The sequence below is a fragment of the Lentzea albidocapillata genome, assembly GCF_000719115.1.
In the GTDB taxonomy this organism is placed as follows: domain Bacteria; phylum Actinomycetota; class Actinomycetes; order Mycobacteriales; family Pseudonocardiaceae; genus Lentzea; species Lentzea albidocapillata.
In genome coordinates, this window is sequence record NZ_JOEA01000017.1 from 113,132 (window position 1) to 170,273 (window position 57,142).

At 68.9% G+C, this 57,142-nt stretch carries 55 protein-coding genes and 1 riboswitch (1 of these 56 only partly in view); of the genes, 23 read left to right on the forward strand and 32 right to left on the reverse strand.

Going from position 1 to position 57,142, the window contains the following annotated elements:
• Positions 1-101 precede the first annotated feature (101 nt).
• Positions 102-461 (forward strand): VOC family protein, encoded by a 360-nt coding sequence (locus IG04_RS0127205; RefSeq protein ID WP_030479567.1) that lies wholly within the window; start codon positions 102-104, stop codon positions 459-461.
• Here the strand turns inward: IG04_RS0127205 and IG04_RS0127210 are convergent.
• Positions 458-1,414: a GNAT family N-acetyltransferase gene (locus IG04_RS0127210; protein ID WP_051770769.1), complete on the reverse strand. Its 957-nt coding sequence runs from the start codon at positions 1,412-1,414 to the stop codon at positions 458-460. The genes IG04_RS0127205 and IG04_RS0127210 overlap by 4 nt on opposite strands.
• 86 nt (positions 1,415-1,500) lie before the next feature.
• Between IG04_RS0127210 and IG04_RS0127215 the strand changes: the two genes are divergently transcribed.
• From IG04_RS0127215 to IG04_RS0127235, 5 genes are all read left to right on the forward strand, one after another.
• On the forward strand, positions 1,501-2,256 hold the full coding sequence (locus IG04_RS0127215; RefSeq protein ID WP_030479569.1) for an SAM-dependent methyltransferase: 756 nt from the start codon (positions 1,501-1,503) through the stop codon (positions 2,254-2,256).
• A gap of 248 nt (positions 2,257-2,504) precedes the next feature.
• A complete protein-coding gene (gene yaaA / locus IG04_RS0127220) occupies positions 2,505-3,233 on the forward strand; it encodes a peroxide stress protein YaaA (RefSeq protein ID WP_030479570.1) in 729 nt (242 codons plus the stop codon).
• A gap of 208 nt (positions 3,234-3,441) precedes the next feature.
• The gene (locus IG04_RS0127225; protein WP_030479571.1) at positions 3,442-4,410 is read left to right on the forward strand and encodes a serine protein kinase RIO; all 969 of its coding nucleotides are present in this window, start codon (positions 3,442-3,444) and stop codon (positions 4,408-4,410) included.
• A gap of 235 nt (positions 4,411-4,645) precedes the next feature.
• Positions 4,646-6,181, forward strand: coding sequence for a DEAD/DEAH box helicase (locus tag IG04_RS0127230; protein WP_084401405.1), 1,536 nt, complete (start codon positions 4,646-4,648; stop codon positions 6,179-6,181).
• A 688-nt stretch (positions 6,182-6,869) separates the two neighbouring features.
• Positions 6,870-8,060 carry an MFS transporter gene (locus tag IG04_RS0127235; RefSeq protein WP_051770771.1) on the forward strand — a complete coding sequence of 397 codons (1,191 nt, stop codon included), beginning with the start codon at positions 6,870-6,872 and terminating at the stop codon, positions 8,058-8,060.
• On the opposite strand, the gene IG04_RS44295 is transcribed toward IG04_RS0127235, so the two are convergent.
• The 13 genes from IG04_RS44295 to IG04_RS0127300 form a co-directional block, all read right to left on the reverse strand.
• Positions 8,038-8,901, reverse strand: coding sequence for an RICIN domain-containing protein (locus IG04_RS44295; protein WP_051770774.1), 864 nt, complete (start codon positions 8,899-8,901; stop codon positions 8,038-8,040). The two genes, IG04_RS0127235 and IG04_RS44295, sit on opposite strands and share 23 nt — an antisense overlap.
• 122 nt (positions 8,902-9,023) lie before the next feature.
• The gene (gene cobA, locus IG04_RS0127245) at positions 9,024-10,232 is read right to left on the reverse strand and encodes a uroporphyrinogen-III C-methyltransferase (protein WP_036016000.1); all 1,209 of its coding nucleotides are present in this window, start codon (positions 10,230-10,232) and stop codon (positions 9,024-9,026) included.
• 51 nt (positions 10,233-10,283) lie between these two features.
• Positions 10,284-10,997 carry a PIG-L deacetylase family protein gene (locus IG04_RS0127250; RefSeq protein WP_030479575.1) on the reverse strand — a complete coding sequence of 238 codons (714 nt, stop codon included), beginning with the start codon at positions 10,995-10,997 and terminating at the stop codon, positions 10,284-10,286.
• A 45-nt stretch (positions 10,998-11,042) separates the two neighbouring features.
• Positions 11,043-11,819, reverse strand: a complete 777-nt coding sequence (locus IG04_RS0127255; protein WP_030479576.1) for a S1 family peptidase — start codon at positions 11,817-11,819, stop codon at positions 11,043-11,045.
• Positions 11,820-11,942: 123 nt separating this feature from the next.
• Positions 11,943-13,313 carry a M4 family metallopeptidase gene (locus tag IG04_RS0127260; protein WP_030479577.1) on the reverse strand — a complete coding sequence of 457 codons (1,371 nt, stop codon included), beginning with the start codon at positions 13,311-13,313 and terminating at the stop codon, positions 11,943-11,945.
• Positions 13,314-13,414: 101 nt separating this feature from the next.
• Positions 13,415-14,671 carry a cobalamin biosynthesis protein gene (locus IG04_RS0127265; protein ID WP_030479578.1) on the reverse strand — a complete coding sequence of 419 codons (1,257 nt, stop codon included), beginning with the start codon at positions 14,669-14,671 and terminating at the stop codon, positions 13,415-13,417.
• Positions 14,668-15,489 (reverse strand): hypothetical protein, encoded by an 822-nt coding sequence (locus IG04_RS0127270; RefSeq protein ID WP_051770776.1) that lies wholly within the window; start codon positions 15,487-15,489, stop codon positions 14,668-14,670. Before IG04_RS0127270 ends, IG04_RS0127265 begins: the two co-directional genes overlap by 4 nt.
• The gene (locus IG04_RS0127275) at positions 15,489-16,526 is read right to left on the reverse strand and encodes a cobalt-precorrin-4/precorrin-4 C(11)-methyltransferase (protein WP_030479580.1); all 1,038 of its coding nucleotides are present in this window, start codon (positions 16,524-16,526) and stop codon (positions 15,489-15,491) included. The genes IG04_RS0127270 and IG04_RS0127275 overlap by 1 nt, the downstream gene beginning before the upstream one ends.
• A gap of 30 nt (positions 16,527-16,556) precedes the next feature.
• Positions 16,557-17,936 (reverse strand): cobyrinic acid a,c-diamide synthase CobB, encoded by a 1,380-nt coding sequence (locus tag IG04_RS0127280; RefSeq protein WP_030479581.1) that lies wholly within the window; start codon positions 17,934-17,936, stop codon positions 16,557-16,559.
• Positions 17,930-18,544: a cob(I)yrinic acid a,c-diamide adenosyltransferase gene (gene cobO, locus IG04_RS0127285; protein WP_030479582.1), complete on the reverse strand. Its 615-nt coding sequence runs from the start codon at positions 18,542-18,544 to the stop codon at positions 17,930-17,932. Before cobO ends, IG04_RS0127280 begins: the two co-directional genes overlap by 7 nt.
• Positions 18,545-18,621: 77 nt before the next feature.
• Entirely contained in the window at positions 18,622-20,526 is a 1,905-nt protein-coding gene (locus tag IG04_RS0127290; protein WP_030479583.1) for a putative cobaltochelatase, read from the reverse strand.
• 39 nt (positions 20,527-20,565) lie between these two features.
• Positions 20,566-20,711, reverse strand: a riboswitch (cobalamin riboswitch).
• Between the two features lie 15 nt (positions 20,712-20,726).
• Positions 20,727-21,689: a threonine aldolase family protein gene (locus IG04_RS0127295; protein ID WP_211257823.1), complete on the reverse strand. Its 963-nt coding sequence runs from the start codon at positions 21,687-21,689 to the stop codon at positions 20,727-20,729.
• A gap of 19 nt (positions 21,690-21,708) precedes the next feature.
• A complete protein-coding gene (locus IG04_RS0127300) occupies positions 21,709-22,770 on the reverse strand; it encodes a cytochrome P450 family protein (RefSeq protein WP_211257824.1) in 1,062 nt (353 codons plus the stop codon).
• A 37-nt stretch (positions 22,771-22,807) separates the two neighbouring features.
• On the opposite strand from IG04_RS0127300, the gene IG04_RS0127305 reads away from it, so the two are divergent.
• Positions 22,808-24,007 carry an 8-amino-7-oxononanoate synthase gene (locus IG04_RS0127305; RefSeq protein ID WP_245816261.1) on the forward strand — a complete coding sequence of 400 codons (1,200 nt, stop codon included), beginning with the start codon at positions 22,808-22,810 and terminating at the stop codon, positions 24,005-24,007.
• Here IG04_RS0127305 and IG04_RS0127310 read toward each other — a convergent pair.
• A complete protein-coding gene (locus IG04_RS0127310) occupies positions 23,961-24,419 on the reverse strand; it encodes a GNAT family N-acetyltransferase (protein ID WP_030479587.1) in 459 nt (152 codons plus the stop codon). The genes IG04_RS0127305 and IG04_RS0127310 overlap by 47 nt on opposite strands.
• Before the next feature lie 13 nt (positions 24,420-24,432).
• Positions 24,433-25,167, reverse strand: a complete 735-nt coding sequence (locus IG04_RS0127315; RefSeq protein ID WP_245816259.1) for a serine protease — start codon at positions 25,165-25,167, stop codon at positions 24,433-24,435.
• Between the two features lie 148 nt (positions 25,168-25,315).
• On the opposite strand from IG04_RS0127315, the gene IG04_RS0127320 reads away from it, so the two are divergent.
• A complete protein-coding gene (locus tag IG04_RS0127320; RefSeq protein WP_030479589.1) occupies positions 25,316-25,924 on the forward strand; it encodes a LysE family translocator in 609 nt (202 codons plus the stop codon).
• Here the strand turns inward: IG04_RS0127320 and IG04_RS0127325 are convergent.
• Positions 25,921-26,688, reverse strand: a complete 768-nt coding sequence (locus IG04_RS0127325) for a S1 family peptidase (protein ID WP_030479590.1) — start codon at positions 26,686-26,688, stop codon at positions 25,921-25,923. The two genes, IG04_RS0127320 and IG04_RS0127325, sit on opposite strands and share 4 nt — an antisense overlap.
• 15 nt (positions 26,689-26,703) lie before the next feature.
• On the reverse strand, positions 26,704-27,726 hold the full coding sequence (locus IG04_RS0127330) for a M48 family metallopeptidase (protein WP_030479591.1): 1,023 nt from the start codon (positions 27,724-27,726) through the stop codon (positions 26,704-26,706).
• A 69-nt stretch (positions 27,727-27,795) separates the two neighbouring features.
• Here IG04_RS0127330 and IG04_RS0127335 point away from each other — a divergent pair, with 69 nt between their 5' ends.
• From IG04_RS0127335 to srmL, 5 genes are all read left to right on the forward strand, one after another.
• Positions 27,796-28,692: an alpha/beta hydrolase gene (locus tag IG04_RS0127335; protein WP_030479592.1), complete on the forward strand. Its 897-nt coding sequence runs from the start codon at positions 27,796-27,798 to the stop codon at positions 28,690-28,692.
• Positions 28,693-28,726: 34 nt separating this feature from the next.
• Positions 28,727-30,601, forward strand: a complete 1,875-nt coding sequence (locus tag IG04_RS0127340; protein WP_030479593.1) for an ABC transporter ATP-binding protein — start codon at positions 28,727-28,729, stop codon at positions 30,599-30,601.
• Complete coding sequence (locus IG04_RS0127345) at positions 30,598-31,233, forward strand: CatB-related O-acetyltransferase (protein ID WP_030479594.1); 636 nt, start codon at positions 30,598-30,600, stop codon at positions 31,231-31,233. Before IG04_RS0127340 ends, IG04_RS0127345 begins: the two co-directional genes overlap by 4 nt.
• Positions 31,234-31,349: 116 nt before the next feature.
• The gene (locus tag IG04_RS48690) at positions 31,350-33,230 is read left to right on the forward strand and encodes a patatin-like phospholipase domain-containing protein (protein WP_030479595.1); all 1,881 of its coding nucleotides are present in this window, start codon (positions 31,350-31,352) and stop codon (positions 33,228-33,230) included.
• Positions 33,231-33,351: 121 nt separating this feature from the next.
• On the forward strand, positions 33,352-34,380 hold the full coding sequence (gene srmL / locus IG04_RS0127355; RefSeq protein WP_030479596.1) for a PheS-related mystery ligase SrmL: 1,029 nt from the start codon (positions 33,352-33,354) through the stop codon (positions 34,378-34,380).
• Here the strand turns inward: srmL and IG04_RS0127360 are convergent.
• Entirely contained in the window at positions 34,353-35,189 is an 837-nt protein-coding gene (locus IG04_RS0127360) for an SAM-dependent methyltransferase (RefSeq protein ID WP_245816257.1), read from the reverse strand. The genes srmL and IG04_RS0127360 overlap by 28 nt on opposite strands.
• Positions 35,190-35,324: 135 nt before the next feature.
• On the opposite strand from IG04_RS0127360, the gene lon reads away from it, so the two are divergent.
• Complete coding sequence (gene lon / locus IG04_RS0127365; RefSeq protein ID WP_030479598.1) at positions 35,325-37,673, forward strand: endopeptidase La; 2,349 nt, start codon at positions 35,325-35,327, stop codon at positions 37,671-37,673.
• A 60-nt stretch (positions 37,674-37,733) separates the two neighbouring features.
• Here lon and IG04_RS0127370 read toward each other — a convergent pair whose 3' ends face one another.
• The 4 genes from IG04_RS0127370 to IG04_RS0127385 form a co-directional block, all read right to left on the reverse strand.
• Positions 37,734-38,210, reverse strand: a complete 477-nt coding sequence (locus tag IG04_RS0127370; RefSeq protein ID WP_036016007.1) for an AMIN-like domain-containing (lipo)protein — start codon at positions 38,208-38,210, stop codon at positions 37,734-37,736.
• A gap of 63 nt (positions 38,211-38,273) precedes the next feature.
• Positions 38,274-38,744, reverse strand: coding sequence for an AMIN-like domain-containing (lipo)protein (locus IG04_RS0127375; RefSeq protein ID WP_030479600.1), 471 nt, complete (start codon positions 38,742-38,744; stop codon positions 38,274-38,276).
• Between the two features lie 18 nt (positions 38,745-38,762).
• On the reverse strand, positions 38,763-39,212 hold the full coding sequence (locus IG04_RS0127380; RefSeq protein ID WP_144065389.1) for an AMIN-like domain-containing (lipo)protein: 450 nt from the start codon (positions 39,210-39,212) through the stop codon (positions 38,763-38,765).
• A 68-nt stretch (positions 39,213-39,280) separates the two neighbouring features.
• Positions 39,281-39,961: a polysaccharide deacetylase family protein gene (locus IG04_RS0127385; RefSeq protein WP_420843967.1), complete on the reverse strand. Its 681-nt coding sequence runs from the start codon at positions 39,959-39,961 to the stop codon at positions 39,281-39,283.
• A gap of 178 nt (positions 39,962-40,139) precedes the next feature.
• Between IG04_RS0127385 and IG04_RS0127390 the strand changes: the two genes are divergently transcribed.
• The 3 genes from IG04_RS0127390 (at position 40,140) to IG04_RS44300 (ending at position 42,949) form a co-directional block, all read left to right on the forward strand.
• Positions 40,140-40,667 carry a YbhB/YbcL family Raf kinase inhibitor-like protein gene (locus tag IG04_RS0127390; protein ID WP_030479603.1) on the forward strand — a complete coding sequence of 176 codons (528 nt, stop codon included), beginning with the start codon at positions 40,140-40,142 and terminating at the stop codon, positions 40,665-40,667.
• A 431-nt stretch (positions 40,668-41,098) separates the two neighbouring features.
• A complete protein-coding gene (locus tag IG04_RS0127400; protein WP_030479605.1) occupies positions 41,099-42,472 on the forward strand; it encodes a mycothione reductase in 1,374 nt (457 codons plus the stop codon).
• Positions 42,473-42,535: 63 nt separating this feature from the next.
• Complete coding sequence (locus tag IG04_RS44300; RefSeq protein ID WP_051770781.1) at positions 42,536-42,949, forward strand: NADPH-dependent FMN reductase family protein; 414 nt, start codon at positions 42,536-42,538, stop codon at positions 42,947-42,949.
• Here IG04_RS44300 and IG04_RS0127410 read toward each other — a convergent pair whose 3' ends face one another.
• Both IG04_RS0127410 and IG04_RS0127415 read right to left on the reverse strand, forming a co-directional pair.
• Positions 42,950-43,354: a VOC family protein gene (locus IG04_RS0127410; RefSeq protein ID WP_030479607.1), complete on the reverse strand. Its 405-nt coding sequence runs from the start codon at positions 43,352-43,354 to the stop codon at positions 42,950-42,952.
• A 52-nt stretch (positions 43,355-43,406) separates the two neighbouring features.
• Complete coding sequence (locus IG04_RS0127415) at positions 43,407-44,582, reverse strand: MFS transporter (RefSeq protein ID WP_030479608.1); 1,176 nt, start codon at positions 44,580-44,582, stop codon at positions 43,407-43,409.
• Positions 44,583-44,699: 117 nt separating this feature from the next.
• Between IG04_RS0127415 and IG04_RS0127420 the strand changes: the two genes are divergently transcribed.
• Together IG04_RS0127420 and IG04_RS0127425 are read left to right on the forward strand one after the other, a co-directional pair.
• Positions 44,700-45,371: a FadR/GntR family transcriptional regulator gene (locus IG04_RS0127420; RefSeq protein ID WP_030479609.1), complete on the forward strand. Its 672-nt coding sequence runs from the start codon at positions 44,700-44,702 to the stop codon at positions 45,369-45,371.
• 44 nt (positions 45,372-45,415) lie between these two features.
• The gene (locus IG04_RS0127425; RefSeq protein WP_211257825.1) at positions 45,416-46,519 is read left to right on the forward strand and encodes an epoxide hydrolase family protein; all 1,104 of its coding nucleotides are present in this window, start codon (positions 45,416-45,418) and stop codon (positions 46,517-46,519) included.
• 54 nt (positions 46,520-46,573) lie between these two features.
• Here IG04_RS0127425 and IG04_RS45570 read toward each other — a convergent pair whose 3' ends face one another.
• Positions 46,574-47,782, reverse strand: a complete 1,209-nt coding sequence (locus IG04_RS45570; protein ID WP_084401395.1) for an RNA-guided endonuclease InsQ/TnpB family protein — start codon at positions 47,780-47,782, stop codon at positions 46,574-46,576.
• 80 nt (positions 47,783-47,862) lie between these two features.
• On the opposite strand from IG04_RS45570, the gene IG04_RS0127430 reads away from it, so the two are divergent.
• Entirely contained in the window at positions 47,863-48,954 is a 1,092-nt protein-coding gene (locus IG04_RS0127430; protein ID WP_036016010.1) for a winged helix DNA-binding domain-containing protein, read from the forward strand.
• Positions 48,955-48,959: 5 nt separating this feature from the next.
• On the opposite strand, the gene IG04_RS0127435 is transcribed toward IG04_RS0127430, so the two are convergent.
• Positions 48,960-49,694, reverse strand: a complete 735-nt coding sequence (locus IG04_RS0127435) for a DUF2306 domain-containing protein (protein ID WP_030479612.1) — start codon at positions 49,692-49,694, stop codon at positions 48,960-48,962.
• A gap of 162 nt (positions 49,695-49,856) precedes the next feature.
• On the opposite strand from IG04_RS0127435, the gene IG04_RS0127440 reads away from it, so the two are divergent.
• Positions 49,857-50,522, forward strand: coding sequence for a TetR/AcrR family transcriptional regulator (locus tag IG04_RS0127440; protein WP_030479613.1), 666 nt, complete (start codon positions 49,857-49,859; stop codon positions 50,520-50,522).
• Here IG04_RS0127440 and IG04_RS0127445 read toward each other — a convergent pair.
• The gene (locus IG04_RS0127445) at positions 50,519-51,412 is read right to left on the reverse strand and encodes a LysR family transcriptional regulator (RefSeq protein WP_030479614.1); all 894 of its coding nucleotides are present in this window, start codon (positions 51,410-51,412) and stop codon (positions 50,519-50,521) included. The genes IG04_RS0127440 and IG04_RS0127445 overlap by 4 nt on opposite strands.
• A gap of 72 nt (positions 51,413-51,484) precedes the next feature.
• Here IG04_RS0127445 and IG04_RS0127450 point away from each other — a divergent pair, with 72 nt between their 5' ends.
• Positions 51,485-52,378 (forward strand): EamA family transporter, encoded by an 894-nt coding sequence (locus IG04_RS0127450; RefSeq protein ID WP_030479615.1) that lies wholly within the window; start codon positions 51,485-51,487, stop codon positions 52,376-52,378.
• On the opposite strand, the gene IG04_RS0127455 is transcribed toward IG04_RS0127450, so the two are convergent.
• A complete protein-coding gene (locus IG04_RS0127455; protein WP_030479616.1) occupies positions 52,302-53,801 on the reverse strand; it encodes a cobyric acid synthase in 1,500 nt (499 codons plus the stop codon). The two genes, IG04_RS0127450 and IG04_RS0127455, sit on opposite strands and share 77 nt — an antisense overlap.
• A 27-nt stretch (positions 53,802-53,828) precedes the next feature.
• Here IG04_RS0127455 and IG04_RS0127460 point away from each other — a divergent pair, with 27 nt between their 5' ends.
• Entirely contained in the window at positions 53,829-54,509 is a 681-nt protein-coding gene (locus IG04_RS0127460) for an alpha/beta fold hydrolase (RefSeq protein ID WP_030479617.1), read from the forward strand.
• Here the strand turns inward: IG04_RS0127460 and map are convergent.
• The 3 genes in view from map to IG04_RS0127475 are tightly spaced (at most 10 nt apart) and all read right to left on the reverse strand, a layout consistent with a single transcriptional unit that may run on beyond the window.
• Positions 54,496-55,353 (reverse strand): type I methionyl aminopeptidase, encoded by an 858-nt coding sequence (gene map, locus IG04_RS0127465; RefSeq protein WP_030479618.1) that lies wholly within the window; start codon positions 55,351-55,353, stop codon positions 54,496-54,498. The two genes, IG04_RS0127460 and map, sit on opposite strands and share 14 nt — an antisense overlap.
• A gap of 10 nt (positions 55,354-55,363) precedes the next feature.
• Positions 55,364-55,492, reverse strand: a complete 129-nt coding sequence (locus IG04_RS48695; RefSeq protein WP_256335162.1) for a hypothetical protein — start codon at positions 55,490-55,492, stop codon at positions 55,364-55,366.
• Positions 55,492-57,142, reverse strand: the 3' portion of a protein-coding gene (locus tag IG04_RS0127475; RefSeq protein ID WP_030479619.1) for a penicillin-binding transpeptidase domain-containing protein. It continues 140 nt past the right edge of the window; the window shows 1,651 of its 1,791 coding nt (coding positions 141-1,791); the start codon falls outside the window, past its right edge; it ends in the stop codon at positions 55,492-55,494. The genes IG04_RS48695 and IG04_RS0127475 overlap by 1 nt, the downstream gene beginning before the upstream one ends.

A 57,142-nucleotide genomic window follows, 5' to 3' on the forward strand; every position in this document is an offset into this window, starting at 1 on the left:
GCGTACTGGTTGGATGTTTCCCGAAATCGCGCGCGGTGCTCCGGTGTGGCTCTGACCTGCGGCGACCGGAATTGTCAGACCCCCTGAGTAGCGTCCGTTCCATGCCGCTGACCATTGACATGATCACGATCGACACGGGCGACGCACGCAAGCTCGCGGAGTTCTGGACGGCCGCCCTGGGCACAAAGATCCAGAACGACTGGGGTGAGTTCATCGTGCTCGCGCCGAACACCGAGTCCGGTCCGGCGCTCGGCATCCAGCAGGTGCCGGACGCGACGCCGGGCAAGAACAGAGTCCACTTCGACTCGCACGTGCCGGATCGCTTGGCAGAGGTGGCCCGCCTGGTCGAGCTCGGCGCCACGGAGGTCGGGGTGCACAACGTCCCCGGTCTCGTGTGGTCGGTGCTCGCCGACCCGGACGGCAACCAGTTCTGCGTCGGCCAGGCGGGCGAGGAGCTCTAGAACTCTTCCAGCCGCCCGTAGTCGATCCAGGTCCGCACCACCTCGAACCCGGCGCGCTCGTACACGCCGAGCGCACGGGTCGAGTTGGCCGAGTCCACGGAGAGTCCCGCGCGGTGGTAGCCCTTCGCCCTGCCCTGAGCCAGCGTCCAGCTCAGCAGGGCGGAGGCCACGCCATGCCCGCGGTGCTCCTCCAGGGTGCCGACATCACCGATCCACAGCTCGCGGACACCGGTCATCTCCTCGACGACCGGGTAGTGCCTCGCGAGCACGAACCCGGCCACCGCGTCGTCCGAGAGTGCCAGGAAGGAGGATTCCGGAACGAACCGCTTGCTGTCGGTGAACGACGCCGCCCATTCCTCGGGGCTGCGCTCGACCGACCCCCAGTGCTGCGCGAACGCCGCGTTGCAGACCAGGCGGACCTCTTCGTCACGGACCGCGGAGAACGGCACGATCTCGTAGCCGGGCGGGATCGGGACCTGGGCGAGTGTCTCGCCCAGTGCCACCTCCAGCTCGTAGAAGTGGCGGTCCGCGCCGAACCCGAGTTTCTCGGCCAGCGCGATGTGCCCTTCGGACCGGCTCTCGACCATGGTGCACACGGCGAGCGGCAGGTCCGCGTGCCGTGCGACGTGGAGGTCGCGTGCGAGTTCGGCGAGGCGGGGCAGGAGCTGCAGCCCGATGCCCGCACGCCGGTACTCGGGGTGCACCATCCCGTCGAGCCGGACGCGATGTGTGCCCACGGGGTTGTCGCGCAACACGACCAGCCCGTAAGCCGCGAGCCGTCCGTCCGCGAACACGGCCAGCGACCCACCCGGCAGGTCGGCCTCGCCGAACGACTGGGCGAAGTCCTCTTCGGACAACAGTTCGCCGGTGTCGTCGACCGCCTCGGCCGCGTTGCAGAGCGCGGCCACCGCCGGGATGTCCGCTGTCGTGAGCGGGCGCCACACGAGTTCCACGCCGACCGACGCTACGGAAGGGAGATAGCCCCAACAACCGAATAACGCCTTGCCCGAGACGTGCCACCAGAGCCATCCTGCGAGCGATGACAACTCCAGAGATCGCACCGCTGCATGAGGACCTGACGTTCCACGGACCCCTGTCCGAGGAACGAGCCGCCCGCCTTATCCGCTCGCTTATGCCACTGGACGACGCCCACGTGCTCGACCTCGGCTGCGGCTGGGCGGAGTTCCTCCTGCGCACCCTGGAAGCCGCCCCCACGGCCACCGGCACCGGGGTGGACAGGAGCGCGACGGACATCGCGCGTGCCCAAGCCAACGCCGACACCCGAGGCCTGAGCGAACGCGTCAGCCTCCAGGTGGCCGATGTCGCCGAGTGGCACCCGGCCAGGGCGGCCGACGTGGTCATCGTCAACGGCGCCAGCCAGGTGTGGGGCGGAGACCCGTTGCAGCACACGGCGAACGCACTCACCGAAGCCAGGAAGCTGCTCGCTCCCCGCGGCCGGCTCCTGCTCGGCGAGGGCTTCTGGGAACGCGAACCCACCGAGGCCCAACTGGCCGCGATGCCGGTTCCGCGAGACCAGTACAGCTCGCTGGCCGACCTCGTGGACCTGGCCCACAGCCACGGCTACCGCATGCTCGCCGTCGAACAGGCGAGCCTCGACGAGTGGGACGTGTTCCAGAACGGCCACGGCCTCGCCTGGGAACGCTGGCTGCGCGACAACCCGGACTCCGAGCACGTCGCGGAGATCAGGGCCAAGGCCGACAACGCCCGCAACTACCGCCTGCGCGGATGGCGCGACACGATGGGCTTGGCCTACCTGACGTTGCAGGCGCCCTAGGGACCGCGGTCAGGGCGACGCGGGCGTTGCACGACACAACAGCTTCGGCTGGTGCGCCAGAATTCCCGGCTCACAGACCTTTCGGTGACCCGCCGATGTGGCACCCCAACACACCACGCCCACGACCGCGCCGTACTCAGGACGCAGCCGGGTGGCGAGCGAGCGACGCAGACGGCCGAGTCCTTCCCTGCCGCTCCGACGACCACGCAGGTCCAGCGGTTTTCCGCCGCTGCCCTACCCTTTGACCCGTGCTGGTGCTGCTTCCCCCGTCGGAGACCAAGGCGATCGGCGGCGAGGGCGCGCCGCTCGACCTCGACGCGCTGTCGTTCCCCGAGCTCAACCCCGTGCGCGACAAGCTGGTGTCCGCGCTGGCCGATCTCGCGAAGGACGTCCCGGCAAGTCTCAAGGCGCTCGACATCTCCGAACGCCAGGTAGACGAGGTGCACCGCAACGCGTCGCTGCGCACGTCCGAGACCACACCCGCGCTGCTGCGCTACACCGGCGTGCTCTACGACAACCTCGACTTCCCGTCGCTCAGGAAGGCCGAGAAAGAACGCGCCTACGAGCGGCTCGCGGTCGCTTCGGCGCTGTTCGGGGCGGTCCGCGGCGGCGACCCGGTGCCGGCGTACCGGTTGTCCGGCGGCAGCACGCTCCCGTCCCACGGCAGCCTGCGCACGGTATGGAAGTCCGTGCTGGAGCCGGTGTTCGAGGAGGCCGACGAGTTCGTCGTCGACCTGCGTTCCGGCGCGTACTCGAGCCTCGCGCGGATCCCGCACGCCGTCGTCGTCCGGGTGGTCACGAACGAGGGCAAGATCGTCAGCCACTTCAACAAGGCGCACAAGGGTCTGCTCGCGCGGGCCATCGCGAAGTCCAGCGCGGAGCCCGCGGACCTGAAAGGCCTGGTCAAGCTCGCGCGGAAGGCCGGGCTCACGATGGTGCCGACCAGTCCGAAGACCGCGGACCTGATCACCGGTTAATTCGGTTGCGCGCACCGAACGCGCGCGGCAAGCTTCTCCCTGAAGCGTGACAACGGAGCTGGATCGAGGAGGTGCGAAATGTCAGAGCCTGTCTTTGGGCGTGGCACCGCACTCGCGACCCGTCCAGCCGTCCCTCGCGCCTGATCAGCACCGTTTGATCGCAGAGCGCCAGTGGGGCGGTCACCTTCATCACCCGGGAGACCCCACCGTGCGCGAGCACGATCTTTTCGAACGCTACGAATCTGCTTTCGATGGCGCCGACGACACCATGCGGCGCAAGGGAAAGCGCACCAACCGCAAGGCCGACGACGCGGAACCCACGCGTCGCGGCCGAATGACCGAAGAAGAGAAGCTGCGCGTCGCACGAGTGCGCGAGGACCAGCTCAGTTCGGCGGACACCCCCGAGGACGGCGACCGCTGGTCCACGTGGGGCGATGCCGATCAGGGTCCGAAACCGCACCCGGACTGGCTCATCACCGAACTGGCCGCGGTCGACCGCGAGCTGGGCATCGTGAAGACCGGCAAGGAGGCGGACGTCTTCCTGCTGGAACGCGCGATGGGCGACAGGTCGTGCCTGCTCGCCGCCAAGCGCTACCGCAGCAACGACCACCGGATGTTCCACCGCGACGCGGGGTACCTCGAGGGTCGTCGCATGAAGAAGTCCCGTGAGACGCGGGCGATCGCGAACCGCACCGCGTTCGGGCGCAACCTGATCGCGGAACAGTGGACGGTCGCGGAGTTCGCCGCGCTCTCCAAGCTGTGGCAGATCGGCGCTCCGGTGCCGTATCCGGTGCAGCGCAGCGGCACCGAGCTGCTGCTGGAGTTCATCGGGGACGCCGAGGGCAACGCGGCACCGCGGCTCGCGCAGACCCGTCCCGACGAGGACGAGCTGCTCGACCTGTGGCGCCAGCTGGTCGCGACGCTGATGACGCTCGCCGAGGCGGGCATCACGCACGGCGACCTCTCGGCGTACAACCTGATGGTGCACGACGGCAGGCTGGTCGTGATCGACCTGCCGCAGGTGGTCGACCTCGTCGCGAACCCCCGCGGTATCGAGTTCCTCGACCGCGACGTCCGCAACATCTGCGGCTGGTTCGCCTCGCGCGGCCTGCCGCCGGAGATCGGCGACCCGTCCGCGCTGGTGGCGACGCTGCTGGAGGTGGCGGGCATGGGGTGACCCATCGTCGCGCGCCCGGTGGTGTCCAACGACACTGCCGGGCGCGCGAGGCGTCGCCATTGATCAGCTAGACTGTGCTGTACACCGATGAAGGCTTGACGGCCGTTGACCGGTGTTTCCACCCACTCATCAGCGGCGTGACCATCACGCCGGGCCCGTCCTTGTGATCGGCACCGCGGTAGCTCGCGGGGCAGCCTCGAGACGTGCCATGTCCCGGAGGTTTGTTTTGCCATCAATGTCCGAAGGTCGTTCCGAGCATGGGCAAAGCCGCAGGTCACCGCGGCGCCGCTCGGGTCGCCAGGGCAATTCCTCGCGTCCGCAGCAGCGGGTCGAGGAACCGATCGTCGCCGAGCCGTTCGAGAGCACGCTGCCGGAAGGCCCGTTGCCCTCGTTCGCTGAACTCGGCCTTGCCGACGCGCTCATCAAGTCGCTCGTCGCCAACGAAATCACCGAGCCGTTCCCGATCCAGGCGGCCACCCTTCCCGACGCCATGGCCGGCCGCGACATCCTCGGCCGAGGCCAGACCGGCTCCGGCAAGACGCTGGCGTTCGGCCTCGCGATGCTGACCCGCCTCGCGAGCGGCCGTTCCCTGCCGAACAAGCCGCGCGGCCTGATCCTCGTCCCGACCCGCGAGCTCGCGATGCAGGTGGAGACGGCGCTCACGCCGCACGCCCGCTCGCTGGGCCTGTGGTGCCGCGTCATCGTCGGCGGCACGTCGTTCCCGCGCCAGATCGAACACCTGCGCCGCGGCGTCGACCTGCTGATCGCGACGCCGGGCCGCCTGTCCGACCACGTCCGCCAGGGCACGTGCGACCTCGGCTTCGTCGAGATCACCGCGCTGGACGAGGCCGACCAGATGGCCGACATGGGCTTCATGCCCCAGGTCCGGGCGATCCTCGACCTGACCCCGCAGGACGGCCAGCGGCTGCTGTTCTCCGCGACGCTCGACGGCGACGTGGACAAGCTGGTCCGCCAGTACCTGCACTCCCCGGTGACGCACTCGGTGGCCCCGGCCACCGCGAGCGTCACGACGATGGAGCACCACCTGCTGCTCGTGTCCGCAGAGGACAAGCAGAACGTGGTGAACGAGGTGGCCGCGCGCGAGGGCCGCACGATCATGTTCGTGCGCACCAAGCACCACGTGGACCGCCTGGCCAAGAAGCTGCGTTCGATGGGCGTCAACGCCGGAGCGCTGCACGGCGGCAAGGCGCAGAGCGCGCGCACCCGCGTGCTCGGCGAGTTCCGCGAGGGCACCATGCCGGTCCTGGTCGCCACCGACGTCGCCGCTCGCGGCATCCACGTCGACGACGTGTCACTGGTCGTGCACGTCGACCCGCCGGCCGACCCGAAGGACTACCTGCACCGCGCCGGCCGCACGGCCCGCGCCGGTCAGTCCGGCACGGTCGTCACGCTGGTCACGCACGACCAGCGCCGCGCAGTCCAGGGCATGGCCGCACGTGCGGGCATCCGTCCGGAGAGCACGAAGGTGCGCCCCGGCGACGACGACCTGGCCCGCATCACCGGCGCACGCACGCCGTCCGGCGAGCCGATCATCGAACGCGAGAAGCCGGCCCGCCGCAGCGGTGGCTCCGGCCGACGCTTCGGCGCTCCGGCCGCTGGTGGCGCCGCCCGCGGTGGCTCCGGCCGCCGCACCGAGGGCGGCGAGTTCCGCAGTGGACCGCGCCGTTCGGAGCGGACCGAGGGTGGTCGCGCGTTCGGGCGGACCGAGCGCGGCGCGGGTCGTCCGCGCCGGGCAGCGCCGCAGCACTGAGCTTGATCTGATCAACGGTTGAGGCCGCTTCCCTTTGGGAGGCGGCCTTTGCCGTGCGCGGGGGCGAGTCGCCTGCGGAGAGGTGAGCGGTGCCTGACTTGATGAGGGTCGACGGCGCTTCTCGCGTTGGCGAGGCGACCTTTGCCGTGTGCGAGGGCGAGTCGCCCGCAGACTGGTGAACGACGACAGCTGTCTCGATCTACGACGCAGGTCGCCTCCCGCGTTGGGACGGCTTCAACCATCCACGAGACCGAAGTCGGCCGCGGACAAGCGATCGGCGACAGCTGTCTCGATCTACGACGCAGCTCGTCTCCCGCGTTGCGGCGGCTTCAGCCATCCACGAGACCGAAATCGACCGCAGACAAGCGATCGGCAACAGCTGCCTCGATCTACAACGAAGATCGCCTCCCACCTTGGAGGGCTTCGCGCCGTTCACGAGGCCGAAGTCGGCCGCAGGCAGGCAAACGACGCCTCCACGGCGGCGGCTGTCCTGACCGACAGCGAACGCCGCTTCCCGCCTCGGCGAGGCGGCCGTCGCCATGTACGACGGCGAGTTGTCCACAGATCGGTGAGCGGTGGGTTGACACGCGCGAATTGTCGCTAGGTTGAGTGGAGGTTGGTGGTCAGCCCCCTGGGTGGGCGGGGCCTCGGCGGCGGTTGGTTTTGCTGGTGGCACGTAAAGTGCCCCATGGGGCGGAACTGGTACCTGCTGTGGAGCGGTAGCGCCATCTCGGCGCTGGGGGACGGCATCTTCCTGGCGGCACTTCCGTTGCTCGCCACTACCATCACCCAGGATCCGAAGCTGATCGCCGGCGTCAGCTTCTTCGGCGCGCTGCCCTGGCTGCTGGCCGCGCTTCCGGCCGGCGCGGCGGCTGACCGGTACGACGGCAGGCGCCTTCTCCTGGCGGCGTTGTGGGTTCAGTGCGCGCTCATGGCCTTGCTTGCCATGTTTCACAGCGCGCACATCGCGTTTCTGTACGGCATGGCCTTTCTGATCGGTACGGCCGAGAACGTGCCACGGGCCGTGGGGCAGCCGCTCATCAAGGCCACTGTGGAGAACCATCTGCTGGAGCGCGCGAACGGCAGGCTGTTCGCGTCGCAGGCTGTGGCGCTGCAGTTCGTTGGGCCGCCGCTGGGTGGGCTGCTGTTCGTGATCGCTGTGCCTGCACCGTTCTGGGTCAACGCGCTGACGTTCGCCGTCGCGGCGTTGCTGGTCAGCAGGATGCGTACGGAACGCAAAGTGCCTACGGCCAGGCCTAAAGCCAGGGAAGGCTTGCGGTGGCTGATGGAGCACAAAGCGTTGAGGACCATCACGGTCGTGTCGGCTACTACGAACCTGTGCATCGCGATGACCATGGCGACGCTGGTGTTGTTCGCCCAGCAACGGCTCGGGCTGAGCGGCGCGGGGTTCGGCGCTTTTCTGGCCACGCTTGCGTGTGGTGGTGTCGCGGGTGGGCTGCTCGCCGAACGGTTGCTCGCTAGGTACCGGAACACGGTCACCGCGACTGTGGTGCTGATTCCGTTGATGTGGCTGGGAATCGTCACGGTCGCCCACGACCTCGTCACGGTCGCGGCGTTCGCGGTGGTGAGTTCGTTCTGCACTGCGGTGTGGGGTGTGGCGACGTCGAGCTTCAGGCAGCGTGTGGTGCCGACGGAACTGCTCGGCCGCGTCAGCAGCGCGCAGACGCTGATCACCTGGGGTGTTCAGCCGGTCGGCGCGCTGCTGGGCGGGCTGACAGCGGACTACTTCGGACTGCTGGCGCCCTGGTACGTCGCAGTGACGCTGCGCACCGCGGTGGGACTCCTCAGCCTGAAGTCACTGCGCACGCACGTGCGGGTGTCGAGCGAAGAGAAGGCTACTTCTTGGCCGCGGCCTTGAACGTCCACTGGGCGGCGGAGCCGGAACAGGACGCCGCGGTCACCTTGCCGGACGCGTCCCGGTAGCACTTGGTGTTGTACTGCATGTCCGAGATCGTCTTGTTCGGGTTGATCGACCACTGCTGGGCCGGGCCGCCGTCGCACTTCCTCAGCAGCACCTTGCCCGAGGACAGCGTGGTGCACTGCTGCGGCGAGCCCTGCTCCATGAACGCGCCGTGGAACTTGAACCGCTGCTTCTCGGAACCGTTGCAGGTCGCCGTGGTCAGCTGGGCCCCCGACGCGCCGCCCTGCAGGCACTTGCCGGTCGAGACGTTCTTGTACTCGCCGTTGGTGGTCTTGGGCTTCGCGCCGCCGTAACACTCGCCGGTCGCGGTGTCGAAGATCGGCGTCGGGTCCACCTGCAGGTTCGACGGCGGGTTGATGATGGTCTCCTCCATCACCGGCTTGCCGTCGTCGTGGTAGTTCGTCAGCGCGTCCTCACAGTCGATCGCGTTCATGGCGTTGCCGCCCTTGCCGCCGACCCACGCGTCGAAGTGCCACAGCTTCGGCCCGCCGTTGGGGCCGTTGCCGTTCCAGTCCTGCTCGCAGGAGGAACAGGAGTCCTCCATGATGAAGTACTTCTTGACCCGCGGAAAATAGATCTTCGTGCCCGGCTTGGCCTCTTTGCTGGACGTCGCGAACGTGATCGGGTCCGACCACGTGCCCTTTCCGCCGGCCGTGTCGTGGATCTGCGGATAGGCGATGCCACCACCGGGCGGCGTGTTGTCGTACCAGCCGTAGAAGGTCCAGAAGACCTGTTGGGATGCTGCGTTCGCCGGTGTCGAAACGACCAAACCGGACATTGCAAGCACAATGCCTGCCGCCAAAGACAGGACGCGTTTCATGCGGGCCTCCGCAAACCGGTGGACTCAGGCGGCGTGAATGCAGAGTCCACCGGTAGCGCGGCTTTTGTAAAGAAACTTATCTAACTATTTGCGGAAGCAAGGCCCGCGACCGGACCCACCACGATGATCGCCGGCGGACGAACCTCCCAGGCCTTCACGTCCACACCCAGTGTGTCCAAAGTGGACCGGTAGACGCGCTGAGCCGCGGTGCTGCCTTCCTGGATCACGGCGACCGGCGTCGAGCCGGGACGGCCTTCCATCAACGCCGAAGCGAACGCACCGGCCCGTTCGACCGCCATCATCAGCACGACGGTGCCACGAAGGCGTGCGATCGCGGACCAGTCAACGAGAGAGCGCGGGTCGTCCGGCGCGACGTGACCGGAGACGACGACGACCTCGTGCGCCACTCCTCGGTGCGTTACCGGCACACCGGCCAATGCGGGCACACCGAACGCCGACGTCACGCCCGGTACGACGGTCACCGGGATTCCGGCCTCCGCGCAGGCCAGCAGTTCCTCGAAACCGCGCCCGAAGACGTACGGGTCGCCGCCCTTGAGCCGGACGACGAACTTGCCCTCCTTGGCGCGGTCGATCAGCGTCTGGTTGATGAACTCCTGCGTCGCCGCACGGCCGTAGGGGATCTTCGCCGCGTCCACGACCTCGACGTGCGCGGGCAGTTCCTCCAGGAGCTCACGCGGGGCGAGACGGTCCGCGACGACCACGTCCGCGTGAGCGAGCAAACGCTTGCCCTGCACGGTGATCAGTTCGGGGTCACCGGGACCGCCACCGACCAGGGCCACACCCACGGGCGGCGCGGCCTGGTCCGCGATGCGGCCGTCGCGCAACGCCGCCACAAGTCCGTCCCGCACCGAGGCCGACCGGCGGTGCTCGCCACCCGCCAGCACACCGATCAACATGCCGTCGTGCGTGCCTGTGGCCGGAGTGACGGCCGTGCCCTCGACGGCGATGTCCGCGCGCACGCAGAACACACGCTGCGAGAGCGCTTCTTCACCGATCTGCGTGTTCACCTCGACGTTGGACGTGCACGCCACCACGTACCACGCGCCCTCGACGTCACCGGCCTCGAAACGCCTCTCGTGCCACGTCAGCTCTCCCGCGTCGACCATGCCCTGCACGGCGGGGGTGACGGACGGCGACACGAGCTCGACGACGGCGCCGGACGCGATCAGGCGAGGTAGACGGCGCTGCGCGACCGTGCCTCCGCCGACCACGAGGACGCGCCGGCCCCGGAGGTCGAGGCCGGCCAGGTAGTGCTGTTCAAAGGGCATGCGTAGAAGCATCCACACCGGACACGCCGTGTCCAGCCGAAGGGAACATGGTCACACGGACAACAGCTCGAAAGAGGTGGCCAGCACCCCTCCGAAGCGCTGCCCCACCGCTTCTGCCATCGAACGGAGGAACGGCTCCGGGTCGGCCATGTCGCCGCTCAACGCCTCCAGGTACGCCTTGTGCGCACGCAGAGAGGCCACCGAGGCGTCGAACGAGTCGGTGATGTCCACGGCGTGCGTCGACAACGGCGAGGACGCCGCCGCCACGTACTTCACGCCTTCCCACTTCTCCAGTCCGAGCTCCGGGAAGATCCACCGGTTGCCCGCGTCCCTGACCGCGTCGACGGCGGCGCGTCCGACGGCGATGTGGTCCGCCATGTTCAGGCCGCCGCCGGGCCAGGTCTCGCGGTAGTTGCCGGTGATCACGAACTCCGGCCGGTGGCGGCGGATGGCGGCCGTGATGTCGCGCCGCAACGGGATGCCGTACTCGATGGTGCCGTCCGGGTGGTCCAGGAACTCGACCTCGGTCACGCCGACGGCCGCACAGGACGCGATCTGCTCCTCGACCCGCAACGGCGCGCAGGCAGCCGGTTCCATCGAGTCGATGCCGTTCTCACCACGGCACGCGAGCAGGTATTTGATGTTCTTGCCTTGGGCGGTCCAACGCGCGATGGCGCCCGCACCGCCGTACTCCATGTCATCAGGGTGAGCGACGACGACCAGCGCGCTCGACCAGTCTTCCGGCACAGCTTCCAGATCAGCCATGCATGCAGGGTGCGCGCCGGAGCACACACCCTGCAACACGACGGCTTAGAGCTGAGCGGTGATCACCGAGTGGTACGAGGCGATGCGGCCGTACACGCCGGGGTAGCCGGCGGCGGCACAGCCGCGGCCCCACGAGGTGTCACCGATGAGCTTGCCACCGAACACCAGCGGGCCACCGGAGTCACCCTGGCAGGTGTCGGTGCCACCCTGCGGGAAGCCCGCGCACACCATGGAGGTGTTGCTGTACTGCGAGTACGCGGACTTGCAGGTCGCGTCCGAGGTCAGCGGCACGTTGGCCTTGAGCAGGTAGCGCGAGGCGGAACCACCGGAGGAGGTGGTGCCCCAGCCGAGGATCAGCGCCGAGTTGCCCGCCGCGTAGAGCGCGGTGTCCTGCGGCGTAGCCAGCGGCAGCGTGGCCGAGTTGAGGTTGCGGTCCAGCGTCAGCACGGCGACGTCGTACCCGGAAGTCGCGGTGCGGTAGCTCGGGTGGACCCAGATGCGGGTGACGTTCACGACCGTGCCCGCGGTGCTCTGCTTGTCGTCACGTCCGTGCACGACACGCGTGCTGGATGCCGAACGACCGGACACGCAGTGGGCGGCCGTGACGACCTTGTTGGCCTTCACCAGCGTTCCGCCGCAGAACTGCGATCCGGACGTGGACGCCAGGTAGACGACCCACGGGTACGTCGCGGTGCTTGCCCGCGTGCCACCGACGATCATCGGCGACACGTCGCCGGCGTTGGCTGCGGGGGCGACGAAGAAGATGCTCGCGAGAGCGGACACCACGACGGACACGATCAGGCGATGCAGGGTTTTCGCCATGTTGCCAGTCCTTCCCTATGACGCTGTGTGTGCAGGGTGTGAAGCACGGCACACACAGCGTCAAGGGCGGAGAATCGGCGGCATAACCGCCATTAGTCGGTCATGTCCGACTTCACTGTTGACTCAACCGATGCCACGCGCCGTGAAAGCCGCCTGGACCGATGCGGCGTCCGTGTCGCCGTACAGCTTCTTGGCCGCCGCGACGGTCGCTGCTGCGGCTGCCTTGAAGTCGGTCGACGGCGAGTACGAGAACTGCGCCTCCAGCACGATCGTCGCGGACTTGTCGCGGCCGAACTTCTGGTAGATGTCCCACAACGCCCGCGACCAGATCTGACCGTCGAAGTGCACCTGGCCCTTGCGGTCGGCGTACTTCAGGTCGGTGTCGGTGCGACGCAGGCAGTGCGGCGTCTCGGTCGTGTAGGCCGTGGCATCCCAGTCCATGATGCAGGCCAACGGGGTCGTGGCCGTGTCCTGGGCGTCCGCGGAAGACATGATCAACGCCCACCAGTCGCCGAAGCCCTCACCGATCGAGCCACTCTCGACGGTGGAGCCGAAACCGGGCACCTGGGCGTCCTGGATCGCGTGGCCGAGTTCGTGCCACACCACCTCGACGTCCTCGGCGTCGTCCACCCCGCCCGTGCCGAACGTGATCTGGTCCTTGTTCGGGTCGTAGAACGAGTTGTCCTCTTTCAGGCCGAGCGTGGTGATCTTCTGGGCCTCGTTGTTGATGTTCTTGAAACCGAGGCTCTGGATGTACCGCTGCGCCTCTGTCACGCCCCAGTAGACGTTGACCTGCTCGAAGAGGTCGTTCGCGCGGGTGTACTCGAACTTGTTGTCGCTGTTGTACGCGAGCTTGCTCTTGGCACCGGTCAGCTGGGCGTAGCTGCCCCTGAGGTAGCCGGAACCGTCCAGGTTGGACAACGTGACCGACCTGTACGCGGCGGCGGGCACGGCCGAGTCGGCGTCGTCGCCGTCCTTCAGGTTCTGGTTCTGCTGCGACGACACGGGGTTCGGGCTGAACACCTTGCCGGTGCCGTCCGCGTGCTTGACCAGGCTCTCGGTCCTGACGACGGCACCGGACTCCGCGTGCACCAGCGTGCGCTCGGATCCCTTACCGCTGTCGGAGATCACCTCGTAGACGAGCCCCGTGCCGGGCAGCACCTTCAGGCTCGCGCCTTCGGGAGTACCGGCAGACTTCGACCTGGCGTCCTCGGCGGACACCGCGGGCGTGACGTCGACCGAACCGACGGTCAGCCGGCCGTCATCCACGGTCTTCTCGCCGGTCACCTTGTCCACGTGCTCGACGTAGTACGCGCCCAGCACCGGTTTTCCGTCGTAGGTCTGTTCGTACCAGGTGTGCGTGGCGGTCAGCGAGTCGCGAACGGTCAGCAGCCGCAGGCCTTCCTTGGGCGCGGCAGCCTGGGCGGTGATCGTCAGCAGGGACAGTGCGACGCCGGCGGTGCAGGCGACAGCGACGAGACGACGGGCTCTCATGCCGGTCTCCAGTGCTTTCGGGCCCGGGCAGGGTGGGCCGTGTGCATGGCGACGCTAATCCGGAAAACTTCGGCGCAGACCCTACGAAAGAAGGAAAAACATCAGCGTTCCCAGACTCCGGGAACAACAATCACGTCGGCTTCGACCGGATTGTCCAGTGTTGGTCCGGTTCCGAAAGCGACGAACGCGACCGCGGCACCACGAGTGGCCAGGTCGGACGCGCCCTCGTGACCGACTTCGGTGCCAGAGCGCAGCAGCGGGCGCACGGAGTCGATCGCCTCTGGGGACCCGATCACGAACGCCGCGCGCCGGATCTCCGCCTCCGCACGGGGCGTGCGCTGCTCGGCCGGGCCCGGCCCCAGCCCGACCAACGCGAGCCGGCCGCGCGGCAGCACCCGTGCCGCGGCCACGGTCACGTTGTCCCGCTTGAACTTCTCGGCCGCCAGCTCGATCGGGCCGCCGTGCCCGACGCTCCGTGCACCACGCAACGCGGCCGCCTCCGCGACGCTCGCGGTGCCCATCGAGTTGCGCACCACCGAACTCGGGTTCGGCACCCCGATCTCGGCAAGCTCACCGGTCGGGAACGTCAGCAGCTCGGCCGTGTCGCCGTGCCAGAAACCCCAGTCCTCCACGGCGTCCACGATGCCGGGTTCGTCCGCCTTGGCGTCCGCTGTCGCGAAGGCCTTGATGGCACGCAGGTCCAGACCGCCCTGAACGTCCAGCTCGGACAGCGCGGCACCCACGCTCGTAGCCGACGCACCGCGCGTCGACCCCACCCCGACGACGAGCGTGCGCGGCACGATCCGCAACACGTTCTCCTTCACCGCGGCGGCGCGGTCGTCGATGACGATCACCCACGTCGCGTCCTCACCGCCCGCGACGACGTTGGGCGGCAACGCGGGCAGCGGGAAGTTCAACGGGTTGCGCAGCACGACCTTCTCGCCCGCGTCGATGGCGGCGGTGCAGCCCTCGACGTCACCGACCGCGGTGGCGTCGAGCTGCTCGACCAGCTCGTCCAGCATCGAGTCGACCAGCGGACCGCTCGTCACCACGGCCGTGCGGTTCAGCACGTCGGCGACGTGGCGGGTGAACACGTCCGCGTCACCGGCCAGCGCGACGACGAAGTGCTCGTCCACGCACACCACGGCGGGGTCGGATCCCCTGTCCCGCAACAGGGGCGCGACCAGCCGGACCGCGGACCCCGCGTCCAGGAACAGCACGACGGCGCCCAGGCGGGGCCAGAGGCTGCGGACGGCGGGCTTCACCGGTCCGTCGGGGACGACGGCATCGGCACCGAGAAACCCGGCCAGGTCAGCGGCGTCACCGCGCTGCGCCGGGCCGGCGAACACTCCGATCACTTCTTGTTTCCCCACAACAAGGTCACCGGGGTCGCCGGAGCGAATCCCGAGTCCAGCAGGCGCGAGGCGGTCCAGTGCACGCCCTCCACCTCGTACCCGGCGGCCTGCAACGCGTCGCGCGCGGGCACGATCTCGTCGACGCTCTCCGTCACGACCACGACCCGGCGGGCCGACACCGCGGCCGAGGCCTTGACCGCGCTCAGCTCACCCCGGCCGACGAACACCGAATCCGGGCGCGGCAACGAGTGCGCGTCCAGCTCGGCTTCCTCGACGCGGACGTCGACGCCGTGCGCGGAGGCGTTCGCGATGATCCGCACGCACTGCACGGGGTCCGGCTCGACCGCGATCACCGCGGCACCCAGCCGGGCGCACTCCACGCCGACCGCGCCGGAACCGGCGAGCACGTCCCACACCAGCACGCCGGGGCGCGGGGCGAGGCGGGCCAGCACGAACGCGCGCACCTCGGCGCCGAGCACGTGGGTGCGGCTCGCGAAGGCGTCGTCCGGGAGTGCCCAGCCGTCGTTCGAGCGGAGGAACTCGTTGTCCGCCAGGCACAACACGGCGTCCGGGGCGCCCCAGCGGCGCGTCACCGCGTCGCGCGGGTCCACGGCGATCAGCTCGTCGCCGTCCTGCACCGTCAGCGTGCGGCGCCAGCCCGCGAGGCCCGCGCCGATCTCGGCCGGGCCGATGCCCTCGGTGAGCCTGACGATCACGGCCGAGTGGGCGCGGCACACGTTCAGGGCGGGGCGCAGGCCGTCCTCGGCGTCGACGATCTCGACGGGACGGCCCGCTGCCTCCCGCAGCTTCTCCACCGACATCAGTTAGCGGACCGCTTGGGCTTGCGGACCGGCTTCTTCCTCGGCGTGGCCGTCGAGGCGTTGACCGTCGGCGGCTTCGGCATCTCCGCCGCGACCACCGTCAGCTTCGGCTTCGGCGCGGGCTCCTCGGCGGGCCTGCGCACGGACTGCTGTATTTCCTCGACCGCCGTCCACGCCGGGTTCGGCTCGGCCGCAGGCGCGGCGGGAGCGTCGGGAGCGGCGGCGGGGATCGGCTCGTCCGTGCGCGTCGCGATGCGCGAGGCGGCACGGCGCGACCAGCGGGTCGGGCGGGCGGCGCGCAGCGGTTCGTCCACCGAGGTCGTGGCCGTCGCCGAGACACGACGCGTGGGCGCCTTCACGGCGGCACCGACGAGGAACAACGTCGGGCGGTACAGCTTGTGCTGCTTCACGACCGACTCCAGCTCGCCGATCGTGGTGTGCACGACCAGTTCGTCGGCCTGGCTCACCTTGTACGCGACGACGACCGGCGTGGCCTCGGAGTACCCGCCCTGCAACAACTTCTCCACGAACTGGCCGGTGCGCGCGCCCGAGACCGTGGCTGCCATCGTGGTCTGCAGCGCGGCGAACTCGCTCACGAGCTCGCTGCTCTCCGGCGAGATCAGCACCGTGGAGGACGCCTCGGTCAGCGTGAGCTCGCGGCCGATCTTGGCGGCCGCGGCGGCGACGACGGACACGCCCGGTACGACCTCGACCTCAAGACCGAGGCGCACGCACAGGTCGTGCTGCTCCTGAACGCCACCACCGGTCGCGGCGTCGCCTGGGTGCAGGCGCACGACGACCTGGCGCGCCGCGGCGGCACGGCGGTACACGTCGGTGATCTCCTCGGGCGTGACGCGCGAGAAGTCGACCAGCTCGGCGTCGGCGCGGGCGTGCTCGCGGACGCACTCGGCGTCCACCGCGCTGGGGGCCCAGACGACCACGTCGGCTTCCGCGATGCGGCGAGCGCCTCGGAGAGTGATGAGGTCGGCGGCACCGGGACCGGCGCCGACGAAGGAGACCCGACCGGTCGTCGTCACGACAGCTCCACAGGGGGTTTGGGGAGAGACTTAAGCGATGACCGTACCGTCTGCCACTCCTGCCACGAACGGGTGGCAGGCCCGCACGAAACGGGCTACCGCCTCCGGATCACCGGCCGGGTGCGTGTGGAGGTACGACGCGTGCACGCCGCCCACCACGAAACCTTCGGCGACGGGCCGTGAGTCGACGCCACGCCACTGCCACGCGGGCGGGGTCGAGTGCGGTGTGGACAGCTGGGTCCGGTGGAACTCGTGGCCGGTCACGCGGCTGCCCGGCGGATGCAGCGGTGAGCTGGTGGACGCCACCGCGTCGCGATAACCCAGGGTCAGCTTCGGGGTCATGAACCCCTCGGCGTCGAGCACGCCGCACATCGGGTGCCCGTCGAGTGATCTCGCGAGGTACAGCAACCCTCCGCACTCGGCGTGGACCGGCGCGCCCGATCGAGCGAACCGGGCCACTGCCTCCCGCAACTTCACGTTGGCCGACAGTGCTTCCGCGTGCTGCTCCGGAAATCCGCCCGGGAGGACGAGTCCCGCCGTGCCCTCCGGAAGATCCTCGTCGTGCAGCGGGTCGACCACGGCCACGGCCGCGCCCGCCGCCCTCAGCACCTCGACGTGCTCGGCGTAGCCGAACGTGAAGGCCGCTCCCCCCGCGATCGCGACCACCGGCTCGTCCTCGACGCGCTCGACCTGCGGTTCCCACGCGGAGACCGCCATCGTGGGCACCGACGACGCCAGCCTGCGCACCGCGTCGAGATCGACGTGCTTGGCCACCGCGGCGGCGATCGCGTCCACCGCGGCGACGGCCTCCGGCCCGTGCTCCGCCGCCGTCACCAGTCCCAGATGCCGTGAGGGCAAGGAAAACTGCGGATCGCGCGGCAGCACGCCGAGCACGTCGAGGCCGACCTCGTCGCACGCCGACCGCAGCACCTGCTCGTGCCGTTCCGACCCGACCTGGTTGAGGATCACGCCGCCGAGCCGGACCGTCGGGTCGTAGCCGCGGAACCCGTGCAGCAGCGCGGCCAGCGACCGGCTCTGCCCGCGGGCGTCCACGACGAACAGCACCGGGGCGTTGAGCAGCTTGGCGACGTGCGCGGTGGAGCCGATGCCGGCGGTGTCGATGCGGCCGTCGAACAGCCCCATCACGCCCTCGACCACGGCGATGTCACAGCCCTTGGAGCCGTGCGCGAACAGCGCGGGGATCCGGTGCTCGCCGACCATGACCGGGTCGAGGTTGCGGCCCGGTCTCCCGGTCGCCAGCGAGTGGTAGCCGGGGTCGATGTAGTCGGGCCCCACCTTGAACGGCGCGACCCGCGACCCGGCCGCGCGCAACGCGGCCATCAGGCCCGTCGCGACGGTGGTCTTGCCGCTGCCCGAGGCCGGGGCGGCGACGACCAGCCTGGTCACCACTCGATCCCCCGCTGGCCCTTCTGCCCGGCGTCCATCGGGTGCTTGACCTTGGTCATCTCCACCACGAGGTCGGCGGCGTCGACCAGCTTCTGCGGCGCGTACCTGCCGGTGATGACGACGTGCTGGTGGCCAGGCCGGTTCGCCAGGGTCTCCACCACCTCGTCGACGTCGATCCAGCCCCAGTGCAGCGGGTACGTGAACTCGTCGAGCACGTAGAAGCCGTGGCGTTCGGCGTTGATCCTGCGCTGGATCTCGTGCCAGCCTTCGAGCGCGGCCGTGGCGTGGTCGTCCTCGGTGCCCTGCTTGCGGGTCCAGGACCAGCCCTCGCCCATCTTGTGCCACTCGACCGCGCCGCCCTCGCCGGTCTCGTCGTGCAGCCGGCCGAGCGCCTTGAACGCGGACTCCTCGCCCACCTTCCACTTGGCCGACTTCACGAACTGGAACACGCCGATGTCCCAGCCCTGGTTCCAGCCGCGCAGCGCCATGCCGAACGCCGCCGTCGACTTCCCCTTCATCTCACCGGTGTGCAGCATCAGCAACGGCCTGTTCCGGCGCTGGCGCGTGGTCAGGCCGTCCTTCGGAACCTCGGTAGGTTGTCCTTGAGGCACTGGGGTTCTCCTTGCTCTTGGTCGCTGCTCCGCAGACTCCGGTGAGTTCGCCGGGAAGCTGGTCGTCCGGCGCGAACTCACGCAGCCCGGACGACGCCGGCGAGGTGGTCGGCGCTGAGCTGGTCGAGCTTGACGCAGGTGCCCTGCAGCGCGTCGGCGATCTTCTGGGCGAGGCCGAGGCGGACGTGGCCCTGTTCGCAGTCCACGACCACCACGGCGGTCTTCTCGAGCAGTCCGGCGGCCTTCAATGCGTCCTTCGTCGGGTCGCCGCCCAGGCCGGACGACGTCGCGCGGCCGTCCGTCAGCAGCACGACGAGCGGGCGCTTGCGCGGGTCGCGCATCCGTTCGATCTCCAGGACGCGGTGGGCCTTCAGCAGGCCGTCGGCGAGCGGCGTCCGGCCGCCGGTGCGCATCTTCTTCAGGCGCGTGGCCGCCGCGTCGACGGACGTCGTCGGGGGCAGCGCGAGCTCGGCCTGAGTGCCGCGGAACGTCACCACGCCGACCTTGTCCCGGCGCTGGTAGGCGTCGCGCAGCAACGAGATCACCGCGCCGCTGACGGCCGACATCCGCTTCTGCGCGGCCATCGAGCCCGAGGCGTCGACGACGAACAGGACGAGGTTCGACTCCTTGCCCTCCCGGACCGCCTTGCGCAGGTCGGCGGCGGTGAGCAGCAGTCCGGGACCAGTGCGGCCACGCGCCGCCTGGTGCGGTGCCGCGTTCGTCAGCGTGTCGACCAGGTGCAAGCCGCTGCCGTCCACTTTGGACGAACGGACGACCCGTCCGGTGCGGGCGCGGGCCCTGGAACGCTTGCCCGGCGCGCCTTCGCCGACTCCGGGGACCTCCAGCAGCCGCGCCTTGAACGCGGGCGCGGGCTCCGGTGCCGGACGGTCGCTGGGCGCGTTCCCGTTGCCCTTGGGGCCTTCCTGCGGCTCGGGCAGCTCACCGCCGCCGGGGCCGTCGTCGTCCGGGCCCTCCGGGGGCTCCTCCGCGTGCTCGGCCGCCTGGCGCATCGCGTCCTCGAGCTGCTGCTCCTCGATGCCGGGCTCGTCGAACGGGTCGCGGCGGCGCCGGTGCGGCAACGCGAGCCGGACCGCGGTCTCGATGTCGGTCTCCTCGACCTCGGTGGCGCCGCGCCACGCCGCGTGCGCGGTGGCGGCACGAGCCACGACGAGGTCCGCGCGCATGCCGTCGACCTCGAAAGCGGCGCAGACGGCGGCGATCCGGCGCAGCTCGCTGTCCGGAAGGGACACTTCCGCCAGCTTCGAGCGCGCGTCGGTGATCCGCTGCTTGAGCGCGGCGTCCTCGCCGGCCCACTTCGCCGCGAACGTGACGGGGTCGGCCTCGTAGGCGAGCCGCCGCCGGATGACCTCGGTACGCACCGCGACGTCCCGCGCGGCCTTCACCGCCACGGTCAGCCCGAACCGGTCGAGCAGCTGCGGGCGCAGCTCACCCTCCTCGGGGTTCATGGTGCCGACCAGCAGGAACTGGGACGGGTGCGAGACCGAGACGCCCTCGCGCTCGACGTGCGCGCGGCCCATCGCGGCGGCGTCCAGCAGCAGGTCGACCAGGTGGTCGTGCAGCAGGTTGACCTCGTCGACGTAGAGCACGCCCCGGTGCGCCGCGGCCAGCAGGCCGGGCTGGAACGCCCGCACGCCCTCGGTCAGCGCCTTCTCCAGGTCGAGCGATCCGACCAGCCGGTCCTCGGTGGCACCGACGGGCAGTTCCACGAGCCGGGCCGGCCGCCGTTCCACGCCCTCGTGCGGCGCGTCGGGGCAGTCGGTGGTGCCGGGCGCGCAGCCGAAGCGGCAGCCCCTGGACATGTCGAGGTCGGGCAGCAGCGCGGCGAGGGCACGCACGATGGTCGACTTCGCGGTCCCCTTCTCACCGCGGACGAGAACGCCGCCGATGCCGGGGTGCACGGCGTTCAGCAGCAGGGCAACGCGGAGATCGTCATGTCCGACGACAGCCGAAAAGGGGAACATGCTCGGCGAAGTCCTTCCTCGGGTGTCCACGCCCGCGGTCGGTGGGTGAAGAGGGGGGCGAGTTCCTGACTCCCGACCCAGGTCGGTCACAGTCGCGGGACGGCGCCGGATTCGCACCGGCTTCCTCGCACTCCCCTCACAGCCCCGGCATCGTCGCACTTCGCACCGCCGGGTCCAACAGCCAGGTGAGCGACGTCGCCCTAGATCACGCTCCGGAACTCCTCCCAGGCCTCCGCTACCTCGTCCGCCGTCCACTCCAGCGCGGGCTCGGCGATGGTGATCTCGGTCTTCGCGAGCGTCCCGTCCCGCCAGAACCCGCCGAGGAACTTCCCGCTCAGCTCCTTGAGCCGCGCCGGGTCACCCGGCAGGTGCAGCGCGAACTGGTGGGTGTGCGGCTCGGGCAGTCCCATCGCCGCCGCCACGACCTTGGCGTGCTGCACCTGGGCACCGAGGCGGGGCAGCACCGTGTCCAGGCCGTGCATCGCGGAGAGTGCCGCGGGCCACTGCTGGAACAGCATGCCGCCGTACCGGTGCCGCCAGACCCGTGCCTGGTCGACGAAGTCCTGGGTGCCGGCCAGCGCCGCGCCCGAGATGCCTTCCAGCGACTTGTAGAACGACACGTACACCGAGTCGAACAGGCCGGCGATCTCCTCCAGCGGCTTGCCCAGGCCGAACGTGCTCTCCCACAGCCGCGCGCCGTCGAGGTGCACGATCGCGTCCCGTTCCCGTGCCTGGCCGACCAGCGTGGTCAGCTCGTCCCAGGTCGGCAGGACGAACCCGGCCTCCCGGTCCGGCACCTCCAGCAGCAGCGTCCCGTACGGCTCCGGGCAGGTGGCGACCTCCGAGTTCGGCACCTTGATCGGGCGCAGACCGGACAGCACGGTCAGCGCGTCGTCCTCGTGGTTGAGCGGGTGCGCCTGCGGGTGCATAGCGACGATCGGGTTGTGCGTGCGGTCGGACCAGCACTTGAGGGCGATCTGCTGCGCCATGGTCCCGGTCGGCACGAACAGCGCGGCTTCGGTGCCCAGGAGCCCGGCCACGCGGGTCTCCAGCGCCTCCACCGGGCCGCCGTCGCCGTAGCGGTCGGGCTCGACGTCCGGCACGGGGCCGAGTTCCTCGAGGAGGGTTCGCTTCCTGACTCCGGAGAGCTGACGGTTCAACACCAAGGCATCAAACCTCAGGTCAGCGAGTCACTGCCACCGACTTCGGCGCGCGGAACGACAGCAGGTTCAGCCACTCCGGCTCCGGACCCGCCAGGCGCAACGACGGCTCGTGCTCGGCGACGGTCCGCAACGTCACCGCGGCCTCCAGCCGGGCCAGCCCCGCCCCGAGGCAGAAGTGACGGCCATAGCCGAACGCGAGATGCCGAGGATCGGATTCCTTACCGCTCAACAACAACACGAGCTCCGCACCGGCAGGCACGCGCACACCGGACAGCACGACCTCACGTGCGGTCAGCCGCCGCCACGTCACCACGGGCGTCTCGGTCCGCAGCACGTCCTCGACGAACGACTCGGCCACACCGGGTTCGGGCAGTCGCGCCCACAGCGAGCGGTCCTGCAACGCACGGCGCAACGCCGTGGACAACAGCTGAGTCGTCGTCTCCTGGCCGGCGATCAGCAGGAAGTAGCAAAGACCGGCGGAGTCCTCAGCGGACACTCCGGCATCGGCCAGCGCGCAGAACAGCTCGCCTTCGCGCGCGTGGTAGCGCTTGATCAGCCACTGGTGGAAGTCGCCGACGTCGTCGACCAGTTCCATCTGCCGTTCGCGGGTGATGTCGCCCCAGAAGAACTCCAGCGAGCCGGTGCTCCAGCGCTTCAGCGTCGGGATGTCGACGTTCGGCAGGCCCAGCAGGTCCATCAGCACGATCGCGGGCAGGTCCCACGCGAGCGAGCGCACGAGATCCGCGCCACCAAGGCGTTCCGAAACCAGGGACCGGATGCGAGGCTCCGCAGCGGCGACACGAGCCGGCGTGAAGAACGAGGCCACGAGCCGCCGCAGGTCGGCGTGCGACGAGGACCCGTTGTTCGCGAGCGTCGGCGGCAACGAGAAACGGGCCCTCACCAGGGCCCGCAGGGCGGCCGGAGCCACCGGGGTGACGGCGGTCAGCGCGTTGTCGGGCAGGAAGGTGACCGGATCGGCCAGCACGGCGCGCACGTCGTCGTAGGCCGACACCACCCAGCGTCCGCCGATGAACTGCACCGGCGAGGTGAGTTCGGCGCGCGTGAAGGTGAACAGGTCCACGAGCGGCACGCTAGCGGGCGGATGGGAGACTCAGGCGGTGACCGTGAGCACAACCGAGGCGATCTCCACTGGTGGTGAGTCGACGCTCGACTGGATCGACGTCCGCTCCGAAGCGCGGGCCAAGGCCGGTCTGAGCCGGCGGCTGCGGCCGCGCACGTCGAACTCGACGGACCTCGACCTCGCGAGCAACGACTACCTCGGCCTCGCCAAGGACAAGCGCGTCGCGGGTGCCGCGGCCGCCGCCACGCTGAAGTGGGGCTCGGGGTCGACCGGATCGCGCCTGGTCACGGGCTCGACGGAGCTGCACGCCGAGCTGGAGTTCGAGCTCGCGAACTTCTGCGGCTCGCAGTCGGCACTGGTGTTCAGCAGCGGGTACATGGCGAACCTCGCCGCGGTCACGGCGCTGACGGGCCCCGGCACGGCGATCGTCGCCGACCAGCACATCCACGCCTCGCTGATCGACGGCACGCGCCTGTCGAAGGCCGACGTCGTCGTCACGGACCATTGCGACGTCGGCAAGGTCCGGCACGCGCTGGAGACCCGCGGCAAGCGGCGCGCGATCGTCGTCACGGACTCGGTGTTCAGCGTGGACGGCGACATCGCCCCGCTCAACGAACTGCACGAGGCGTGCCGCGCGACCGGCGCCGCGCTGGTCGTCGACGACGCGCACGGCCTCGGTGTCGTCGGGCCCGGTGGCCGGGGCGCGGTCGCCGCGGCGGGCATCATCAAGGCGCCGGACGTGATCACCACGCTGACGCTGAGCAAGTCGCTGGGCGCGCAGGGCGGTGCGGTCCTCGGCCCGAGCCGGGTGATCAGGCACCTGATCGACACCGCGCGCCCGTTCATCTTCGACACCGGTCTCGCCCCGAGCAGCGCGGCGGCGGCCCTGGCGGCGATCAAGATCCTGCGGGAGGAGCCGGACCGTCCCGAGCGGGCGCTGACCGTGGCGCACGACCTGAGCAACCGCCTCAAGGAGGCCGGCTTCCAGGTCAGCACGCCGACCGCGGCCGTCGTGAGCGTGCGGGCACCCTCGCCGGAGCAGGCGTTCCAGTGGGCCGAGACCTGCCGCACGAGCGGCGTCGTCGTCGGCTGCTTCCGGCCGCCGTCGGTGCCGGACCAGATCAGCAGGCTGCGGCTCACCGCGCGCGCCGATCTGACCGAGGCCGACATCGAGCGCGCGGTGCGCGTGATCAGGGAGAGCGCCGCATCCGCAGGTGTGGAATCCCGTCCTCGATGAACTCGGTGCCCTCGGCGACGAACCCGAACGACGCGTAGAAGTCGGCGACATACGTCTGCGCGTCGAGCACTGACGGCGTGGTGCCGATGTCCACGAGCGCGGCCTGCATGAGCCGGCGGCTGTAGCCCCGGCCGCGGGCCATGCGTGCCGTCGCGACGCGTCCGACGCGGAACGTGCCGTCCGGTTCTTCGACCAGCCGCAGGTAGGCGAGCGGATCGAGCGTGCCCTCCGTCTCCAGCCAGAAATGCCGTGTTCCCTGGTCGAGATCACGGCCGTCCACGTCGGCATAGACGCAGTTCTGCTCCACGACGAAGACGTCCTGACGCAGTCGCAGGATCGCGTAGAGCTGGGCGGGGCTCAGGTCGAGCCCCCACCGGCGGCGCAGGGTCGCGGGAAACTGTGTGGTTCGCACCTGGTCGTGGATATCAGAAGCCCAGTGTCTGCCGGTAGTTCGCGAGCCGGGTGTAGACACCCGGTTCGTCCGGCCGGGCGCAGCCGCGACCGAACGACACGACGCCCGCGAGCCTGCCGCGCACCACGAGCGGCCCGCCCGAGTCGCCGGTGCAGGCGTCCCGGCCACCGCGCCCGGCGCACAGCATCGCACCCGGCCGGTAGTCCGGTTCCTTCAGCAGGCACTCGGAGTCGGACAGGATCGGCACCGTCACCTTGCGCAGCGACATGGCGGGCGGGGTGTTCTCGGCGGTGCGGCCCCAGCCGAGCACGACGCCGTCGGCACCGACCTCGCCGAGCGCGATCGTCCGGTACGGCAGGGCCTGGGCCAGCGTCAGGACCGCCACGTCGTCGCCCTTGGTGACCTCGGCGTACTCGGGGTGGCGCCACACGCCCGCGACCGCCGCCTCGACACCCTCGCCCTTGTTCCTGAGGTCCGTGCGACCGGCGACCACGCGCAACTGCTCGGGAGAACGCTGGTTCTTGCCGAACACGCCCTTGAGCGTCACGCAGTGCGCGGCGGTCATGACCTTGTCCGGGGCGACGAGCGCGCCACCGCAGATCAGCTGACCGTCCGTGGTGGTGATCGCCACAACCCACGGGGTGTCGGCCACCCGCGCGGGTGTCCCCCCAACGATCGCATCGGCGGACGTCGCACCGCTGACCAGGGCCATCACCGCCACCAGCACGGCAAATCGCTTACCCCTCACGGACCACTCCTCGTTGCGCCAGGTGGACGATCGGTCACCTACCGTAGCGATCGCGCTAGGACGGCGTCAAAACCGGAGATTCTCGTGTTAGTGTCCCGTCAGGCCGGAGATTTTGCGGTCAGTGGCGTAGATCACGGGGGTATGTACGGTGTTGTTCGACTTCGACCAGGTTCCGGCCTTTCTCATCGCGTGCGCGGTCGTCATCGTGACCCCCGGCGTGGACGCGTTCCTGCTGCTGCGCACGTCACTGCGGTCCGGCACCCGCGCCGGCCTGCTCGCGCTGGGCGGCATCCACACGGCCGCGGCGGTCCAGGTCGGACTGGTCATCTCGGGCCTCGGGGTCGTGCTCGCGCGGTACCCGATGGTGCTCGTGGCACTGCGCTGGATCGGCGCCGGCTACCTGCTCTACCTGGCGATCTCCATCACGCGCGGGCTCATCAGGCGCACCGCGGACACCCCGGAGGAGGTCATGAGCGCGCGGCCGTTCCGGCAGGGGTTCCTGACCAACATCACGAACCCGAAGATGATCCTGTTCTCACTGGCGTTCCTGCCACAGTTCATCGGATCGGGTGAACCGGCACCGCAGCTCGCGATGCTCGCGGTCGTGTTCCTCGGACTCGCGGCCGTGTGGGAGCTGATGATCGTGCTGGCGGCGTCGCGGGTGGCCGGGAAGCTCAAGCGGCCCGGCGTGACGACGGCGCTGGACGCGGTGTGCGCCGCCGTCTTCCTGACGATGTCCGTCGGGCTCGTGCTCTAGTGGTCGAGCGGCGATGCATCCACGACCGAGTGCAGGTCCCTGGCGTACCGGGAGATCCGGACGTACACACCTGGCTTGTTCCTGCGCGCGCAGCCCTCGCCCCATGACGTGACGCCGACGAGCTTGCCGTCCACCACGATCGGGCCGCCCGAGTCGCCCTGGCAGGTGTCGACCTTGCCGCCCTCGTAGCCCGCACAGAACATGTCCGCCTTCACGAACTGCGGGTAGGTGTCCACGCAGAACTCGTCCGGCAGCACCGGCACGGAGGCCTGCATGAGGAAGCGGGACGTCTTGCCGTTCTCGGACGTGCGCCCCCAGCCGAGCGCGCGCAGCATCGTGCCGGGCTGGTAGAGCGCCCGATCGGACAGTTCAGCGAAGGGCAGCGGCTCGTAGGGCAGCGCGTCCCTCAGGGTCAGGACGGCGATGTCCTCGCCCTCGTCCGCGGCGACGTACTGCTTGTGGATCCAGATCTTGGTGACATCGGCCGTCACCCCGGCCCTGCGGTCCTGCTTGTCCTCGCGACCGGCGACGACCTTCAGTTCCCTCGGCGAGCGGCCGAGCGCGCAGTGGGCGGCGGTGAGCACCTTCGACGGCGCGACGATCGTGCCGCCGCAGAACTGGGCACCGCGGTCGTCGACCAGGTAGACGGCCCACGGGTTGGCCTGGATGGACGCCCGCTCGCCGCCAACGACCTGTTCGTTGGCGGCGGCGGTGCCCGTCGACGCGAGCATTGCGGAGAGAACCAGCACCAGGAGTCGTCTCATGACTCCAGATGGTAGCTATTCCGCTGGGCCGTTCGGAGCAACCTTGCTCCAGAGCTTTCCGGCCGCGCCCATGACCGACTCGCCGATGTCGTTGATCGTCTTGATCAACGGGTCGGCGGAGTTGCCCATGGACTCCTTGTACGACCGGGCGGCGCCCTTGATGTCGTCGGTGAGGTTCGTCGTCGGCCGGTCGTCCTCGCGGCGCGCGTACGTGCCGGTCAGGATCTCGCGGTACTCCTCGCTCGCCGACCAGCGCTGCAGCTCGGCGGCCCGCACCACGACCAGCGGGTGCGTGCGGTGCTCGGTGTGCAGAAGCTTGAGGAGGCTGTCGCGGATGTCCTCGACCTCCTCGTACTCCTTGGCCTGGGCGAGGAACGACGCGATGTCGACCTGACCGCCCAGGTCACCCGCCAGAGCGAGGTGCGTGCGCAGCGCGGCCTGCGGGTCCTGGCAGGCGAGCAGGCCCGCCCGGTCGCAGGAGAGCTCGGTCTTGCGCTGCCACTCGCGCAACGCCGCGATGACCGCGCGCATCGCGATCGCGCCCGCGGGCACCCACGCGAAGGACGTGGTCAGGTCGATCAGCCGGCGCAGCAGCGTGTTGTACAGCGCGTGGCCCGACATCGCGTGGCCCATCTCGTGACCGATCAGGAAGCGCAGCGACTCGTTGTCGAGCAGGTCGACCGAGCCGGTGCTGATCACGATGAACGGCTTGTCGATGCCGTAGGTGTAGCCGTACGCCTGGGAGTTGCGCTCGACGAAGAGTTCGGGCACCTCGGTGAGGTCGAACGCCGCCGCCACCTCGTTGCGGATGCGGTCGAGCTGCGGATACTGCTTGGGACCCACCCGGACGGAGGACGCCACCTGAAGCAGGCGCTCACCCCGCTCGGTGAAGGCCCCGGCGACCGCCTTGAGGATCGGTGCCACGGCGGGCACCGCCCTCAGCACCGCGAGGGCACCTCGGTCGGCAGGATGCTCATAGGCGCGTGGGCTGATACCCGGGAACCGCACCCTCGATGATTGCTCAATATCCCCCGTCACTCCCCCAGGTTAGACACGATCCGGACAAGCCTGCACGGAATCGGCACTGGACCGTTGCAAACTGGCCCGGTGAGCAGCGACGAAGACACCACGGTTCTGCCGTTGCGCGGCGGAGCCTCAGCGACCCTGGTCCGGCGCCGCGCCGCGGCCAACGACCGCGGCGCGATCCTCTACGTGCACGGTTTCGCGGACTACTTCTTCCAGGAGCACGTGGCCGAGCACTTCACCGCCCAGGGCTACGACTTCTACGCCGTCGACCTGCGCGGATACGGCCGTTCGCTGCGGGACGGCGAGGTGCCGAACTACACGACCGACATGGCGGTGTACTTCGAGGAGATCGACGCGGCGATCGCCGTCATTCGTGAAGAGCACTCGCGGGTGGTCCTCATGGGTCACTCGACAGGTGGCCTCACCACGTCGTTGTGGGCGCACGAACGCCGCTCCAGCGAGCTCATCGACGCGTTGGTGCTCAACAGCCCGTGGCTGGACGTCGTCGAGCCGCCGCTGGTGCGGCGGGTCGTGAGGCTGATCGGCGGGCTCGCGCCGAAGGTGAAGATCCGCGCGAACCTCGGCGAGGCGTACGGGGCCGCGATCCACAACTCGCGCAACGGCGAGTGGGACTTCGACCTGAAGTGGAAGCCGCTCGCGGGCTTCCCCGTGCTGGCCGGGTGGATCCGGGCCGTGCTGGTGGCGCAGGAGAAGGTCCACAAGGGACTCGACGTGCGGGTCCCGGTGCTGGTGCTGCACTCGGACAAGAGCATGTTGAACGCCCGGGAGTGGAGCGAGGACGTCTCGAAGGCGGACGCCGTGCTCGACGTCGAGGGAATGCGCAGATGGGGTCCGAAGATCGGATCATCGGTCCGGGTCGTGGAGATCAAGGCCGGCATGCACGACCTGTTCCTGTCGCCTGAGCCAGTGCGTGCGGCGGCCCTCGCCGAGGTCGACGAGTTCCTGAAAACAGCTTGACCTCGTTGTAGGTCGAGGTTCGAGACTGGTCGCCATGAACATCGACTTCAACGCCTGGTACGCGCTCGAAAGCGCGATGCAGGACGAGAAAAACCGTCGTGTGAGCCGGGCGACGTTGAAGCGTGTCGCCCGGTTCGCCCACCCGCAACGCCGTGCGGTGTACGCGTTGCTCGCCACCAGCGCCGTCGCGGCCGTGCTCGCGGTGGCGTCTCCGGTGCTGGCCGGACGGGTCGTCGACACCATCATCGGCGGCCGTGACTTCGGGCTGGTCGTGTGGCTCGCGCTGGCGATCGCCGGTGTGGCGGTGCTGGAGGCCGGGTTCTCACTGACCGAGCGGTGGCAGTCGTCGCGGGTGGGTGAGGACCTGATCCTGCGGCTGCGGCAGGCCGTCTTCGACCACGTGCAGCGGATGCCGATCGCGTTTTTCACCCGCACGCGCACCGGTGCGCTGGTGTCGCGCCTGAACAACGACGTGATCGCGGCGCAGCGGGCGTTCTCCGAGACGATCTCCGGTGTGGTCACGAACGTGATCGCGCTGGTCCTGACCCTGATCGTGATGCTGACGCTGTCGTGGCAGGTCACGGTGCTCGCGATGATGTTGCTGCCGATCTTCCTGATCCCGGCGCGGCGGATGGGCAAGCGGCTGGCGTCCATGCACCGCGAGGCCGCGAACCTCGACTCGGCGATGACCACGCAGATGACCGAGCGGTTCTCCGCGCCGGGTGCGACGTTGATCAAGCTGTTCGGCCGGCCCTCCATCGAGAGCGCCGAGTTCGGGTCCCGGGCGCGGCGCGTGCGTGACATCGGCGTGCGGACCGCGGTGGCGCAGTGGCTGTTCCTGGTGGCGTTGACGCTGGTGTCGTCGCTGGCGCTGGCGCTGGTCTACGGGCTGGGCGGGTACTTCGTGTTCGCCGGGGAGATGGCGCCGGGCACGATCGTGACGCTCGCACTCCTGCTGACGAGGCTGTACTCGCCATTGACGGCGCTGGCCGGCGCACGGGTGGACGTGATGACGGCGCTGGTGTCGTTCGAGCGCGTCTTCGAGGTGCTGGACCTGCCGCCGCTGATCAAGGAGAAGCCGTCGCCGGTCTCCGTGCCCGACGGTCCGGTGCAGGTCGAGTTCTCCGACGTGAAGTTCGCCTACCCGTCCGCCGACAAGGTGTCGCTGGCGTCGCTGGAGGAGGTGGCGTCGCTCGACACCCGCGGTGGCGAGGAGATCCTGGGTGGCGTGTCGTTCGTCGCCGAGCCCGGTTCGCTGATCGCGCTGGTCGGCGCGTCGGGCGCGGGCAAGTCGACGATCGCCTCGCTGCTGCCCCGCCTGTACGACGCGGACTCCGGTGCCGTCCGGCTGTCCGGTGTGGACGTTCGCGACCTGTCGTTCGACTCGATCCGCGAGACCGTGGGCATGGTGACGCAGGACGGGCACCTGTTCCACGAGTCGATCGGCGCGAACCTGCGGCTCGCCGCACCCACGGCCACGGACGAGGAGATCTGGGACGCGCTGACCCGTGCCCGGCTGGCGGACCTGGTGTCGTCGTTGCCGGACCAACTGGACACCGTCGTCGGCGAACGCGGCTACCGCCTGTCCGGTGGCGAACGGCAACGGCTGACCATCGCGCGACTGCTGCTGGCCAAGCCCCGCGTGGTGATCCTGGACGAGGCGACCGCGCACCTGGACTCGCGATCGGAGGCCGCCGTGCAGGAGGCGCTGGTCGAGGCCCTCGCCGGCCGGACGTCACTGGTGATCGCGCACCGGCTCTCGACCATCCGGGCGGCGAACCAGATCCTGGTCGTGGACAAGGGGCAGATCGTCGAACGTGGTACGCATGAAGCGTTGCTGGCCCTGGAAGGCCACTACGCCAAGCTGTACCGCACTCAGTTCAGCGAAGAGCCGATCGGAGCACCGTGACCATCCCCTCGCCCGACAACCTCTACCCGTTGCCGGACTACGCGCGCACCGTGCTGCTCAAGCCGCTGGTGAAGAACCCGCAGATCGAGATCGGCGAGTACACCTACTACGACGACCCTCTGCATGCCACGGAGTTCGAGCAGCGCAACGTCCTTTACAACTTCGGCTTGGAAAAGCTGGTCATCGGCCGCTACTGCGCCTTGGCCGAGGGCGTCCGGTTCATCATGTCCGGCGCCAACCACAGCATGGCGGGCGTGTCGACGTTCCCGTTCACGATCTTCGGCGGCGTCTGGGGCGAGAAGACGCTCGACATCGCCCTGGGCGCACCGAGCCGTGGCGACACGGTGGTGGGCAACGACGTGTGGATCGGCTACAACGCGGTGATCATGCCGGGCGTGCGGATCGGCAACGGCGCGATCATCGCCGCCGGTTCCGTGGTGGTGTCCGACGTTCCCGCGTACGGCATCGTCGGCGGCAATCCGGCTGGGTTGCTTCGGACGCGGTACAGCGACTCCGACGTCGAACTGCTGGAACGCATCGCGTGGTGGGACTGGCCGGTGGAGAAGGTGACGGAACACGTCCGCGTGATCATGGCCGGCACGCCCGCCGAACTCGCCGCGGTCGCTCCGTGAAGGCACTGCTGATCACCGGCCCGGTCGGGGCCGGCCGCGGAACGGTCGTGACTCGGTTCGGTGGCGTCCGAGTGAACTTTCCCGCCAGATCACGCTGACCGCGCGATCATCGGCACATGGAGTACGACCGCTACTGCGACCTGACCATGCGCGGCGGTACGACCAGCGGTGTCGTGTACCCGCTCGCGGTCGCCTCGCTGGCCCGCCACTACGAGTTCAAGCAGATCGGTGGCGCGTCCGCCGGAGCGATCGCCGCGGGGTTCACGGCGGCGGCCGAACGGGGTCGCGCCACCGGTGGCTTCGAGAAGCTGACCGGGCTGATCGACTGGTTCACGTCCGGGTCGGGCGCTGAGCGGTGGCGGATGGCGCAGCTGTTCCAGCCGGCGGAGAAGACGCGTGCGCTGTACCGGATCGTCGTTGCGTCCATGCAGAAGCGCGAGACGACGGGGCGCAGTGCGATCTCGTGCCTGTTCTTCGCGTTGCTGGGCGCGGTGGGGTTGCGGGCGAAGTCCGTGCTGGCGTTGATGGCGTTGCTGTGGCTGGGCGGGCCCGTGCTGTACTCGGCGTGGCTCGCGCCGTCGGTGTATCCGGGGTGGCTCGCGGCGGTCGTCGTGGTGGTGGCGCTGGCGTGCCTGGTGATCGTGCTGTGGCCGTTGCGGTCGAGTTTGCCTTGGCCTGCCTGGGTTTTCGCGGCGGTGCCGCTCGTTTTGGGGCTGGCGTTCTCCCGGCACTACGCGACGGCGGCCATCGTGCTGCTGGTGTGGCTGGTGCTGTCACTGGCGGCCGTCAGCGCGCTGATCGTCACCTACGGGTACGCAATGCAGCGGTTCCTGGCGAACCACGCGCGGTCCATCCACTTCGGACTCGTGCCGGGTACCGGTGACTTCAGCCCGTCGTGGCTCGACCGGCTGGCCGGAGTGCCGAAGTCGACCGGTGTGCCGCCGCTGGCCGACTGGATCGCGGACCAGCTGGACGACATCGCGGGGACCGACGAGGCGTTGACGTTCGGCGACCTCGGCGACATCAACCTCGTGCTGATGACGACCGACCTGTCCGAGGGACGGCCGTATCGGTTGCCGTTCAAGGAACAGTGGCAGTACTGCGAGGAGTGTCTCGGCTATGTGCTGCCGCGCAGGGTGGTCGAGCAGTTGAACGGGCGCGAGACGGCCACGAAGTGCCCGCTGCACGAGCACATGCCGTTGCTGGACCTGCCTTCCAAAGACAAGTTGCCGGTCGTGGTCGCCGTGCGGATGTCGCTGTCGTTCCCCGGCCTGATCGCCGCGGTGCCGCTGTGCCGGGACGGGCGCGTGCACTGGTTCTCCGACGGCGGCATCACCAGCAACTTCCCGATCCACTTCTTCGACACGCTGCTGCCGCGCTGGCCCACGTTCGGCCTGAGCCTGCAGCCCTATCCGAACGGCGACACGAACGAGGTGTGGCTGCCGGAGCAGGACGCCTCGGCCTCCGGCACGCCCTACTCGTCGATCGGTTCCATGCCGCGGTTCCTGGTGTCCATCCTGAACACGTTCCTCGACTGGCGCGACACCATGCAGTCGGCGCTGCCCGGCTACCGCGGCCGCATCGCGCACGTGCGGCAGTCCGAGGACGAGGGCGGCTCGAACCTGTTCATGCCGCCGGCCACGATCCGCAAACTCGCGCTGCGCGGCCAGCGGGCCGGTGACCTGCTGCGCGAACGGTTCGAGCAGCAGCAGAACACCGACCGCTACCGCTGGATCCGGCTGCGCATCGCGCTGCGCGAGTACCAGGAACTCGGCGCGCAGGCCGCCGGCCGCGACGCGCTGTACGAGGAGTTGCTGGAGCGGTTCGAGATCCCCGCGGAACTGCACGACTGGTTCCGCACTCCCCCGGCTGACGGCGATCCGTTCCGCGCCGGGATCGAGGTCGCGCTGGACCACGTCGGACGGCTCAAGGACGACGGGCCGTTCGACGGGGTGCCGCCGGTCGATCCCGATTTGCGGCTGACGCCACCCGAGTAGGCGCGCTAGCCTGGTCCCGTGACGCGATTTAGCCACCCCCGACCCGCGTGGGTGGCGCGCGCCTGAAATTCCCGTTGGTCGGGGGACTCCGCACCCACTCGGCCAGAAGAACGGGAAACCCATGTACCGCACCGAAGAACTCGTGCACGCCCTGAACGTCCGCGATCTCACCGATCCCGCGCAGGGCCCGCACGCGATGCAGCTCCTGATCGCCGACCTCAAAGCCGTGCTGGACCGCCCGCGCGAAGTCCGTCACCACCCGCTCGTCCCGGTGGAGCACAACTACGAGCACCTCGGCTACCCGCGGGACACGATCACGCGCGACGCCCGGTACACCAGGTACGTCAGCGAGACCTGCATGTTGCGCAGCCACACCACGGCGATGATCCCGCCCGCGCTCAAGAACGCGTCCCCGGACGTGACGTTGCTCTGCCCCGGCCTCGTCTACCGCCGCGACACGGTCGACCGCCTGCACACCGGTACACCGCACCTGCTCGACGTCTGGCGGATCAGCACCGACGCCGAACCACTCAACGACCTGATCCACACGGTCGTCACCACCCTGTTGCCAGGCAAGCGTTATCGCACGATCGACGCCGAGCACCCGTACACCACGCACGGCAAGCAGATCGACGTGGAGCACGACGGCGAGTGGGTAGAAATCGGCGAATGCGGACGGGCCGCGCGACACGTCATCAAACACCACCCGCACGGCCTCGCGATGGGCCTCGGGCTGGACCGGATCCTGATGCTGCGCAAGGGAATCCCGGACATCCGCCTGCTACGCAACCCCGACCGGCGCATCAGCGGCCAGATGCTGGACCTGACCGAGTACCGGCCGATCTCCCGGCACCCGGCCGCGATCAGGGACATCTCGATCATGGCGGGCAACGACGACGACGCCGAGACGCTGGGCGACCGGATCCGCGCGCTGGTACCCGAGGACGTCGTTGAACAAATAGAGATCCTCAGCGAGACGCCGTCAGAACAGCTGCCGGTGCACGTTCAGGAAAGGCTGGAAGCGAAGCCGGGCCAGAAGAACGTGCTCATCCGCGTGACGATGAGGGCGCCGGAACGCACCCTCACCGACCGCGAGACGAACGAGATCAGGGACAGGCTGCTTCACGGCTTGCGGGCAACGGCGCCGTAGATGCCCACGTGGGCGTCGTCGAAGGAGTCCGGGCGCCAGTCGTTGACCGCGACGATGCCCGGCTCCAGCACCTCCATGCCCTCGAAGAACCGCGTCACCTCGGCGTGCGTGCGCATCGTGAGTGTGTTGTCCGAGTTGCTGTAGATCTTGGCGACCTGACGCGCCTCGGCGAGCTCCTCCTCGGACAGCGTGTCCCAGGTGGCGTGGGTGATGGCCAGGTACGAGCCGGACGGCAGGTCGGCCATGTACTCGGCGATGGCCTCGTACGGGCTGTCGGTGTCCGGGACGAAGTGCAGCGCGGCGATCACCAGCACGCCGACCGGGCGGGAGAAGTCGAGCGTCTCGCGGGCGCCGGCGAGGACCGTGGAGGTCGCGCGCAGGTCGGCGAGGATCGCGTTCGCGTTGGGGTTGCCGGCCAGCAGGGCGTTGCTGTGCGAGACGGCGACCGGCTCGAAGTCGACGTAGACGACGCGCGCGTCCGGATTGTCGTGCTGGGCGATCTCGTGGACGTTGCCGACGGTCGGGATGCCGGAGCCCAGGTCGAGGAACTGGTCGACGCCCTCCGTCATCAGGTGGCGGACGACCCGGCGCAGGAACGAGCGGTTCGCCTGCGCGCTCTGGGCGACGCCGGGGAAGATCTGCTCCACCTGCTTGGCTGCGGCGCGGTCGGCTTCGAAGTTGTGCGAGCCGCCCAGGTAGTAGTCGTACATCCGCGCCACGCTCGGGCGGGTGACGTCGACCGTGGACGGGACCCACTTCAGCTCTTCCATCACGTGCGCATCCTCCGTCGTCGCCACACGGGTGTCCACCGCCACACACCCGAACCGAGATGGTTTCGGTCACGTGTGAGGGGGCAGCTGCTCGCTGACAGCGAACACAGCAGGGGAACACCGACCCACTCCAGTTGGTTGAGCGGTACAGACTCAACTTTGGAGGGTGACGAGATGGGCGAGACTCTGGCCCTGCCGGTTCTGCCGCTGGACGACGTCGTGGTGCTGCCCGGCATGGTGGTGCCGATCCGCATCTCCGGTGCGGACGCGAGCGCCGAGGCCCGTGCGGCCGTAGACGCGGCGACGACCGCGGCAAATCATCAAGTGCTCCTCGTCCCCCGGCTGGACGGGAAGTACGCAGCCGTAGGCACACTGGCCGAGATCGAACAGGTGGGCCGCCTGCCCGGTGGCGAACGCGCTGCCGTCGTGCGCGGCACCAAGCGCGTGCGCATCGGCACGGGCACCACGGGGCCGGGCGCGGCGCTGTGGGTGAACGCGACGATCGCGGACGACTCCCCGATCACCGACCGCACCCGCGAGCTCGCGAAGCAGTACCGCGCTCTCGTGACGAACATCCTGCAGACGCGTGGCGCGTGGCAGATGGTCGACTCGGTGCAGCAGATCAGCGACCCGTCCGCACTGGCGGACCTGGCGGGCTACGCCTCCTACCTCGACGACCAGCAGAAGATCTGGCTGCTGGAGACGAGCGACGTCACCACCCGGCTGGAGAAGCTGGTGGAGTGGGGTCAGGCGCACCTGACCGAGCTCGACGTCAACGAGACGATCGCCAAGGACGTCAAGGAAGGCGTCGAGAAACAGCAGCGGGAGTTCCTGCTGCGCCAGCAGATGGCCGCGATCCGCAAGGAACTCGCCGAGCTCGACGGCAAGCCGGCGACCGAGCAGGAGGATTACCGCGCCCGCGTCGAGGCCGCGGACCTGCCGGAGAAGGTCGCGAAGGCCGCGCTGGCCGAGGTCGACAAGCTGGAGCGCACCTCCGAGCAGTCGCCTGAGGTCGGCTGGATCCGGACGTGGCTCGACACCGTCCTCGAGATCCCGTGGAACGAGCGGACCGAGGATTCCTACGACATCAAGGCGGCGCGCGAGATCCTCGACGCAGACCACGCGGGCCTCGACGACGTGAAGCAGCGCATCACCGAGTACCTGGCCGTGCGCAAGCGTCGTGCCGACCGCGGCATGGGCGTCGTGGGCGGCCGTCGTTCGGGCGCCGTGCTCGCGCTGACGGGCCCTCCCGGCGTCGGCAAGACGTCGCTCGGTGAGTCCGTGGCACGGGCGATGGGCCGCAAGTTCGTGCGTGTCGCCCTGGGCGGCGTGCGCGACGAGGCCGAGATCCGCGGCCACCGCCGCACGTACGTCGGCGCGTTGCCGGGCCGGATCGTCCGCGCGATCAGCGAGGCCGGTTCGATGAACCCGGTCGTGCTGCTCGACGAGATCGACAAGGTCGGCTCCGACTACCGGGGCGACCCGACGGCGGCGTTGCTCGAAGTGCTGGACCCGGCGCAGAACCACACGTTCCGCGACCACTACCTGGAGGTCGAGCTCGACCTCTCGGACGTGGTGTTCCTCGCGACCGCGAACGTCCTGGAGTCGATCCCGGCGCCGTTGCTCGACCGCATGGAACTCGTGCAGCTCGACGGCTACACCGAGGACGAGAAGGTCACGATCGCCGGCGGCCACCTGCTGCCGCGTCAGATCGAACGCGCCGGCCTCACGCCTGAGGACGTGACGTTCGAGAAGCCCGCGCTGCACCAGCTCGCAGGCGAGTACACGCGGGAAGCCGGTGTGCGGCAACTGGAACGGGCTCTCGCGCGCATCCTGCGCAAGGCGACCGCGAAGGTGGCGCTGGGCGAGGCGGAGTTCCCGATCACGGTCGACCAGCCGTCACTGAAGTCCTACATCGGCAGCCCGAAGAACACGCCCGAGTCGGCGGAACGCACGTCCGTCCCAGGTGTGGCAACGGGTCTGGCCGTCACGGGTGCCGGTGGCGACGTGCTGTTCATCGAGGCCTCGCTGGCCCCGAAGGACACCGGCGCGTCCGGCGTGACGCTGACCGGCCAGCTGGGCGACGTGATGAAGGAGTCCGCGCAGATCGCGTTGTCCTACCTGCGTTCGCACGACGACAGGGCTGCGGCGCTGGCCGACCGGGGAGTGCACATCCACGTCCCGGCGGGCGCGGTGCCGAAGGACGGTCCGTCCGCGGGCGTCACGATGACGACGGCGCTGGCATCACTGCTCTCGGGCCGCCCGGTGCGTTCCGACGTGGCGATGACGGGCGAGATCTCGTTGACCGGCCGGGTGTTGCCGATCGGTGGCGTGAAGCAGAAGCTGCTGGCCGCTCACCGTGCGGGCATCACGACCGTGCTGCTGCCGCAGCGCAACGAGCCGGACCTGGAGGATGTGCCGGAGTCGGTGCGTGAGCAGCTGACGGTGCACTTCGTCTCGGACGTGGCCCAGGTGCTGGAGCACGCACTCTCGAAGGAGACCGTCGCATCCGTTGCGGCGTAACGGAACAGACCCCTCGTGGGAGCAGGAGCGGCGACTGCTGCCCCCACGAGGCTTTCGTGTTTACAGGCCGACGTCGATGACGAGCCGGTTCGGGCTGGTCAGCGTGAACACCCGGTGCCACGAGTAGGGATTGCTGTATCCGACAGCGACCCCGAGCGTGGCCTCGAAGTCGCACGTGAGCGCGACTCCGCGAATGTGGCTCAGGCCGGGCGTCGCGAAGTTCTGCGAGCCCGTGTACGTCAGGTTCCCGTTGTCGTCGTGCGCGGCCGCACCGATCAACGTGACCGACAGGATCTCGTTGATCCCGGGCCCCGCAACGGCGATCGGGTTCCCGCTCGCGCAGTGCGACACGCTGGTGACCTCACTGACCCGGTGCTCCGTCGGCAGTCCGGACAGGTCCAGCACCACTCGGCTGAACCCGACGTGCTGCCCGGTCCGGATGTTCGACAGCGTGGGCGTGCTTTGCGCCGACGCGACCGGTGCGAGCGTGAAGACCGCCAGTACCGCCACGAGCAGTGCGACAAGACGTTTGTGCATCTTCGGCCCCCTCTCAGGGCTCACTTGATGTCTTCAAGACGTGTGACTCAGGCCACAGTTGCGTCAGCGTGAGTAGACATCGATGACGACCCGGTCGGGATTCGTCAGCGTGAAGACCTTGTGCCACGAGTCCGGGTCGTCGTAACCGATCGCTATACCGAGCGTCGCCTCGAAGTCACAGGTGAACGCGATGCTCTTCACGTTGGTCAGGCCGGCCGGCGAGAAGTTGCGCGGACCCGTGTAGGTCGGGTTGTAGTTCTCGTCGTACGAGGCGGCGTAGTGGAACACCGACTCGAGGATCTCGTTGCCCTGCACGGGAACCGGGTTGCCCGAACCGCAGTTCACGACCGAACCGGTCTCCCGGGACTGGTGGTTGCTCGGCAGCCCGTTCATGTCCAGCACGATCCGCTCGAACCCGTCGTGCTTGCCGGTCCGGATGTTCGTGAGCTCGGCATGCCCCTGCGCCGACGCCACCGGAACCAACGTGAACACCGCGGCCACCGCAAGCAGCACCGCACCAAGACGCTTCTTCACTGTCTCCCCCTCTGGGTGTCAGCTGTTGTTGATGTCGACGACGACACGGGTCGGGTTGTCCAGGAACGAGATCTTGTACGCCCGTCCCTGCCCCGCGTATCCGATCGAGAAGCCCAGGTGCGCCTCGAAGTCGCACGTGTTCGTGACACTCCGGACGTTCAGCAGCCCAGGCGTGTCGAACGAGCGCGGCCCGGCATAGTTGTGCGCGTTGGCGGGCTGCATGGTGACGTCCAGGAACTCGTCACCCTTCGCCGAGATCGGCTTGCCGGACCCGCAGTGGTACGGCTCGGACGACCGCCCCGCCGTCACCTCGGGCCGTGGCCCGTTGAAGTTGAACACGACCCGGTCGAACCCGTCGTGCCGCCCGGTCCGGATGTTCGTGAGCTCGTTCCCCTCAGCCGCCGACGCGGCCGGCACAACGCTCAACGCCATCCCTACGGCGACGAGCGCAACAGCGATTCGCTTCATCTCTCCCCCTCTTCCCCAAAAGACGCCCACGCGCGCTGCACGCGCGAGTCGCCCTCCGGGTTGCCCCATTACCCCAGGAAATCCTCCAGCGGCACAGGCGTCAGCCCGTCCTGCTTGGCCCGGTTGAGAAAGGCCGTGAAGTCCTCGACGAACGTCGTCCGGAAGTGCATCAGCACGATGTCGCCACGGTTGAGCTTGTCCCCCTGCTGAAACTGCACCCGCCCGTCGTTGACGGCCGCAGTCCAGTTCACCAGCGCCTTGAACCCACAGCCAGCCGCAGCCTGGCGAGTAGTCGAGTCGTAGTTCCCGAACGGCGGCCGGAACAACGTGGGCCGCTTCCCGTAGTCCCCGGCGAGGAAGTCGGCGTTGCCGCAGATCTCGTTCTTCTGGAACTCGAACCCCTTCCCCAGCAGGTTCGGGTGGTTCGACGTGTGACTGTGCACCGTCGCGGGCAACTGCTTGAAGTAGTCCTTGTGCCCCTCGGCGTACTTCGTGTTCAGGAAGACCGACGGCCACACCCCGGCCTCGATCATCAGCTCACGAGCCTTCGGATGCTGCACAGCCCCGTCGTCGATCGTGATGAACACGTACGGCTTGTCCGTCTGAATCCGCGTGACAACGGGCACCATCCCGTCGGCAACAGCAGGCGCCTTGGCCTGCACAGTCCCATAGGGATAGGGCGGCTCGAACATCCGCTTGGGCCGCTCCGACGAACTGGTCGTCACCGGCGGCACAGACGTCGCCAACACCGGACCACCGGACCGGGATTCAGGCGCGTCCCCACACGCCACAACCCCAGCAACCAGCAAAAAGGCAGCGAAAAGCCGCAACTTGGACATCAAAATCCCCCTCCACGCGAAAGACGCCGCGCAGGCCCCCATGGTTGCACGGGACTAGGGTCGAAGTGATCACAAAAGGAGGACCCCCATGAGCCTCGAGCGCCCAGTCGCTCCCGACCCCTACGAGCTGCTACCGCAGGTCGGCACCTTCACCGTCACCTCGACGGACGTGCGCGACGGCGAGCAGCTCCCCGACGCCCAGGTCTTCGAGGGCGGCAACACCTCCCCACAACTGACCTGGTCGGGCTTCCCAGAGGACACCCGCAGCTTCGTAGTCACCTGCTACGACCCGGACGCCCCCACCCCGTCGGGCTTCTGGCACTGGGTGGCCGTGAACATCCCGGCAACCACCACCCACCTGGACACCGGCGCAGGCGCCGAAGACGCCACACTCCCAGGCGACGCCTTCCACGTCCGCTCCGACTACAGCACCCGAGCCTTCGGCGGCGCCGCCCCACCCAAGGGCGACCACCCACACCGCTACTACTTCGTAGTGCACGCGGTAGACGTCGACAAGCTGGACGTGGACGAGAACGCCTCCCCAGCAGTGGTGAGCTTCAACCTGGCCTTCCACACCCTGGCAAGGGCCATCATCACCCCCACCTACCAGCACTAACACACACCACACCACAAGCGCCTGATCGCACGCGACGCCGAAGGCGAGCCGTCCTTCCCCACGCGAAGCCGAAGGCGAGCCGTCCTTACCAAGCGGGCCAGGCGGTGGGGTCCCATCACGAGTCGCGCCATAGCTCTTGCTGCATGCAGGTAGGGGTGTCAAGCGGACACGCTTTTCGTCCGCTTGACACCATCAGATTGCCGGGGTCTGGGGCAGAGCCCCAGGGGAAGCACGCAACGCAAGCTCGCCGCCCGCAAGGTGACCACCCGCCCGGTCGCGGCACGCAAAGGTGACCACCCGCCCGGCCGCCACCCGCCCGGCCGCCGCCCACAAGCCGACCACCCGCCCGGTCACGGCCCAGTCCCCCACGTAAGCCCCCCGTAACCCCCAACCAGGGAACACCCCCACCCCCAAAATGGTTGGATCCACACGTGAGGCACTTCGACCTGGTCATCATCGGCACCGGCTCCGGCAACAGCATCCCGACGGAAGCCATGGCAGGCTGGCAGATCGCCATCCTGGAAAAGGGCACCTTCGGCGGCACCTGCCTCAACGTGGGTTGCATCCCCACCAAAATGTTCGTCCACACAGCAGACCAGGCCGCAACCCCGGCCAACGCGAAAAAACTGGGCGTGGACGCCACCCTCGACGCAGTCCACTGGCCAGAAATCCGCGACCGGATCTTCAACAGGATCGACCCGATCGCCGAAGGCGGCCGCAACTGGCGGGCCAACGAGAACGCGAACGTGACGGTCTACGAGGGCACCGCGCACTTCGTCGACGCGCACACGATCGACACCGGCACCGGCGAGACGATCACCGCCGACCGGATCGTCGTGGCCGCGGGCAGCCGCCCGACCATCCCGGACATCGCGGATCTGGACTCCACGGGTTTCCACACGAGCGACACGGTCATGCGTCTCGACGAACTCCCCGAGAGCCTGATCATCGTCGGCAGCGGCTTCATCGCCTCGGAGTTCGCGCACGTCTTCAGCAGCTTCGGCGTGAAGGTCACGATGATCGCCCGGTCGAACCTCCTCCTGCGTCACGAGGACCTGGAGGTGGCCCAGCGCTTCACCGAGATCGCCAAGGGCAAGTGGAACGTCCTGCTCAACCGCAAGACCACCCGCGCCGAGAAGACCGCGACCGGTGTGAAGCTCCACCTCGAAGGTCCCAACGGCGAGGAAACCGTTGAAGCGCAACAGCTTCTCGTCGCGGTCGGCAGGCAGCCGAACAGCGACCTGCTCCAGGTCCAGAACGCCGGCGTCGACCAGCACGGAGACGGTCGCGTCAAGGTCGACGAGTACCAGCGCACGAACCAGCCACACATCTACGCCCTGGGCGACATCAGCTCGGACTACCAGCTCAAGCACGTCGCGAACCACGAGGCCAAGGTCGTCCAGCACAACCTGCTGAACCCCGACGACCAGATCAGCAGCGACCACCGCTTCGTTCCGGCCGCCGTCTTCTCCAGCCCGCAGATCGCGAGCGTCGGCCTGACCGAGGAACAGGCCAAGGAGAAGGGCATCCGCTACGTCACCGCCAGCCAGGCCTACGCCTCCATCGCGTACGGCTGGGCCATGGAGGACACGACCGGCTTCGCGAAGCTGATCGCGGACCCGGCCACCGGTCAGCTCCTCGGCGCGCACATCATCGGGCCGCAGGCCTCGACGGTGATCCAGCCGCTGATCCAGGCGATGAGCTTCGGTCTGGACGCGAAGTCCATGGCACGCGGCCAGTACTGGATCCACCCGGCGATGCCCGAGGTGGTCGAGAACGCGCTCCTGAACCTGCCGCTGGACTGAAACTCGGAAGGACAGGGACTTCCGCCGCTGCCGAAGACCGGCGGCACCAGCGACGATGCAGCGATGACAGACAGAGTCCTCGTCGCCCACACGTCGAGAATCGCCGCCACGGACGAGATCGCCGAGATCATCGGCACCGAACTCGCGGGCTGCGGGCTGAGAGTCACCGTGCTCCCGGTCGCCGCGGCCGAGTCGCTGTACGGGTTCGGTGCCGTGATCTTGGGTGACGCGGCGACCCGTGACGCGCATCGGTTCGTGAAGCGGCACAGGGTTTCCCTCAAGCACACGCCCATCTGGTTGTTCCACCGCGGCACGCCTCCCGTGCCGAACGACGTCACGCGCATGGTCCGCAAGCTGGGCGCCGGCGGGCCGATCAGCTTCGGCGGCGCGGCACCGGACTGGGACCGCGCCAAGGCCTGGGCCCGCTACCTCGCCGACCAGCTCGCGGTGCTGCACCGCGGTTTCGTCTCCAACTAGCTAGGCCTGCTGGATCCGGACGGTGTTGCCGGCGGGATCGCGGAACACGCAGTCCCGCGCACCCCAAGGCTGATCGGCCGGCTCCTGGACGACGTCCGCCCCACCGGCCTGAAGCTTCTCGAACGCGCCGTCGAGATCCGGCGTGGCCAGGTTGATGAACGCGTACGACCCGTTCTCGATCATCTCGGCGATCGCGGTGCGATGTCCGTCCGTGAGCCCTTCGGCCATGGCGGGCGGTTCCAGGACGACGGCAGAGCCGCCACCGGACGGCGCGACGGTGATCCAGCGCATCGTGCCCTGGCCGACGTCGGCACGGACCTCCCAGCCGAGCAGGTCGCGGTAGAACGCGAGCGAGGCCTCGGGGTCGGTGTGCGGGAGGAACGTGGCGTGAATGGTGATGTCCATGCCCGCAACGCTAGGACCAGCGCCAACGCGAAGCTTCTTGATTCCTGACCGGCTAGACGTACCGGGGACGCCCGGCGATCATGCCGAGCACGGTCAGCGCGACCAGCAGCACCAGCTGCAGCGTCAACGACGTGGTCCACGTCCCGGTGGACTCGCGCAGCACGCCGAACGCGAACGGCCCGGAAGCCGCGATCAGATAGCCGAGGCTCTGCGCCATCGCCGACAACCGTGCGGTGTCCGAAGTGGACTTGGTGCGCAGCGACATCACCAGCAGCGCCAGCGGGAACATGCCCATGCCGAACCCGATCAGCACCACCCAGAGCCCAGGCGCGGCGGCGGGCGCCACCAGCATGCCCAGGATCCCGGCGAACGACAGCACGCCCAGCGCCAGGACCATCGGCCCCTGGCTGGAGAACCGGGCGGCGATCGGCGGCACGAACAGGCTCACCGGAACGCTCAGCAGCATCGAGACCGCGAGCAGCATGCCGGCGGTGTTCCGGTCGACACCGGAGTCGACGAGCATCGCGGGCAGCCAGCCCATGACGGTGTAGGCGAACAACGACTGCAGCCCGAAGAACACCGTGATCACCCACGCCAGCGGGCTGCGCAGCAGGGAGCGCTTCTCCACCGGCGCGACCGACCGCACCACAGTCGACGCGGCCCCGTGCCGCGCCCCGGCGAACCACACGACCACCGCACCGGCTGACAGCAGTGCCCACGCGCCGACTGCCAGGCGCCACGAGCCGAGCCACTCCTCCATCCGAGGAGTCAGCGCGGCGGCCAAGGCCGCACCTGCGGAGAGCGTTGCCGTGTACACACCGGTGAGCAGGCCGACCTTGTTCGGGAAGGACGCCTTCACCACGACAGGAATCAGCACATTGGACACCGCGATGCCCCCGCACGCGATGAAGGTGCCGCCCAGCACGACCCACGGACCGTCGATCACGCGCAGCACCAGGCCGAGCGTGAGCACCCCTAGTGACAGTCCGATCGCACGAGCCATGCCGAGGCGGCGACCCAGCCAGGGGGCCGCGAACGCCGCGAAGCCGAAGCAAAGCGCCGGAACGGCCGTCAGAGCACTGGTCCATGCGGCCGAAACCCCAAGGGCGGCGCGGACATCACCGAGGACCGAGGCCAGACTGGTCACCGCAGGGCGGAGATTCGCGGCAGCGAGGGCGACCCCGATCGCGAGCAGCGTCGACCCGACCAGCGGAACGTGACGATTCATGACGACCGTCACCCTGCGACCGCGATCGGTGGCAGTCTGTGCGGCAAGAGTCGTCTGCTTCATCGTCACGCGCACCACTATCGCAGACGTAGGATGTTCGGATGAAAGGATGACGCTGTGCCGTTGGCCACTACCCGGCGGGCGGGTCTAGTCGACCAGGTGATCGAGCAGATGCGTGGCGCGATCACGACTGGTGAATGGCCCGTCGGGCAGCGCATCCCGCCCGAACCCGAGCTGGTCACCGCGCTCGGGGTGGGGCGGAACACGGTCAGAGAGGCCGTGCGCGCGCTCTCCCACGCCGGACTGCTGGAGGTGCGGCAGGGCGACGGCACGTTCGTCCGCGCGACCAGCGAGATCTCCGGCGCGGTCCGCCGCATGTGCGGGACCGAACTGAAGGAAGTGCTCCAGGTCCGCCGCACCCTCGAGATGGAGGGCGCGCGCCTGGCCGCGAAGTACCGCACGGACGCCGAACTGGCGCGCCTCACCGAGTTGCTGCACAAGCGCGACGCGGCGATGGAGGGCGAGCAGTGGGCCGAGGTGATCGAGCACGACACCGCGTTCCACGTGCTGCTGGTGCAGTGCTCGCACAACACGCTTCTAGCCGAGCTCTACCAGGGCTTGACCGAGGCGGTCAAAGCTTCGGTGGCGGCCTCTGTCGACACCAGCCAGCCCGGCCAGGACCAGGTGTCGCACACCGGGCTGCTGCACGCGGTCCGGGACGGTGACCAGGAGAAGGCGGCGATCGAGGCGGGCGGTTTCTTCGAGGAGCTGATCGAGAAGTTCTGCTGAACCGCGGACAGAAGATGTCCGCATGAGCTCATAGCGTGGGGGCCATGGAGATCACGCCGTTCCGCATCGAGATCCCGCAGGCAGAGATCGACGACCTCCGCTCACGTCTGGCCGGCACGCGCTGGCCGGAGGAGGACCTGCCGGGCGTCGGCTGGTCCTACGGCATCCCGCTGAGCTACCTGCGCCCGCTCGCCGAGTACTGGCGCGACGGGTTCGACTGGCGCGCGCAGGAAGAGCGGATCAACTCCTACCCCCAGTTCACGACCGAGATCAGCGGGCAGCGCATCCACTTCCTGCACGTCCGCTCGAAGAACCCAGACGCGACACCACTGCTGCTCATCCACGGCTGGCCCGGCTCGTTCGTCGAGTTCCTGAACGTGATCGAGCCGCTGTCCGAGGACTTCCACCTTGTGATCCCGTCGATCCCCGGCTTCGGCTTCTCGGGTCCCGTGCGCAAACCCGGCTGGAACGTCCTGCGCGTCTCGTGGGCGTTCGCGAAGCTGATGGAAGGCCTGGGGTACGACCGCTACGGCACGCAGGGCGGCGACTGGGGTTCGGGCATCGCGCAGGAGATCGGCCGGGTGTTCCCCGAGCAGGTCATCGGCGTGCACGTGAACATGCTGCAGACCTTCCGGCCGCAGGGCGTCAACGACCTGTCGGACGAAGAGCTGCGCGCGCTGGAATCGCTCGACCACTACCAGAAGGAACTCTCCGGCTACATGCACCTGCAACGCAGCCGGCCGCGCACGCTGTCGTACGCGCTGACGGACTCCGCCGTCGGGCAGCTCGCGTGGATCGCGGAGAAGTTCCACGACTGGACGGACAACGAGGGCGTGCCCGAGGACGCGGTGGACCGCGACCAGATGCTGACCAACGTGTCCATCTACTGGTTCACCGGCACGGCGGGCTCCTCGGCGGCGCTGTACAAGGAGCAGTCGGCATCGTGGGGCCAGCAACAGCCTTCGACGGTGCCGACGGGCGTCGCGATCTTCCCGCACGACCTGAGCCTGCCGGTGCGGTCGCTGGCGGAGAAGATGATCCCGTCGATCGTGCACTGGACCGAGTTCGACCGCGGCGGCCACTTCGCCGCGATGGAGGAGCCGGACCTGCTGGTCCAAGACATCAGGAAGTTCTTCGAATCACTTTGACTTCTTCCCGTCCTGACGGACAGGAATTCCCACCTGCCTCGCGGCAGGTAGCGCTCACGCGCCGTGCCTCACGACACGGGGTTCCTGTTTCACAGCCGATCGCGGAAGGGAGGGCCCTTGCCGTCTGACATCAGCTCCGCAGGCATCACCCGAGTTGTCTCGGGCTACGGCTCGACCAGCCGCAAGGATGTTCTTCGCCGCGTTGAGGTCCCGGTCGTGCCGGGTGCGACAGCCCGGACACGTCCAGTGCCGGGCCGAGAGCTTCAGCTCGGTGAGCAGATGCCCACAGGTCGAGCAGGTCTTGCTGGACGGAAACCAGCGGTCGATCACGACCAACACGCGACCGGCACGTTCGCATTTGTACTGAAGTTGCCGCCGAAACTCCCCCCAGCCCGCGTCAGAGATGGCGCGGGAGAGACGACGGTTGCGGACCATGCCCGCGATGTTGAGGTCCTCGATCGCGATCACATCTGCGCACCGCACCAGGGCGGTGCTGGTGCGATGCAGAAAGTCCTGCCGCGCGTGACGGATCTTTCGATGTGCGCGCGCGACCCTGACCTTCGCCTTGAGGCGATTGCTGCTGCCAGGACGACAACGAGCCAATCTACGTTGATAGCGCGCCAAGTTGCGGGCCTTGCGCGCCAGGTGCTGAGGGGCGGCTATGCGCTCGTTGTCGCTCGTCACGAGGAAGTTGGTGAGTCCAAGGTCGACACCAACTCCGTGGCTGACCGGCTCAGCCGGAGCAGGTGTTTCGGCGTCAACGGCAAAGGTCACGTACCAGCGACCGTCCGGCTCTCGAGAGACGACCACCATCGTGGGGTCGAGCGTGGCCACTTCCACTCTTGCGAACGACCAGGTGAACCGCAGCGGCACATCGGTTTTTGCCAGCGTCACCACGCCATCGCGCATCCGAAACGCCGAGCGCGTGTAGTGCGCGCTCTGGTATCCGGTGCGGGACTTGAATCTGGGGTAACGAGATCGCCCGGAGAAGAAGTGAAGGAACGCGGAGTGCTGATGCCGCAATGTCTGCTGCAGTGGTACAGAGGACACCTCCGACAGGAAGGCGAGTTCATCGGATCGCTTCCACGTCGTCAATGCAGCATCGGTCTCACGATAGGACGTGCGAGCGCCATCGATGCGGTAGCGACGGCTTCGCTCGCTCAGGGTCTTGTTCCACACCAGACGTACGCACCCGAACGTGCGATTCAACACCGCAGCTTGTTCTGCAGTCGGGTAGGCCCGACATCTGTACGCCGTTCGCACAACCAGCAAGGTACCGGTACTGAAATGATCAGTGAGACGCCTCCCCGGCTCGGACGCCGGGAGCTCCAGGGGAGGCCGATGTGAGCACAACACTTTCGAACCGCACCCTCAACCGGACCCTCCTGGCGCGGCAGCTGCTCCTGGAGCGGACGTCCATGCCGATCGTCGAGGCCGTCGAGCACCTCGGCGGTCTTCAGGCCCAGGCACCGATCCCGCCGTACCTCGCGCTGTGGACGCGGCTCAAGCCGTACAAGGTCGACGCGCTGAGCAAGCTCATCATCGACCGCTCGCTGGTGCGGATGACGTTGTGGCGCGGCACCTTGCACCTGATCTCGGCCGGCGACGTGTACCTGATGCGCACCGCTTTGCAGCCGGAGCTCAACAAGTGGGCGAAGATCGTGATGCCGCCCGCGACCCGAGTCGAGATCGACCTCGACAAGCTGGCGCGGATCACCCGTGAGTACATCGACGCCGAACCGCGCACGGTCGCGGAGATCGGCGCGCACCTGGAGGAGCACTTCCCCGAGGCCAGGGCCCGCGAGATGTCGACGCAGGCACAGATGCTGGTGCCGATGATCCAGGTGCCGCCGCGCGGGATCTGGGGCGTGGGCGGCGTTCCGCAGAACGTCGCCATGGCCTCGTGGCTGGGACGCGAGCTTCCCGAGCAGGCCGCCGTGCCGGAGCTGATCAAGCGGTACCTGCGGGCGTTCGGACCGGCGACGCTCGCGGACATGCAGGCCTGGTCGCGGTTGATCGGGCTCAAGGCGCACGCGGCGGACCTCGAACTGGTGGAGTACAAGAACGAGGACGGCAAGGTGCTGCTCGACGTGCCGGACGGCGTGATCGTGTCCGAGGACGTGCCGGCACCCGCGCGGTTGTTGCCCGCGTTCGACAACGTGTTGCTGGGGCACGCGGACCGGAAGCGGATCATGAGCGAGGACGCGCGGTCGCGGTGGGGCGCGGTGCGCAACGGCGTGTTCCCGCCGACGTTCCTCGTGGACGGGTTCCTGCGCGGCACCTGGAACGTGGTGGAGAACAAGGACGCGGCGACGCTGACGATCGAGCCGTACTTCAGGACCACCAAGAAGGACATGGCCGGCGTGATCCGCGAGGCCAAGGCGGTGCTGAAGATCATGGCGCCGAAGAAGCCGCACGTGATCGTCGCGCCGTAGAGCCGTCACACGCCGGGACTGGCCGTGCCGACCAGGTTCTCGCCGGGCACCGGTGCGCTGTCCTTTGTGGACCTGCGTGTCCGGGCCAACGGCGCCAGGGTGCGCTGGACGATGAAGTACTCGGCCACCAGAACGTTGACCAGGATGGACGCCCACCCGGAGGCATCGTAGATCGCCTCGAACTCCAGCCCGGGGAACGACGACTTCACCGCGAGCCCGGTGATCAGGTAGATGCGCAGGGTCACGGCCGCGAAGGTGAGGGCGTAGTTGCGGATCATCCACACCCGGTGCAGCGCCACCTCACCGCGCCGGATGGTGCGGTAGGCCTTGGCCGCGGTGTACAGCCATGCCACGGCGAGGATGTAGAACGCGACCCGGATCGAGAAGCCGCTGAGTGAGAACGTCGCGGCGAACAACGACGCGACCGCCGCGACCACGACGGAGATCAGGTAGATCCGGCCGAGCAGCCGGTGCAGCCGGGGACTGCGCGCACGCAGCCGGCTCACGAACTGGAACGGGCCGATGATCAGGGCCAGACCTCCGGGCAGGGCATGCACCGCGAGCGTCAGGTAGTGCAGAGCCACGTCCGGGTTGACCGGCACGTTGCTGGCCTCCGGGTTCCCGCTCAGGTACGGCGGGACCGCATAGCCGGCGATGCCGATCGCCAGCACGGCGGTCAGGCCCCAGGACGCCCACCACCAGCGACGCCGGGCGGTTCTGGACAGGGATGTGGTGGTCATTTCAACTCCAGGCTCCTGGCGACATCTGCGTGATACAGAACCGTTGGTGAGTGGCTCTGTCAGGCGCGATACTACACACTAACGAGCGATGCTCAACTGTTTGTGTGACCCTCTCACAGAAGGGAGCGATGTTAGGGTTGCCGGCCAGGAAGGGAGTCCCCGATGCAGCCAGCAACCGCCCGCAGCCCGATGCGGGAGCGGTTCCGTGAGCAGGTTCGAGAGGACGTCAAAGCAGCAGCACTCGACCAGCTGACCACCGGAGGAGCGCAGGCGATCTCGATCAAGGCCATCGCCAAGCAGCTCGGGGTTTCCGGCACGGCGCTCTACCGCTACTTCGCAGGCCGCGACGAACTGCTGACCGCCCTGGTCATCGACGCCTACGGTGACCTGCGCCAAGCGCTGGAACGAGGGTTCGAGACCGACAGCGATCCGGAAGAACGAGTCCGGAGCATGGCCCGCGAGTACCGGGCCTGGGCACTGGCCGAGCCGCACCGCTACGAACTGCTGTTCAAGCCGCCATTGCCGGGGTACGACGCGCACACCGAACCACTCGCGGCAGCGGCGCGCTCTCTCATGGAGGTCCTGCTGGCGGCTCTGCACGGCATCGACGACCCCGCATCGACCGAAGACCTCAAGCCGGCGACCGGGGAGCAGGTGCTCGCCGCCAGAAGCGCCGGCACCGAGGAGTTCCAGCTGGCCGTCTCCGTGTGGTCACGCCTGCACGGCATCGTCAGCCTCGAACTGGGCGGTGGCTTCACGGCGATGCACCTCGACGCCGACGTCCTCTTCGAACGGGAGTTGCGGGTGCTCGTCGAACGACTTGGTTAAACCGCGACCTGCTTGATCACGTCGAGAGCGGCGGTGATGGCCGGGCGGCGAGACGCCTGCGTCCGCCACACCGCGTACAACCGCCGCGTCGGCGTCGGCCGCAACGGCACGGCCCTGACGCTGTCCGGCACCTCTCCCCTGCCCAGCTGCGGGATCAGCGCCACCCCGATCCCCTTGGCCAGCAACGCCATCTGCGTCCGGTACTCGCTGATCCGGTACGCCACCACCGGTTCGATGCCCGCGCCGTGGAACGTCCGTTCCAGCCAGTCGAAGCAGATCGACCCCTCCGTCTGGCAGATCCACCGCTCGCCGGCGAGGTCGACAGGTTCGAGGAACTCCTTGCGCGACAACGGGTTCGTGACCGGGATCAGCACCTCCGCGACGTCGTTGACGATGAACGCGCGCGACAGCGACGCCGGCACTGGCAGTGGCGTGTTCGCCCAGTCGTGCACGATCGCCATGTCGAGCTCGCCGCGTGCGACGGCCTCGGTGGCGTAGGGCGGGTCGATCTCCGTGAGCCGCACGTCGAGGGCCGGGTGCAGCTCGGTCAGTCTGACGAGGACGTCCGGAAGCAGTCCGCGGGCGGCCGTGGCGAACGAGCCGATGCAGAGGCGGCCGATCGCGGCGCCTCGCTGTTCCTCCAGCGCTACCTCAGCCTCCTCGACGAGCTTGAGGACCTGGCTCGCGGTGTCGGCGAGCAGGCGGGCGGCGTCGGTGAGGCGGACGCCGCGGCCACTGCGTTCCAGCAGCGTGGTGCGGGTCTCGCGTTCGAGTTTGGCGATCTGCTGCGACACCGCGGACGGCGTGTAGCCGAGCACCTCGGCCGCGGCGCCGACCGTGCCGTGCACGGCGATGGCGTGCAGGGCCTTCAGCCTTCCCAGATCGAGCATGTAGCAATGCTAAACCCATGACCTTAGAAATCGGAACTAGTGCTAAATAGTTGTAGAGCGCAATCTTGAGGCATGAGTCCCCGCCACGTTCTGCTCGCTGTGCTGGTCGCCGCCATCTGGGGCTTCAACTTCGTCGTGCTCAAGATCGGCCTGGACGAGTTCCCGCCGATCCTGTTCTCCGCGCTGCGGTTCCTCGCGGCGGCGGTGCCCGCGATCTTCTTCATCGGCCGGCCGTCGGTGGCGTGGCGCTGGGTCATCTCGGTCGGGCTGGTGCTGGGCGTCGCGAAGTTCAGCTTCCTGTTCATCGGCCTCAAGGCGGGCATGCCGGCGGGGCTGTCGAGCCTGGTGCTGCAGAGCCAGGTCATCTTCACGGCGGTGTTCGCGGCGGTCGTGCTGCACGAACGGCCGAAGCCCGTGCAGATCACCGGCATCGTTCTGGCCCTCGCGGGAATCGGGGTGATCGCGTGGGACTACGGCCTCTCGTCGCCGCTGCTCGGGTTCGCGCTGATCGTCGCGGCGGCGGTCTGCTGGGGCGTGTCGAACGTGCTGATGCGGTACGCACGGCCGGCGGACACGTTGCGGTTCATGGTGTGGGTGAGTGCCGTTGCGGTGCTTCCACTGTTCGCGCTGTCGGCACTGACCGAGGACATGAGCGCGCTCGGCCGCCTCGACTGGGCCGGTGTGGGCGCGGTCGGGTACGTCGCGTGGATCTCGACGTTGCTCGGGTTCGGCATCTGGGGATTCCTGCTGCGCCAGTACGAGTCGTCCGTCGTGGCGCCGTTCTCGTTGCTGGTGCCGGTGTTCGGCATGTTCTCGGCGTGGGCGTTCCTCGGCGAGGACCTGACCGGGCTGCAGGCCGTCGCCGGTGGCCTGGTGCTGGTCGGGCTGGCTATTCCGCAGCTGCTGGGGCGCCGGGCGGCACGAACGGAAGTCCTGCCGGAGCCCCTCGTTCCAGCAGGTCGATGACGGCCTTCGTGTCGAGGTGATCGGCGACCAGGTCGCCCAGCAGGTCCAGCTGGGCCTCGCGGGCGGCCTGGAAGCTCACCTCGCCCGGTTCGAAGTCGCGGCCCGCACGCTCGGCCGCCCAGCGCAGGAACCTGCGGCGGAACGCGTCGTTCTCCAGCAGGCCGTGCCAGTGGGTGCCGAGCACGCGGTCGGTCTGGGCGCCTTCGTCACCGATGAGTGGGGTCTCGCCGCTTCGGACGACCTGGCCGTGGTGGATCTCGTAGCCGGTCACGGGCTCGTCCCACGCGGTGCCCGACGGCGTGGCGAGGGTTTTGCGCGGCTGGAAGCGGATGTCGACATCGAGCAGGCCGAGGCCGTCGACCGTGCCACGTCCCGACTCCACGTCGTCCTCGATGCGTTTCGACAGCATCTGGAACCCGCCGCAGATGCCGAGCACCGGGCCGTCGAAGCGCTGGATCGCCTGCGCCAGACCGGTTTCCCGCAACCAGGCGAGGTCGGAGACGGTGGCCTTCGAACCGGGCAGCACGACGAGGTCCGCGTCGGCCAGCCGGGACGGCTCGGTCACGAACCGCACCGAGACACCGGGCTCGCAGGCCAGCGCCTCGGCGTCGGTGGCGTTCGAGACGCGCGGCAACCGGATCACGGCGACCCGCAGCCAGTCACGCTTCGGCGGCTGCGGCCTGCCGATCACGCCGTCCGCGTTGTAGGACAACGAATCCTCGGCGTCGAGCCACAGTTCCTCGCTCCACGGCAGCACACCGAGCACCGGCCGGCCGGTCAAGGCTTTGAGCTGGCGCAGGCCCGGTTCGAGCAGACGCGGGTCGCCGCGGAACTTGTTGACGACGAAGCCGGAGATCAACGCCTGGTCCGCGGCGTCCAGCACCGCGACCGTGCCGAAGAGGTGCGCGAACACGCCACCTCGGTCGATGTCACCGACGACGAGCACCGGCAGGTTCGCGTTGACGGCCAGGCCCATGTTCGCGATGTCGTTGGCGCGCAGGTTGATCTCGGCCGGCGAGCCCGCACCCTCGCAGATCACGACCTCGTGGTCACGCCTGAGCTCGTCCAAAGTGGACAACACGGTGCCGAGCAGCTGCTGCTTGCGTTCGCGGTAGCTCAGCGCCGAGACCTCGCCGACCGCCTGGCCGAGCACGACGACCTGGGACGTGCGGTCACTGCCGGGCTTGAGCAGCACCGGGTTGAACCGGACGCTCGGCTCCTTGAACGCCGCCCGCGCCTGCACCGCCTGGGCCCGGCCGATCTCCCCGCCGTCGAGTGTGACGAACGAGTTGTTCGACATGTTCTGCGCCTTGAACGGCACCACGTCGACGCCCTGGCGTGCCAGAAAGCGGCACAGACCGGCCACCAGGACGCTCTTGCCCGCGTCCGAGGTCGTCCCACAGATCAACATCGCGCCCCGCATGGACGCCAATGCTGCCATCATCACCCCATGCTCACCGTCGTGCTCATGCACAGCCCGTTCCTCGGCCCTTCGAGCATGCGCCCGCTCGCCGACGAACTGGCCTCCGACGGGGTGGCCGTCCTGCTGGTCGACCTGCAGATGAGGATCAACGAGGCGCCCGTGCACCAGCGGCTGATCGGCGCCTTCGCCGACGCCCTGGAGGACGCCGGCGTCGGCGGCCCGCTGGTGCTGGTGGGCCACAGCGGCGCGGGCCCGTTGCTGCCGTGCTTCGCCGACGCCCTCGAGCTGGACGTGGCCGGTCTGGTGTTCCTCGACTCCGACCTGCCCACGCCGGGCAAGGCGTGGCGCGAGACCGTCGATCCGGCTCTCGTGAACCAGCTCAAGGCGTCCGTGCGGGACGGCAGGCTGCCGCGCTGGGACCGCTGGTTCGACTCGGACCCGCTGAAGCTCGTGCCCGCCGGCCTGCGCGAGGAGATGCGCGACGAGGCACCCGAGGTGCCGTGGGACTTCATGAAGGAGCAGCGCCCGGTCGTCGAGTGGTCCGGCGCGTGCGGGTACGTGCTGCTGTCGTCGTTCTACGAGGACGCGGCGGGTCGCGCCGCGGAACTCGGCTGGCCCGTGGAGCGCCTGGAGTCGCACCACCTGGCGGCCGCGACGTCGCCGTCGGCTGTCGCGGCCGCGCTGAAGACCGTCGTCAGCAAACTGTGAGGATCTCCGAGCCGGTGTCGGTCACGACGATCGTGTGCTCGAACTGAGCGGTCCAGCTCTTGTCCTTCGTGGTGACGGTCCAGCCGTCGTCCCACATCTCGCCCTCGTAGTCCCCGAGCGTGATCATCGGCTCGATCGTGAACGTCATGCCGGGCTCCAGCACCGTCTTCACCGACGGCTCGTCGTAGTGCAGGACCACGAGCCCGCTGTGGAACGCGCGGCCGATGCCGTGGCCCGTGAAGTCGCGTACGACGCCGTAGCCGAACCGGTTGGCGTACGCCTCGATGACGCGGCCGACGACGTTGAGCTCGCGGCCGGGCTTCACGGCCTTGATGGCGCGCATCGTCGCCTCGTGCGTGCGCTCGACGAGGAGCTTGGCCTCCTCGGAGACGTTGCCCGCGAGGAACGTGGCGTTCGTGTCGCCGTGCACGCCACCGATGAACGCGGTGACGTCGATGTTCACGATGTCGCCGTCCTCGACGACGGTGCTGTCCGGGATGCCGTGGCAGATGACCTCGTTGAGCGAGGTGCAGCACGACTTCGGGAAGCCGCGGTAGCCCAGCGTCGACGGGTACGCGCCGTTGTCGCAGAGGAACTCGTGCGCGACGGCGTCGATCTCGTCCGTCGTCACGCCCGGCACGACGACCTTGCCGGCCTCCTGCAGCGCCTGGGCGGCGAGGCGCCCGGCGATCCGCATGGCTTCGATGATCTCCGGCGTCTGCACCCACGGGTCGGTGCCGCGCGTCGGCGCGGGCTTGTCGACGTACTCGGGACGCACGATGCGCGAAGGCACCTGACGCCGCGAAGATTGCACACCGGGTTGCAGCGGAGCACGAACAGACATGCTCTCCAGATTAGCCGTCCGCGCGTGGACCACCCTGAACCTGGTCCTCGGCACGAGGCTCCGGCAGCCTGGGCGCGGGCAGCAGGATGCCGGCCCGGATCAGCCGTTCACGCGTGGTCAGGTCCTTGGTCTTGCTCATCACGGCACCGCCTTGAGGAACCTCGCCGCCACCTCCACGGCTGGTGTCGAAGTCTCCCCGCTGAGAACGATGGTCGCGAACGCGACATCGCCCCGGTAGCCCATGAACCACCCGTGTGAGTGCACGCCGTCACCGAACTGTGCGGTGCCAGTCTTGCCCCTCACATCTCCGTACGGCTTGAGCTGTGGTGCAGTGCCGTAGTCGACGACCTCGCGCATCATCTGCCGCACCGGGTCGAGCGCGGCAGCGGGCGGTCCGGCGGGCTGTTTGTCCGCCTTGGTCTCCTTGCCGCGCACCAGTTGCGGCACCGGCATCGAGCCCTTCGCGATGGACGCCGAGACCAGCGCCATGCCGAACGGCGAGGCCAGCACCTTGCCCTGGCCGAACGCGTCCTCCGCCCGTTCCACGACGTCGGTCGCGGGCGGCACGGAACCGGTGATCGTCGTCAGGCCGGCGATGTCGAAGTCGACGCCGAGGCCCAGCGACAGCGCGGAGCTCGTCAGCAGGTCCGGCGGCATGTCGACGGCGAGCTGGGCGAACGTGGTGTTGCAGGAGAACGCGAACGCCGACCGCAGCGGGATGGTGCCCTTCTCGAACTCGCTGGAGTTCGGCACGATCCGCCGTCCGTCGATGGTGGTCTTGCCGGGGCACGGCAGCGGGGTGTCGGCGGTCACCTTGCCGGACTGGATCGCGGCCAGTGCGCTCACGGCCTTCATCGTGGAGCCGGGCGGGAAGCGGCCGGTCAGCGCGAGCGCGCCCTGGGCGTCGGCCGGATCGTTCTGCGCGACGGCCAGGATGTCGCCGGTGGACGGCTGGATGGCCACCAGGATCGTGGGCTGTGTGACCGGCTCGACGGCGTCCTCGGCGGCGGCCTGGACCACCCGCGACAGCGCGATGTTCACGGCCTTGGCCGGCTCGGGGGCCTTGGAGTGCAGTTCCTCGACCTCGGTGCCCTGCGCGTCGACCGTGCTGACGCGGAACCCGGCGTTGCCGGCGATGTCGTTCTCGACGAGCTTGCGCACCGCGGGCAGCACCTGGGAGGCGAAGTTGCGGCTCGGCGCCAGCAACGACGTCTGCGAGCTGAACCGCACGCCGGGCAGGTCGTAGATCTTCGGTTTCACCGACTGGTAGTCCGCGTCCCGCAGCGCCGCCACCTGGTAGGCCTGGCCCTCCGGGGTCTTGCCCACGCCGTCGGTGATCGTCTGCTGGGTGATGGCCTTGTCGAGCGGGTTCAGCGCGTCCGCGAGGGACTTCGTGACCGCCGCGACGTCACCTGCCTCCTTGCCGACGAGCAGCACCGAGACGACGCGTTCGGGGGCGAGCAACGGCGTGCCGTCGCGGTCGAGCACCGGCGCCGGGTCCGGCGTGAGCTCGCTGAGCTTGATCGTCTGCTGCGGCGCGAGCTTCGGGTGCGCCACCGAGGACGCCCAGTGCACCTTCCATGTGTCGCCGTCCTGGCGTACGTCGAACTTGGTCGGGTAGGTCCAGTGGCGGTTCTTGCCGAGGTTCCAGTCGAGTGTGACGGACGCTTCGGACGCCAGCTCGCCGTTCTTGCGGATCTGGTCGACCTTGCTGCTCAGGCCTTCCGGCTTGAGCGCTCCCCGGAACTTCTCGAGGGTGTCCTTGGCGTCGTTCGGGTTGTCTGTCATC

Coding starts and splice junctions, on each gene's coding strand:
- IG04_RS0127390 (WP_030479603.1), top strand. CDS start 40,140: ATGAGCCTCGAGCGCCCAGTCGCTCCCGACCCCTACGAGCTGCTACCG.
- IG04_RS0127205 (WP_030479567.1), top strand. CDS start 102: ATGCCGCTGACCATTGACATGATCACGATCGACACGGGCGACGCACGC.
- IG04_RS0127325 (WP_030479590.1), bottom strand. CDS start 26,688: ATGAGACGACTCCTGGTGCTGGTTCTCTCCGCAATGCTCGCGTCGACG.
- IG04_RS0127425 (WP_211257825.1), top strand. CDS start 45,416: ATGGAGATCACGCCGTTCCGCATCGAGATCCCGCAGGCAGAGATCGAC.
- IG04_RS0127455 (WP_030479616.1), bottom strand. CDS start 53,801: ATGCGGGGCGCGATGTTGATCTGTGGGACGACCTCGGACGCGGGCAAG.
- IG04_RS0127415 (WP_030479608.1), bottom strand. CDS start 44,582: ATGAATCGTCACGTTCCGCTGGTCGGGTCGACGCTGCTCGCGATCGGG.
- IG04_RS48695 (WP_256335162.1), bottom strand. CDS start 55,492: ATGAGCAAGACCAAGGACCTGACCACGCGTGAACGGCTGATCCGGGCC.
- IG04_RS0127450 (WP_030479615.1), top strand. CDS start 51,485: ATGAGTCCCCGCCACGTTCTGCTCGCTGTGCTGGTCGCCGCCATCTGG.
- IG04_RS0127215 (WP_030479569.1), top strand. CDS start 1,501: ATGACAACTCCAGAGATCGCACCGCTGCATGAGGACCTGACGTTCCAC.
- IG04_RS0127230 (WP_084401405.1), top strand. CDS start 4,646: ATGTCCGAAGGTCGTTCCGAGCATGGGCAAAGCCGCAGGTCACCGCGG.
- IG04_RS0127250 (WP_030479575.1), bottom strand. CDS start 10,997: ATGGCTGATCTGGAAGCTGTGCCGGAAGACTGGTCGAGCGCGCTGGTC.
- IG04_RS44295 (WP_051770774.1), bottom strand. CDS start 8,901: ATGTCCGGTTTGGTCGTTTCGACACCGGCGAACGCAGCATCCCAACAG.
- IG04_RS0127340 (WP_030479593.1), top strand. CDS start 28,727: ATGAACATCGACTTCAACGCCTGGTACGCGCTCGAAAGCGCGATGCAG.
- IG04_RS0127445 (WP_030479614.1), bottom strand. CDS start 51,412: ATGCTCGATCTGGGAAGGCTGAAGGCCCTGCACGCCATCGCCGTGCAC.
- IG04_RS0127435 (WP_030479612.1), bottom strand. CDS start 49,694: ATGACCACCACATCCCTGTCCAGAACCGCCCGGCGTCGCTGGTGGTGG.
- IG04_RS0127290 (WP_030479583.1), bottom strand. CDS start 20,526: ATGTTCCCCTTTTCGGCTGTCGTCGGACATGACGATCTCCGCGTTGCC.
- IG04_RS0127255 (WP_030479576.1), bottom strand. CDS start 11,819: ATGGCGAAAACCCTGCATCGCCTGATCGTGTCCGTCGTGGTGTCCGCT.
- cobA (WP_036016000.1), bottom strand. CDS start 10,232: ATGCCCTTTGAACAGCACTACCTGGCCGGCCTCGACCTCCGGGGCCGG.
- IG04_RS44300 (WP_051770781.1), top strand. CDS start 42,536: ATGACAGACAGAGTCCTCGTCGCCCACACGTCGAGAATCGCCGCCACG.
- IG04_RS0127380 (WP_144065389.1), bottom strand. CDS start 39,212: ATGAAGCGAATCGCTGTTGCGCTCGTCGCCGTAGGGATGGCGTTGAGC.
- IG04_RS0127440 (WP_030479613.1), top strand. CDS start 49,857: ATGCAGCCAGCAACCGCCCGCAGCCCGATGCGGGAGCGGTTCCGTGAG.
- srmL (WP_030479596.1), top strand. CDS start 33,352: ATGTACCGCACCGAAGAACTCGTGCACGCCCTGAACGTCCGCGATCTC.
- IG04_RS0127460 (WP_030479617.1), top strand. CDS start 53,829: ATGCTCACCGTCGTGCTCATGCACAGCCCGTTCCTCGGCCCTTCGAGC.
- IG04_RS0127270 (WP_051770776.1), bottom strand. CDS start 15,489: ATGTCGGTGGAGAAGCTGCGGGAGGCAGCGGGCCGTCCCGTCGAGATC.
- lon (WP_030479598.1), top strand. CDS start 35,325: ATGGGCGAGACTCTGGCCCTGCCGGTTCTGCCGCTGGACGACGTCGTG.
- IG04_RS0127410 (WP_030479607.1), bottom strand. CDS start 43,354: ATGGACATCACCATTCACGCCACGTTCCTCCCGCACACCGACCCCGAG.
- IG04_RS0127235 (WP_051770771.1), top strand. CDS start 6,870: ATGGGGCGGAACTGGTACCTGCTGTGGAGCGGTAGCGCCATCTCGGCG.
- IG04_RS0127370 (WP_036016007.1), bottom strand. CDS start 38,210: ATGCACAAACGTCTTGTCGCACTGCTCGTGGCGGTACTGGCGGTCTTC.
- IG04_RS48690 (WP_030479595.1), top strand. CDS start 31,350: ATGGAGTACGACCGCTACTGCGACCTGACCATGCGCGGCGGTACGACC.
- map (WP_030479618.1), bottom strand. CDS start 55,353: ATGTCTGTTCGTGCTCCGCTGCAACCCGGTGTGCAATCTTCGCGGCGT.
- IG04_RS0127260 (WP_030479577.1), bottom strand. CDS start 13,313: ATGAGAGCCCGTCGTCTCGTCGCTGTCGCCTGCACCGCCGGCGTCGCA.